Annotated in this window: 67 protein-coding genes and 1 pseudogene; 39 read left to right on the top strand and 29 right to left on the bottom strand. The window is 64.4% G+C overall.

Annotation, left to right across the window (positions count from 1 at the left end):
• From F6B43_RS19165 to F6B43_RS19185, 5 genes and pseudogenes are all read left to right on the top strand, one after another.
• Positions 1–659: pseudogene (locus F6B43_RS19165) on the top strand (hypothetical protein); the annotation flags it as partial.
• 99 nt (positions 660–758) lie between these two features.
• A complete protein-coding gene (locus F6B43_RS19170; RefSeq protein ID WP_150450672.1) occupies positions 759–1,109 on the top strand; it encodes a PadR family transcriptional regulator in 351 nt (116 codons plus the stop codon).
• A 2-nt stretch (positions 1,110–1,111) separates the two neighbouring features.
• Positions 1,112–2,491 carry a hypothetical protein gene (locus tag F6B43_RS19175; protein WP_150450674.1) on the top strand — a complete coding sequence of 460 codons (1,380 nt, stop codon included), beginning with the start codon at positions 1,112–1,114 and terminating at the stop codon, positions 2,489–2,491.
• Positions 2,491–2,925, top strand: coding sequence for a hypothetical protein (locus tag F6B43_RS19180; protein WP_150450676.1), 435 nt, complete (start codon positions 2,491–2,493; stop codon positions 2,923–2,925). The genes F6B43_RS19175 and F6B43_RS19180 overlap by 1 nt, the downstream gene beginning before the upstream one ends.
• Before the next feature lie 419 nt (positions 2,926–3,344).
• A complete protein-coding gene (locus F6B43_RS19185; RefSeq protein ID WP_150450677.1) occupies positions 3,345–3,698 on the top strand; it encodes a hypothetical protein in 354 nt (117 codons plus the stop codon).
• Between the two features lie 55 nt (positions 3,699–3,753).
• Here the strand turns inward: F6B43_RS19185 and F6B43_RS19190 are convergent, their stop codons facing one another.
• The 8 genes from F6B43_RS19190 to F6B43_RS19225 form a co-directional block, all read right to left on the bottom strand.
• Positions 3,754–3,939, bottom strand: coding sequence for a hypothetical protein (locus tag F6B43_RS19190; RefSeq protein WP_150450679.1), 186 nt, complete (start codon positions 3,937–3,939; stop codon positions 3,754–3,756).
• A 5-nt stretch (positions 3,940–3,944) separates the two neighbouring features.
• Positions 3,945–4,358, bottom strand: a complete 414-nt coding sequence (locus F6B43_RS19790) for a hypothetical protein (RefSeq protein WP_150450681.1) — start codon at positions 4,356–4,358, stop codon at positions 3,945–3,947.
• A 122-nt stretch (positions 4,359–4,480) separates the two neighbouring features.
• Complete coding sequence (locus F6B43_RS19200) at positions 4,481–5,461, bottom strand: hypothetical protein (RefSeq protein ID WP_150450683.1); 981 nt, start codon at positions 5,459–5,461, stop codon at positions 4,481–4,483.
• Position 5,462: 1 nt separating this feature from the next.
• Positions 5,463–5,804: a PadR family transcriptional regulator gene (locus F6B43_RS19205; protein WP_150450684.1), complete on the bottom strand. Its 342-nt coding sequence runs from the start codon at positions 5,802–5,804 to the stop codon at positions 5,463–5,465.
• 286 nt (positions 5,805–6,090) lie between these two features.
• Positions 6,091–6,276 carry a hypothetical protein gene (locus F6B43_RS19210; protein ID WP_150450686.1) on the bottom strand — a complete coding sequence of 62 codons (186 nt, stop codon included), beginning with the start codon at positions 6,274–6,276 and terminating at the stop codon, positions 6,091–6,093.
• A 339-nt stretch (positions 6,277–6,615) separates the two neighbouring features.
• Positions 6,616–7,122: a hypothetical protein gene (locus F6B43_RS19215; protein ID WP_150450688.1), complete on the bottom strand. Its 507-nt coding sequence runs from the start codon at positions 7,120–7,122 to the stop codon at positions 6,616–6,618.
• Between the two features lie 194 nt (positions 7,123–7,316).
• Entirely contained in the window at positions 7,317–7,970 is a 654-nt protein-coding gene (locus F6B43_RS19220; protein ID WP_150450690.1) for a hypothetical protein, read from the bottom strand.
• A 227-nt stretch (positions 7,971–8,197) separates the two neighbouring features.
• Positions 8,198–9,388 carry an MFS transporter gene (locus tag F6B43_RS19225; RefSeq protein ID WP_150450692.1) on the bottom strand — a complete coding sequence of 397 codons (1,191 nt, stop codon included), beginning with the start codon at positions 9,386–9,388 and terminating at the stop codon, positions 8,198–8,200.
• A gap of 202 nt (positions 9,389–9,590) precedes the next feature.
• Here F6B43_RS19225 and F6B43_RS20160 point away from each other — a divergent pair, with 202 nt between their 5' ends.
• From F6B43_RS20160 to F6B43_RS19290, 13 genes are all read left to right on the top strand, one after another.
• Positions 9,591–9,953 carry a thiol-disulfide oxidoreductase DCC family protein gene (locus tag F6B43_RS20160; RefSeq protein ID WP_425486865.1) on the top strand — a complete coding sequence of 121 codons (363 nt, stop codon included), beginning with the start codon at positions 9,591–9,593 and terminating at the stop codon, positions 9,951–9,953.
• 184 nt (positions 9,954–10,137) lie between these two features.
• On the top strand, positions 10,138–10,302 hold the full coding sequence (locus F6B43_RS19235) for a cypemycin family RiPP (RefSeq protein WP_150450695.1): 165 nt from the start codon (positions 10,138–10,140) through the stop codon (positions 10,300–10,302).
• Positions 10,303–10,786: 484 nt separating this feature from the next.
• Positions 10,787–12,178: an alpha/beta fold hydrolase gene (locus F6B43_RS19240; RefSeq protein ID WP_211368214.1), complete on the top strand. Its 1,392-nt coding sequence runs from the start codon at positions 10,787–10,789 to the stop codon at positions 12,176–12,178.
• Between the two features lie 31 nt (positions 12,179–12,209).
• On the top strand, positions 12,210–12,728 hold the full coding sequence (locus F6B43_RS19245) for a hypothetical protein (RefSeq protein ID WP_211368215.1): 519 nt from the start codon (positions 12,210–12,212) through the stop codon (positions 12,726–12,728).
• The gene (locus F6B43_RS19250) at positions 12,725–13,306 is read left to right on the top strand and encodes a CypD family RiPP peptide-cysteine decarboxylase (RefSeq protein ID WP_150450699.1); all 582 of its coding nucleotides are present in this window, start codon (positions 12,725–12,727) and stop codon (positions 13,304–13,306) included. The genes F6B43_RS19245 and F6B43_RS19250 overlap by 4 nt, the downstream gene beginning before the upstream one ends.
• 11 nt (positions 13,307–13,317) lie before the next feature.
• Positions 13,318–13,947 carry an ABC transporter ATP-binding protein gene (locus F6B43_RS19255; RefSeq protein ID WP_150450701.1) on the top strand — a complete coding sequence of 210 codons (630 nt, stop codon included), beginning with the start codon at positions 13,318–13,320 and terminating at the stop codon, positions 13,945–13,947.
• A gap of 92 nt (positions 13,948–14,039) precedes the next feature.
• A complete protein-coding gene (locus F6B43_RS19260) occupies positions 14,040–15,443 on the top strand; it encodes a hypothetical protein (protein ID WP_150450703.1) in 1,404 nt (467 codons plus the stop codon).
• A 355-nt stretch (positions 15,444–15,798) separates the two neighbouring features.
• Entirely contained in the window at positions 15,799–16,017 is a 219-nt protein-coding gene (locus F6B43_RS19265) for a hypothetical protein (RefSeq protein WP_246160068.1), read from the top strand.
• Positions 16,014–16,817, top strand: coding sequence for a Fic/DOC family protein (locus tag F6B43_RS19270; RefSeq protein WP_150450704.1), 804 nt, complete (start codon positions 16,014–16,016; stop codon positions 16,815–16,817). Before F6B43_RS19265 ends, F6B43_RS19270 begins: the two co-directional genes overlap by 4 nt.
• Positions 16,814–17,011: an antitoxin VbhA family protein gene (locus F6B43_RS19275; protein WP_150450706.1), complete on the top strand. Its 198-nt coding sequence runs from the start codon at positions 16,814–16,816 to the stop codon at positions 17,009–17,011. Before F6B43_RS19270 ends, F6B43_RS19275 begins: the two co-directional genes overlap by 4 nt.
• A complete protein-coding gene (locus F6B43_RS19280) occupies positions 17,008–17,586 on the top strand; it encodes a recombinase family protein (RefSeq protein ID WP_150450707.1) in 579 nt (192 codons plus the stop codon). Before F6B43_RS19275 ends, F6B43_RS19280 begins: the two co-directional genes overlap by 4 nt.
• Before the next feature lie 374 nt (positions 17,587–17,960).
• Positions 17,961–18,542 carry a hypothetical protein gene (locus F6B43_RS19285; protein WP_150450709.1) on the top strand — a complete coding sequence of 194 codons (582 nt, stop codon included), beginning with the start codon at positions 17,961–17,963 and terminating at the stop codon, positions 18,540–18,542.
• Positions 18,543–18,599: 57 nt separating this feature from the next.
• Positions 18,600–18,941, top strand: a complete 342-nt coding sequence (locus tag F6B43_RS19290) for a hypothetical protein (RefSeq protein WP_150450711.1) — start codon at positions 18,600–18,602, stop codon at positions 18,939–18,941.
• On the opposite strand, the gene F6B43_RS20165 is transcribed toward F6B43_RS19290, so the two are convergent.
• From F6B43_RS20165 to F6B43_RS19305, 4 genes are all read right to left on the bottom strand, one after another.
• Positions 18,838–19,131 carry a helix-turn-helix domain-containing protein gene (locus F6B43_RS20165; RefSeq protein WP_425486863.1) on the bottom strand — a complete coding sequence of 98 codons (294 nt, stop codon included), beginning with the start codon at positions 19,129–19,131 and terminating at the stop codon, positions 18,838–18,840. The genes F6B43_RS19290 and F6B43_RS20165 overlap by 104 nt on opposite strands.
• On the bottom strand, positions 19,131–19,337 hold the full coding sequence (locus F6B43_RS19295; protein ID WP_150450712.1) for a hypothetical protein: 207 nt from the start codon (positions 19,335–19,337) through the stop codon (positions 19,131–19,133). Before F6B43_RS19295 ends, F6B43_RS20165 begins: the two co-directional genes overlap by 1 nt.
• A gap of 3 nt (positions 19,338–19,340) precedes the next feature.
• Entirely contained in the window at positions 19,341–19,586 is a 246-nt protein-coding gene (locus F6B43_RS19300; protein WP_150450714.1) for a glutaredoxin domain-containing protein, read from the bottom strand.
• A 246-nt stretch (positions 19,587–19,832) separates the two neighbouring features.
• Entirely contained in the window at positions 19,833–20,153 is a 321-nt protein-coding gene (locus F6B43_RS19305; RefSeq protein ID WP_150450716.1) for a hypothetical protein, read from the bottom strand.
• Positions 20,154–20,380: 227 nt separating this feature from the next.
• Between F6B43_RS19305 and F6B43_RS19310 the strand changes: the two genes are divergently transcribed.
• From F6B43_RS19310 to F6B43_RS19320, 3 genes are read left to right on the top strand one after another with little or no spacing between them, the layout of a single operon-like run.
• Positions 20,381–20,776: a plasmid mobilization protein gene (locus F6B43_RS19310; RefSeq protein ID WP_150450717.1), complete on the top strand. Its 396-nt coding sequence runs from the start codon at positions 20,381–20,383 to the stop codon at positions 20,774–20,776.
• Entirely contained in the window at positions 20,773–22,416 is a 1,644-nt protein-coding gene (locus tag F6B43_RS19315; RefSeq protein WP_150450719.1) for a relaxase/mobilization nuclease domain-containing protein, read from the top strand. The genes F6B43_RS19310 and F6B43_RS19315 overlap by 4 nt, the downstream gene beginning before the upstream one ends.
• A gap of 14 nt (positions 22,417–22,430) precedes the next feature.
• The gene (locus F6B43_RS19320) at positions 22,431–23,276 is read left to right on the top strand and encodes a hypothetical protein (RefSeq protein WP_150450721.1); all 846 of its coding nucleotides are present in this window, start codon (positions 22,431–22,433) and stop codon (positions 23,274–23,276) included.
• Positions 23,277–23,950: 674 nt separating this feature from the next.
• Here the strand turns inward: F6B43_RS19320 and F6B43_RS19325 are convergent.
• The 8 genes from F6B43_RS19325 to F6B43_RS19360 are packed head-to-tail and all read right to left on the bottom strand — an operon-like array spanning position 23,951 to position 30,561.
• Positions 23,951–24,859, bottom strand: coding sequence for a TIM barrel protein (locus tag F6B43_RS19325; protein ID WP_170285759.1), 909 nt, complete (start codon positions 24,857–24,859; stop codon positions 23,951–23,953).
• Positions 24,832–26,391, bottom strand: coding sequence for a GMC family oxidoreductase (locus tag F6B43_RS19330; RefSeq protein WP_150450724.1), 1,560 nt, complete (start codon positions 26,389–26,391; stop codon positions 24,832–24,834). Before F6B43_RS19330 ends, F6B43_RS19325 begins: the two co-directional genes overlap by 28 nt.
• On the bottom strand, positions 26,388–26,849 hold the full coding sequence (locus F6B43_RS19335) for a hypothetical protein (protein ID WP_150450726.1): 462 nt from the start codon (positions 26,847–26,849) through the stop codon (positions 26,388–26,390). Before F6B43_RS19335 ends, F6B43_RS19330 begins: the two co-directional genes overlap by 4 nt.
• A gap of 23 nt (positions 26,850–26,872) precedes the next feature.
• Positions 26,873–27,304: a GlcG/HbpS family heme-binding protein gene (locus tag F6B43_RS19340; protein WP_150450727.1), complete on the bottom strand. Its 432-nt coding sequence runs from the start codon at positions 27,302–27,304 to the stop codon at positions 26,873–26,875.
• A 27-nt stretch (positions 27,305–27,331) separates the two neighbouring features.
• On the bottom strand, positions 27,332–28,360 hold the full coding sequence (locus F6B43_RS19345; protein ID WP_150450729.1) for an alcohol dehydrogenase catalytic domain-containing protein: 1,029 nt from the start codon (positions 28,358–28,360) through the stop codon (positions 27,332–27,334).
• A complete protein-coding gene (locus F6B43_RS19350; RefSeq protein ID WP_150450730.1) occupies positions 28,357–29,295 on the bottom strand; it encodes a dihydrodipicolinate synthase family protein in 939 nt (312 codons plus the stop codon). The genes F6B43_RS19345 and F6B43_RS19350 overlap by 4 nt, the downstream gene beginning before the upstream one ends.
• Complete coding sequence (ribB, locus tag F6B43_RS19355) at positions 29,292–30,029, bottom strand: 3,4-dihydroxy-2-butanone-4-phosphate synthase (RefSeq protein ID WP_343030110.1); 738 nt, start codon at positions 30,027–30,029, stop codon at positions 29,292–29,294. Before ribB ends, F6B43_RS19350 begins: the two co-directional genes overlap by 4 nt.
• A 1-nt stretch (position 30,030) precedes the next feature.
• Positions 30,031–30,561: a flavin reductase family protein gene (locus F6B43_RS19360; RefSeq protein WP_211368216.1), complete on the bottom strand. Its 531-nt coding sequence runs from the start codon at positions 30,559–30,561 to the stop codon at positions 30,031–30,033.
• Positions 30,562–30,874: 313 nt separating this feature from the next.
• Here F6B43_RS19360 and F6B43_RS19365 point away from each other — a divergent pair, with 313 nt between their 5' ends.
• The 6 genes from F6B43_RS19365 (at position 30,875) to F6B43_RS19390 (ending at position 38,151) form a co-directional block, all read left to right on the top strand.
• On the top strand, positions 30,875–32,083 hold the full coding sequence (locus F6B43_RS19365; RefSeq protein WP_150450732.1) for an LLM class flavin-dependent oxidoreductase: 1,209 nt from the start codon (positions 30,875–30,877) through the stop codon (positions 32,081–32,083).
• Between the two features lie 32 nt (positions 32,084–32,115).
• On the top strand, positions 32,116–33,039 hold the full coding sequence (locus F6B43_RS19370) for a dihydrodipicolinate synthase family protein (protein WP_150450734.1): 924 nt from the start codon (positions 32,116–32,118) through the stop codon (positions 33,037–33,039).
• A gap of 50 nt (positions 33,040–33,089) precedes the next feature.
• Complete coding sequence (locus F6B43_RS19375) at positions 33,090–34,253, top strand: PucR family transcriptional regulator (protein ID WP_150450736.1); 1,164 nt, start codon at positions 33,090–33,092, stop codon at positions 34,251–34,253.
• A 293-nt stretch (positions 34,254–34,546) separates the two neighbouring features.
• Entirely contained in the window at positions 34,547–34,999 is a 453-nt protein-coding gene (locus tag F6B43_RS19380; protein ID WP_150450738.1) for an SRPBCC family protein, read from the top strand.
• 35 nt (positions 35,000–35,034) lie between these two features.
• Entirely contained in the window at positions 35,035–36,651 is a 1,617-nt protein-coding gene (locus tag F6B43_RS19385) for a purine-cytosine permease family protein (RefSeq protein ID WP_150450740.1), read from the top strand.
• Between the two features lie 375 nt (positions 36,652–37,026).
• A complete protein-coding gene (locus F6B43_RS19390) occupies positions 37,027–38,151 on the top strand; it encodes a glycerate kinase (protein ID WP_150450741.1) in 1,125 nt (374 codons plus the stop codon).
• A 118-nt stretch (positions 38,152–38,269) separates the two neighbouring features.
• Here F6B43_RS19390 and F6B43_RS19395 read toward each other — a convergent pair whose 3' ends face one another.
• Positions 38,270–39,196, bottom strand: a complete 927-nt coding sequence (locus F6B43_RS19395) for an FAD-dependent monooxygenase (RefSeq protein WP_170285760.1) — start codon at positions 39,194–39,196, stop codon at positions 38,270–38,272.
• Positions 39,197–39,833: 637 nt separating this feature from the next.
• On the opposite strand from F6B43_RS19395, the gene F6B43_RS19400 reads away from it, so the two are divergent.
• The 4 genes from F6B43_RS19400 to F6B43_RS19410 all read left to right on the top strand — a co-directional run bounded on the left by F6B43_RS19400 (position 39,834) and on the right by F6B43_RS19410 (position 41,378).
• Positions 39,834–40,097 carry a type II toxin-antitoxin system prevent-host-death family antitoxin gene (locus F6B43_RS19400; protein WP_150450744.1) on the top strand — a complete coding sequence of 88 codons (264 nt, stop codon included), beginning with the start codon at positions 39,834–39,836 and terminating at the stop codon, positions 40,095–40,097.
• Positions 40,094–40,351, top strand: a complete 258-nt coding sequence (locus tag F6B43_RS19405; protein WP_150450746.1) for a type II toxin-antitoxin system RelE family toxin — start codon at positions 40,094–40,096, stop codon at positions 40,349–40,351. The genes F6B43_RS19400 and F6B43_RS19405 overlap by 4 nt, the downstream gene beginning before the upstream one ends.
• A 78-nt stretch (positions 40,352–40,429) precedes the next feature.
• The gene (locus F6B43_RS19970) at positions 40,430–40,801 is read left to right on the top strand and encodes a hypothetical protein (RefSeq protein ID WP_246160072.1); all 372 of its coding nucleotides are present in this window, start codon (positions 40,430–40,432) and stop codon (positions 40,799–40,801) included.
• 13 nt (positions 40,802–40,814) lie between these two features.
• Positions 40,815–41,378 (top strand): PDDEXK nuclease domain-containing protein, encoded by a 564-nt coding sequence (locus tag F6B43_RS19410; protein WP_246160074.1) that lies wholly within the window; start codon positions 40,815–40,817, stop codon positions 41,376–41,378.
• Between the two features lie 128 nt (positions 41,379–41,506).
• Here the strand turns inward: F6B43_RS19410 and F6B43_RS19415 are convergent, their stop codons facing one another.
• Positions 41,507–41,797, bottom strand: coding sequence for a hypothetical protein (locus F6B43_RS19415; protein ID WP_150450749.1), 291 nt, complete (start codon positions 41,795–41,797; stop codon positions 41,507–41,509).
• Positions 41,798–42,277: a hypothetical protein gene (locus tag F6B43_RS19420; protein WP_150450751.1), complete on the bottom strand. Its 480-nt coding sequence runs from the start codon at positions 42,275–42,277 to the stop codon at positions 41,798–41,800.
• Positions 42,278–42,553: 276 nt separating this feature from the next.
• Between F6B43_RS19420 and F6B43_RS19425 the strand changes: the two genes are divergently transcribed.
• From F6B43_RS19425 to F6B43_RS19435, 3 genes are all read left to right on the top strand, one after another.
• Entirely contained in the window at positions 42,554–42,868 is a 315-nt protein-coding gene (locus F6B43_RS19425) for a hypothetical protein (RefSeq protein ID WP_150450753.1), read from the top strand.
• A 186-nt stretch (positions 42,869–43,054) separates the two neighbouring features.
• Positions 43,055–43,561 carry a DUF3515 family protein gene (locus tag F6B43_RS19430; protein ID WP_246160075.1) on the top strand — a complete coding sequence of 169 codons (507 nt, stop codon included), beginning with the start codon at positions 43,055–43,057 and terminating at the stop codon, positions 43,559–43,561.
• A gap of 205 nt (positions 43,562–43,766) precedes the next feature.
• Entirely contained in the window at positions 43,767–44,117 is a 351-nt protein-coding gene (locus F6B43_RS19435; RefSeq protein ID WP_150450755.1) for a hypothetical protein, read from the top strand.
• Positions 44,118–44,825: 708 nt separating this feature from the next.
• On the opposite strand, the gene F6B43_RS19445 is transcribed toward F6B43_RS19435, so the two are convergent.
• The 5 genes from F6B43_RS19445 to F6B43_RS19465 all read right to left on the bottom strand — a co-directional run bounded on the left by F6B43_RS19445 (position 44,826) and on the right by F6B43_RS19465 (position 48,660).
• Positions 44,826–45,371, bottom strand: a complete 546-nt coding sequence (locus tag F6B43_RS19445) for a hypothetical protein (protein WP_150450758.1) — start codon at positions 45,369–45,371, stop codon at positions 44,826–44,828.
• Between the two features lie 25 nt (positions 45,372–45,396).
• Positions 45,397–45,711, bottom strand: coding sequence for a hypothetical protein (locus F6B43_RS19450; RefSeq protein WP_150450760.1), 315 nt, complete (start codon positions 45,709–45,711; stop codon positions 45,397–45,399).
• A gap of 254 nt (positions 45,712–45,965) precedes the next feature.
• Positions 45,966–46,973, bottom strand: a complete 1,008-nt coding sequence (locus tag F6B43_RS19455) for an ABC transporter permease (protein ID WP_246160076.1) — start codon at positions 46,971–46,973, stop codon at positions 45,966–45,968.
• Between the two features lie 89 nt (positions 46,974–47,062).
• Positions 47,063–47,746, bottom strand: a complete 684-nt coding sequence (locus tag F6B43_RS19460) for an ABC transporter ATP-binding protein (RefSeq protein WP_246160077.1) — start codon at positions 47,744–47,746, stop codon at positions 47,063–47,065.
• On the bottom strand, positions 47,743–48,660 hold the full coding sequence (locus F6B43_RS19465; RefSeq protein WP_246160078.1) for a peptidoglycan-binding domain-containing protein: 918 nt from the start codon (positions 48,658–48,660) through the stop codon (positions 47,743–47,745). The genes F6B43_RS19460 and F6B43_RS19465 overlap by 4 nt, the downstream gene beginning before the upstream one ends.
• Positions 48,661–49,606: 946 nt before the next feature.
• Between F6B43_RS19465 and F6B43_RS19470 the strand changes: the two genes are divergently transcribed.
• The 3 genes from F6B43_RS19470 (at position 49,607) to F6B43_RS19480 (ending at position 51,914) form a co-directional block, all read left to right on the top strand.
• Complete coding sequence (locus tag F6B43_RS19470; RefSeq protein ID WP_170285761.1) at positions 49,607–50,233, top strand: TetR/AcrR family transcriptional regulator; 627 nt, start codon at positions 49,607–49,609, stop codon at positions 50,231–50,233.
• Between the two features lie 95 nt (positions 50,234–50,328).
• Positions 50,329–51,111, top strand: a complete 783-nt coding sequence (locus F6B43_RS19475; RefSeq protein WP_170285762.1) for a hotdog family protein — start codon at positions 50,329–50,331, stop codon at positions 51,109–51,111.
• Between the two features lie 8 nt (positions 51,112–51,119).
• Positions 51,120–51,914 (top strand): SDR family NAD(P)-dependent oxidoreductase, encoded by a 795-nt coding sequence (locus F6B43_RS19480; RefSeq protein WP_170285763.1) that lies wholly within the window; start codon positions 51,120–51,122, stop codon positions 51,912–51,914.
• Between the two features lie 56 nt (positions 51,915–51,970).
• On the opposite strand, the gene F6B43_RS19485 is transcribed toward F6B43_RS19480, so the two are convergent.
• Positions 51,971–53,026 (bottom strand): sigma 54-interacting transcriptional regulator, encoded by a 1,056-nt coding sequence (locus F6B43_RS19485; RefSeq protein ID WP_150450771.1) that lies wholly within the window; start codon positions 53,024–53,026, stop codon positions 51,971–51,973.
• A gap of 690 nt (positions 53,027–53,716) precedes the next feature.
• Between F6B43_RS19485 and F6B43_RS19490 the strand changes: the two genes are divergently transcribed.
• The gene (locus F6B43_RS19490; RefSeq protein ID WP_150450773.1) at positions 53,717–53,935 is read left to right on the top strand and encodes a hypothetical protein; all 219 of its coding nucleotides are present in this window, start codon (positions 53,717–53,719) and stop codon (positions 53,933–53,935) included.
• 40 nt (positions 53,936–53,975) lie between these two features.
• Complete coding sequence (locus F6B43_RS19495) at positions 53,976–54,314, top strand: hypothetical protein (protein WP_150450775.1); 339 nt, start codon at positions 53,976–53,978, stop codon at positions 54,312–54,314.
• Positions 54,315–54,447: the final 133 nt, after the last annotated feature.

The raw sequence follows: 54,447 nt of genomic DNA on the forward strand, positions 1-54,447 counted from the left end.
ACGGGTCAAGCACGGTGCCCACCGCGAAATCCGACGGTTCCGTTCAGATCACCACCGTGATCGAAAACGCCGACGCTCCCACAGCATATGAATACAGCATCGGTGGGGCAGACGGGGCAGCACTCCGACTGTTCGAAGACGGCAGCGTGGCGATCGAAGGCACGGACGGCGCCTATCTGGGCGGTGTGGTGGCCCCGTGGGCGTATGACGCCGCGGGGACACCAGTGAAGACCTGGTACGAGGTGAAAGGCTCCTCGCTGGTGCAAGTGGTCGCTCACGACGCGGGAAGCTACGCCTACCCGATCGTCGCCGACCCGTGGTTGGGGATCAACCTGTTCTCCTGGATCACCGTCGACTCCTACAACAGCCAGCCTCGCGTCAACCTGCAGCCCAGTCCCTGGGGTGCCGCACAGTGGGCCTCCATCGGTGGTCAGGTGGTGATGAACACGGCCGGGTGGGACGAAGCCTGGAACTGGAACAGCACCGTACGCTCCGGTCTCAGCAAAGACAGCCAGCGTCAGCAGTTCGAGTGCCACTCGCTCGGATCGCCGTTCGCAGGAACGTGGAACCTCGAAAAGTTCCGCCCGAACCGGACGGTGCACTGGAGCCACGGCGTCGCCGTCCACCACTGCAACTGGACAACCCCTAACCAGTACTAGGAACACCAGTACTAGGAACGCTGCCCGGTCGGGAGCATTCAGCCCGACCGGGCAGGCCCTCTATTGCTATATGCCATGCGTGGGAATATAACTGAATGCATGGCATCACTGACTTCACCCGCATTCTGGATCCTCACGAGCCTGGCGGGTGGGCGACGGCACGGGTACGAAATCATGCGCGAAACTGCTACCGAGTCGGGCGGGCAGGTGGACCTCAAAGCGACCACCCTCTACGCAGCTCTAGATCGTTTGGAGCGCGAAGGGCTGGTGACCCCCGATGGGGACGAGGTCGTGAATGGTCGGGCTCGCCGCTACTTCCGGATCACCGACGAGGGGTCTGTCCGGTTGCGGGGGGAGGTCGAGCTAATCGAACGATCCGCGCGGGCGGCACGTGCCCGCCTCGCGACAGGGCAGGCGGCGTCCGTGACGCCGCGGATTGCGATGGTGTGAGCATGGTGAACCAGGACCCTTTTCGGCGACTGCTGCGCTGGTACCCGCGAGCATGGCGGGAGCGCAACGGTGACGTCCTCCTCGGTGTCATGCTCGACGCCGCCGAGCAGACTGGCCGCAACACCCCCACGCTGTCTGAGCGATGGTCGGTGATCACGCATGGGCTCGGCACCCGACTGGACCGACGCGTCGCGTTCGCCGCAACGATCCTCGCCCTCGTAACCGCGGCCGCCACCGGGCTTCTCACCGCCTGGGGCACAGGTTTCCCCGCTACCGCGACGGGCGCCTGGTTGTTCCCGGCACTGGCAGTCTTCGTCGGCCCCGTCTTCGTCGTGGCCGCCGTGTCAGCACTCGCCCGTGATCGCGGGTTCCTGACCGAGCCCCGTGCCGTCATCACGATCATCCTCGCCACTCTGGCTCTGGCCGTCGCGACGCTCGCGCAGATCTCCTGGGCTCTCGGCTTTGACGCCGCGGACCAGGGTGTGAGGGCCACCGGGCTTGCGGCAGCATGGTCGTGGCTGTTCGTTGGGGCATGGGCGGTCGGCGCTGCCGCGATCGCGTTCGTCGTCGACGCGCTGCTGCGACGCACCCGCGTGCGCGCTGTCGTGATCGTCATTCTCGCGGTGGTCGCGGGGATTCTGCTGGCGCCAGCGGTGGGCCTGAGCCTGATTTCTCCCTACACCGTCGCGATCGCCGCCAGCGTGCTCGCCGTTGCGGTCGTCAGGGGGAGACGTCCCGTCGTCCCCGCGCCTCAGCCAGCGGTCGTCACGGCCGTGGAGGCGAAGGTGGTCCCTGCCCGAACTCGCGTTGCCGCGCGTCTCCTCGCCGTCATGGCCACGGCCGCGAGCGGGTTCGGGGCGGTCTATGCCGTCACGGGCTCCGCCTGGGGTCCGGCGCGCGATGCGACTGAGGCAATGGTTCAAGGCATCATCGTCTCCCTGACCGCTGCGATCCCGCTGATCGCCGCGATCGGCATCATTGCTGCCGCGCGCAGCCGGGCAACTCCGGCGCAGACGTGGGGGCCGTTGATGCTGGCCGTGCTCGCGGTCGCGGCCGTCGCGGTCGCCTACCGGGGTGCGCCGGCCTGGGAGAACATGGCCGGCGGATTCGCTGTCGGCTCGGTACTCGGGGGAGCGGCGATCGCCTGGTGGACCGCACTCCGGTTGCCGGGCATCGCGAAGACTCGCGTGACGGTCGCGGTGCTGATCGGTGTCGTCTACGCAGCGTTCCTCGGGATACTTATCGCGCCGATGCTGGCCTTCATCCTTCCCCTGCTCGCTGCCGCATTCGCGATCTGGACACCGGGCCGGCCACCACGCCTACGCCCCTCACACACCGTCGCCTCGCCCGCGTCGAGCGGCCCGTTGCCCCGGCTGAGCTGATGACGCAGCTGCCTCATTTCGCTCGAGCACACCGGCTCCTCGCCGCGGCTACAGCTCTCGTTCTCGCCGGCACCCTCCTGGCCGGATGTGCGCTGCTGGACCGTCATTCGCAGCTCACGATCGCAATGCTGATGAACGACGAGGGATACACCACTGACGTGACCACCAATCCCGTCGACATCACCGAGACCGTCTGCACGGAGGAACTCGATTGCGTGGAGGCGTACAGCACCGACGAAGCGAACTATTACCGGTTCGGCAGCCGCGAGGCCGCTGCGGATTACGTCGCCTCCATCGATGACGGATTCGCCGTGCACTACATCGCCATGGACTTCACCGGAAAGGACAGCGCCTCACCCGCCGCGCAACGTTCAGCGATGGAACGACTCGCGGGGACGTGGCAGGACTACGACGGCACCTTCCCGGACCGATGATGGCTCTCTCCGCAACCCCTGTCGACCCTCGCTACGCCACCGGCATCGACGAGCACCCCCTCTACCGCGTCGACTTCTGGACGGCGACTCGTCGAGCGATGAGTGGCGCATCGAAGGTGCCGTAGACCTCCATGAAGTTCTTGACTGGGCCACTGCGCGTGCGGAAGGCCGCTCGATCGTGATCTACGTCGAGATAGTGAGCGAACGCGGCAGGCTAGCCCGCATTCTCGGGAAAGAGCCGATCTGATGCGAGGAACGGACACTGGGGCATCGTTCTTCGAGCCCAATCGTGCACCCTGCCAACAACGGAATCGACGAGTGATGTTCCTCGGAGAATACGAGGCGCACAGGAGAGAGGGCGGACAATGCGACTGCACGAGCTAGAGAGCGCGCTGAGCGCTATCGGTCCCTTCTACCGAATGGTCCTCGACGCCGATTCCACCTACAGCTGGGGGCCGGTACTCGATGAGGGTCCGGTCGCGGTGTGCTCCTTCCAAGAGGGCATCCAAGACGGTCAGGACCTCGAAGTGCGGGTGTCCACCTACCCGAGCGGCCACACGATACCGGCTGTGGGGCGACGCACCAATCGATGGGCGAAGGTCTACATCGACGGAAGGTTTGTCCGCGACGCGGAATTCGTTCAGACCGGTGGGGAGTGGATTGCCGTCGTAGTCGACGCGCAGAACCGAGCGGTGCGCATCCAGGGACACGGAGCGTCCCCAACCGAGTTGCGACTCGCCCTAACGATCGGCGATCACTTCCCAACCACTTAGCTGCAATGGCCTGCGCTTCGACCCGCCAGAAGGACGGGCCGAAGCGCAGATGCGGTCACCAGCCGCAGTCGATGTTGCCCTGATCGAACGTGTCGTACACCGTGGGTGTGGTGTATTCCTGGCCGTTCTTGGCCATCACACCCAGACTGATGGCGCGGAATGACGTTTGATTGTGGTTGGGGCACGTCCACGAGAGCTGCTGAGATTGTGAACTTCCACCGCCGTAGTTGTAGGTCCTCACCCCCGTTACCTCGTTGGGTGTACCAAAGGCGCCGTGATAGGCGGTGACCGCATCTGGTGAGTGAGGAATTGGTACGGACCACTGACACACGAGGTCAGCGTGTCGTTCGTGATCTTCTGGCCGTTGCGGAGGATGAGAACGTACAGGCCGCAGCCACTCGGATACGCGCGCTGCGCCGCGCCCTCGCTCCCCGAGCTCTGGTAATCGCCCGCTTGTGCAGTGATAATCTCCGACCCGTCCGCCGTGGACTGTTCCATCCAAGCCCGAACGCTTGCCTGCTGCGCCGGGTCGTCGATGGTAGCTAGGGTCGCATCGATCGCCGCCTCGTTGCTGTCGGCGACAGACACATCATCGGCGGGCGGCGAGGCCACCGCCGCGTTAGCGGCCGTGCCCCCGCCGAGCGTGAGTATTGCGGCCATTTGTGGCCGCCGACAGGGTTGCGCTCCATCGTTTGGGGCTCAATTCGTTCTCCTCACTCGTTGTACCAAGAGTCCAGGGCGGGCTCACCATGTAGATGTCCGCTCGGTTGCAAACGGTTCATTCAAGGCATCGCCGGAAACGATCGGTTTCGGGATGTCGCTTTGCTGCGGCGGAAGGCGAGGACAGCGTCGGTTGCGGTGAGTGCGGCGAGTGCGGCTAGGAGGATTCTTGCTGTGGTGTCCGTTGCTGGTGAGTCGAACACGGGCCCGGCGAGGCACCACCACAACAGGAGACCGGCCCCTGCCAGGGATAGCAGACTGCGGGCTCGCAGCGTGGGCACGGTCCATCGTCCGGTGATGAGCACGATCACGTACAGGACGAGGTCCGCCGCCCATAGGGGAAGGATCCAAGGCGCCCGCCACTGCAGGAAGTCGGGGTCGAGTGTGAGGGCTGTGATTGCGGGTTCGGGAAGCCAGGGTGCCCACGAGGCGAGCCAGGGCAGGCCGATGACGACGGTGGCGCCAAGCACCCCGGCCGCGATTGCGACGACTGTGCCTGGGCGACTGACCAGGTCGCGGTCGATCGTCCGGGGCGGGGTCGGCGTCCAGGCCTTCGGCCTGGATTCGCGGCGGTGTTCGACCAGTGCTCCGATGAGCGCGTAGGTGGTCACTACGCCTGGCCACCACAGGGCACCGATGCCGGGGCCGAGCCACCACACGGTGAGGCGACCCCACCAGGTGTCGGCGCCGTAGTCCCAGCCAGTGACCGGGATGACGCCCAGCATGATGGCCGGCAGGGTGATCGCCCAGATCAGCGCGACGCCGCCGAGCGCGATCCAGGTGAAGCGCGGGGCGTCTGAGGGGCGGATGATGGTGAACCCGGCGGGCCGGTAGCGGTCGGCCACGTCCCGCGGTGCACCGAAAGTTGTCAGTAGTTGCATGGCGAGCGAGGAGTCGGCGGGGCGACCGGCCTCCGCTGCCCGACCGGCGAGTTCGTCGTCGAGCAGCGAGCGCAGCTCGAGAGCGACGTCGGTGCGCTGGCGTCTGGGCAGGTGCCGCACGACGTCGGCGACATAGCTGTCGATGATGGCGGTGGGGTCCACGTCAGTCCTCCTCGGTTAGGAGCCGGTTCATCACCGACGCCAGCGACCCCCATGCGGAAGTCAGATCTGTGTACACACCCGTGCCGAGCGCGCTGAGTTCGTAGTACCGGCGTGGAGGCCCGTCGTCCGCCTGCCACTGCGAAGCGAGCAGTCCCTGGCCCTCCAGCCGGCGCAGCAGCGGGTAGAGCGTGCCTTCCTCGATGGGCATCCCTCGTTGGGCGAGGGCTTGCCGTAGCGAGTATCCGTATTGCGGTGTGCGCAGCTGGGAAAGCACGGCCAGTACGAGGACACCCTTGCGGAGGTCCTGCTCCAGCCGACCGAGCTGTGTCGGACTATCTACCATGAGCAACACAGTACATAGTCGTGCACAGTAGTTCAAATGACCGCTTCGAGATTGCTGCGCAAGCATGGTCGCGCGGGGGCGGTCGGGGCATGATCTACGCCGAGTTCGCGGACGACGCGAGTTCGGGCCTGCGCGATTGTTCGGACTAGGAGCCGGATTCCCGAGCGAGGTTTAGCCCGCTCGAGAAATGAAGAGTGCGGCGTCAGCCGGCGACACTGCTAAGGCAATGCGGTCGGATCGCACAGGTGGCGACGAAGCGATCCCGCGCCGTCGCCACCTGTTCCTTCTAGCGAGGATGCGTACTCGGCCGCTGCGGTGAACCGCTTCCGCTGGCCGCTTTTCGGTAGCGGCTGTCGGTGATCAGCATCACGGTCACCCACACCAGGATCGAAAAGACCGAAGCGGGACAAGCCCACGACGGATTGCCAGAGTTGCTGATGAAGATCACGTTCAGCACGATGAGCCACGCCACGGACCCGAGGAAAGGGCGAGATGGATAGGAGAAAACAGAATCGACATTCGTCGTTTCAGAGAGTGACGACACTCGGTGGCGGTCATCTGCATGTCCCTCCCGCGTATGTGCCGAACCAGGGGACCCACCCGCCGGGTCTCACAATGAATGTAGAGGTGGCGAACACTTCAAGACACCGCTTCGGGCTGGAGTTTTGAGCGACCCCCGCGGTGCAACGGCAGAGCCCGCGGCGATGCACACCCCTTGTAGTTCCGGTCGCCCCCCACGTTGTGTGGTCGCCGACGGGCTGATCGCGACCAGCTTGCGCTCTGCCGGCGTGTTCCCCGACACACAGTCCGGCTACACACCGTCCAGAGCCGCGGTGAGCGCCGCATCTGAACCGAACGTGTCGGGCGAGACCACGAGAAGGGTTTCTCTTGATGCTGCCCAGCGCCCTTCAACGGGAACCACGTATATGGATGCGAGCCCTCGTGCGGCAGCGGCCTCGGCGCGGAGGATGAGCGCGGTCTGACGATCGCTGAGGTTGCCTCTCTGCGAGATCTCTGCCTGCCAGCTTCGATACTCCTCACCCCACGCGCCCTCCGGCCCTGCGGCGGTGAACCATTCAGCCGGTTGCTGATCGGGAATGTCGACGCCCTGAACGGATGGGCGCGTGTAAAGCAGTTCGTTGCACTCCCACGCCTGCTGCCAGGCCTCCAGCCACATCTGCTCGCGGGAGTCTTGTCGAGGAAGTACGCTCCCCGGACTCTCGATGGTGCGTGCCAGATCCTCTGGCGCGAGGCTGAGGTCCCAGATCTTCCGCAGGTACAGAAGCCGATGCGGAACGTCGTCACCCCAGACCAGCATCGGTCCCGTTCCTGCAATCTCTGGTGTCGTCGCCACCCTGTTGGATTGCCCTAGAAATTCCATTGCGCGATCTCCTTCGTCGGTAGTCCACGGGACCTAGTTCACCAGCGTCAAGCCCGTCCCAATGGTCACTTGCCTGCCGTGCGGTGCGAGGGGAGCCGGCCTCGTGCGGCCGACTCCCCACACCTCGTGGGTCAGAAGCCGTCTGACGGCAGGCCAGCGCCGCAGACTGTGCCGGTGGTCAGGATGACCGCACCGCCGGCGATCGCCGTCCCGCCTGTCGAGCTCGCGTAGAGCACACTTCCTGCACCCGTCCACGTTGCCGGCGACGGCCCCGACGGCCAGCTGAGAGTCGTCGCACCGTAGCCCGTCCAGAAGGTCACGTCCCAGTAGATCCGGTTCGACACTGGTCCCGTCACGGTGTAACCCGTCACCGCGCTCACGAGACGGCCACTCGCGCTTGCGTCCACGAAGGACGAGCCACAGGGGCCGTACACGGTGCCTCGAGCAGCCGTCGAGCCATCGCCAGGCTGTGGCGTCATGATCCCTGTCTCAGCGTTCTCTGCTTTGGCTTCCTCGGTGACCGCGACAGATTCCCACGACCCGTCGTCGTAGGTGACGATCTCATAGCCGTTCGCTTGAGCAACATCCTCGTCGTACCCCGTCACGTACATCGTCGTTTCGACGCGCGTGTGAGTCTGCCCACTATCGATCTCCGCCACGGAAACAGACACATCATCGGCGGGCGGCGAGACGACCGCCGCGTTAGCAGCCGTCCCCTCGCCGAGCGTGAGTATTGCGGCCATTGTGGCCGCCGACAGGGTTGCGCTCCATCGTTTGGGGCTCATTTCGTTCTCCTCACTCGTCGTACCAAGAGTCCAGGGCGGGCTCATCATGTAGATGTCCGCTCGTTCGCAAACGGTTCATTCAGTGCATCGCCGGAAACGATCGTTATCGGGAAGGGTGATCAGGGGTGCTTTGCGGGGCGCCAGAAACGGGTGCCGTCTCGATATCCGTTTCGGGACGATCGGTTTTGGTGCAGGGTTTGACCGCTTGCAGTTCCGGGTGGGCGCCGTCAGTCGCGGCGGAGGGCGGTGACGTAGCGACAGGCGATGGCGACAAGCGCGACGAGGGCGGGGATGAGCCAGAGCGCGGTGGGGAGCGAGGTGGCGTGTGATAGCAGGCCGATCAGCGGTGGGCCGCAGAAGATGCCGACCCATCCGATGCCAGAGACGACGGTGACGGCGAAGCCGGGGTGGGTGCCTTGGAGCCTGCCTGCTGCACTGAACACGGTAGGGACGACGGTGCCGCAGCCGAGCCCAAGAATGAAGAACCCGGCGATCGCGGCAGGGACGGTCCCGATGAGGAGGGCGCTGGCGAATACGACGGCGGCGACGCCCGTGAGGAGTGGGAGGAGTACGTGCACGGGGAATCGGGTGATGAGTCGGTTGCCGAAGAGGCGGACGATGACCATCGCGAGAGCGAAGCTTGTGTAGCCGAGGCCGGCGGCGACGGGACCGCCGTCAAGGGATTCGCGGAGGTACACCGATGACCAGTCGGCCACGGCTCCTTCCATGAGGAGAGTGGCAAAGGCGATTCCACCGAGGACGAGCATTACCGGAGAGACGCGGCGTCGGACCTTCTGAGCGGGGTCGATGGTGGAGTCTGCTGCGGGCTCGACGTCGGTTAGCATGCGCGTGCTTAGCCACAGGCCGATGAGCAGTGCGGGTGCTCCAATGATGATGAGTTGGAACGTGAGTGACGTGCCGAGCGCGACCCCGGCTGTGCCGGTTGCTGCGCCAACGAACGCACCAATGCTCCAACTGGCCTGCATGCCATTCATGAGCGGCCGGTCGCGGGCCTTCTCGACGGTAACGGCTTGGGTCGTCATCGCGATATCGAGCAGTCCTTGAAATAGGCCCCAGATCAGGAGTGCACCGAATAGTGCCCAGACGGTGCCGGTCAAACCGACGAAGGGACCGGCGAGGCAGGAGCCCGTGAGAGCGAGTTGCACAAGTCGACGACTGCCGAGCCGAGGGATGATTGCCGAGCTGACGGCGACGGCGAGAAGTGAACCGGCGGGGACGCCGAGCAGGGCGAGCCCGAGCATGCCGTCGTCCATCCCGATCTGTTCCTTAACGTGCGGGATGTGCGCTGTCCACGATGCGAAAAGCAGACCGTGCATGAAGAACACCGCGGCGACGCCTGCTTGCGCGCGTCGGCCGGCGAGCTCGTTCAACGTCGACGGGGAGCTGGTTCCGGCCATGGCCGAACGATACTCACCACCACCGACGCCAGATGGTGTGACCTTGTAGGTTTCCTCAATCGCTCGAAACTGACCGGATTCGAGCGGCTCGACACCCTCTGTTCTTGGCCGGCAACATGGACAAGCTGACGCGCGTTCAGCGGCTCGTCGACAGAATCGAGGTGCCGAGCGGGGCGTCGATCCGGTGCTCTACGCTGACGACATGAGCTTAACGTTGGTCTTTGACGGAGACTGTGCATTCTGCAGCCGCGCAGTGACATGGCTGGGCGGCCACGTCTCCTTCACCGCCCAGCCGTGGCAATTCGCAGACATCGAAGAACTCGGGTTGAGCCTCCAGCAGGTGGAGTCATCGGTGTGGCTGCTGGAGAACGGTAGGAGTCCGGTCGGAGGAGCCGACGCTTTCGCCCTCCTGTTTAGCCGCGCGCGCATGCGACGCTGGCGGATCGTCGGTGCCCTGATGCGATGGCGTGGCATCCGTCACGCTGCCCGGCTCAGCTACCGGTGGATCGCTCGCCACAGAAACCAGATGCCCGGTGGGACACCCGCCTGCGCAGTTGTATCATGACCCCGCTTCAGGCTACCTGCCACACACGCTTCCCCGCCATCTAGAACCCGCGCACCTGGTCCACAGCACGTAGGTGGTCGAAAGGGCTGGACTGAACGATAAATATATCAAGACGACCGACTTACAAGTAAGCTCCTGCATAGCACAGTCTCGTGCGACCCCGCCCCTAGTAGTGGAGAGTGCTATGCAGAGTGAAGTTCTCGAAGTCCAAGAGTTCGCAAACCAGATGCTGCGGCACGCCGAGCCTGGCATGCGTGGCGACGCATCCAACCCAGCGATGACAACACCCGCTTTCGTCACCGCCGCTCAGTTCGTCATCCAGGGAAGCACGATCTGCCTGATCTGCTGAGGAAAGATCGACCTTCCGCCGGAGACGCCGATAGCGAGTCTCCGGCGGAAGTCATGAGAGGGGTGTCTACACGATGAGGTTCGGTCGCGGGATGCGGAGGGCGAAGCGGCATCATGAGGTGCGTCGTACCCCAGCAGAGTCTCGACAAGGGGCACTGGATGCGACTTTTTTGCCCATTGCTGTGGGCCAGGTGCTGGCGTCAGTAGAGTCCCTCATGATTGGGGCGCTCTATAGGAAAGATGGGCTGCTCCGCGGAGTGTCTGCGATCGGCGTGCCACCTGGCAGTCCTCGATACAGATTACTCAACACACTGGACTCGGCGCGGACGCCCCGGGTGCTCGCGACGATCACGCTTGTAGCGTCGGGAGTCCTTCTAGCCAGCCGCGGAAACCGGCGTCTTCAGATCGCTGCGTCCGCTGTGATTGGTGGCGTCAACCGTTTGAGTGAGCTTCGGACGCCTTATGGGCGCGACGGCGCTGATCAAATGACCGGAATCGTAACGCAATATCGCACGGTATCTGCGCTTGTGCCCGACCGTGCACGCTCCGACGAGCTGTTCCTGCGTGCCCTCAACGTTCAGGCTGGTTTGAGCTACTTCGTGTCGGGTGTCTCGAAGCTATTTGGTTCTAGCTGGGTTCAGGGCGACGCGATCGGTGAAATTCTGCAGACGGAGGCGTATGGCAATGGACCCGCCGCTAGCTTACTGCGACGATTCCCCCGCTTGGTCCGGCTGCTGACATGGGCCACGCCGCTGTGGGAAGTGTCCTTTCCTCTTATTTACCTACTGCCGAGCCGATGGGCTCATACCATGCTGCTCGGCGTAAAGGCATTTCATCTCGGCATCGCCGGTGTGATGGAGTTGCCGCGCTTCGTGTGGGGATTCTTTGGTTCTCACGGTGCGGTGCAATACGTCGTTGATCAGCGCAGCCAGGCCCGACGCTCGGCCGGGTCGCTGGAACGAGTCACCCTCGCCTCCGCCGCGGTCATAGCGAGCGTGAGCGCTGGCTATGCCGCCTCACAAAGGCAGTTCGACATCGAGAGACGGGGAGGTTTGAAAGGCACCAAGCTCCTAGACGTGGACGACGGAGTGGTCGAATACGATCTGCGCGCCCCTTCGGACCCTTCGGTGAGTGCGGAGTCGGCTCCCGTCGTCATCCTGGAGGCCGGGCTCGGAAGCCCCCTGGAGGCCTTCTCGTGGGTGGCGGAGCTGCTGGCGGTTGATCACCATGTGCTGTCCTACCACCGTGGCGGCTACGGCCGGACGACGTCGAACCGGTCGCCCGGAGACCTCGTCGCGGCGCTCCTAGCCCACGTGGTGTCGTCCGGCACGCTGATATCGGTCTCGCATTCGATAGGCACTCTCGCCGCCGCGTCATACCTCAGGCGCGGCTTCGGCGGTCGATTCATCTCTAGTGCGGTCGTCATCGACGGAACGAATCCCCATCTTCTCGCCGACGATCGTGTGGATCGTCGGCGGCGTGGAATGTTCCTCCAATCACAGGCTGGGTCGATGTATATCGCGCTGACGGGCATCTACAATTTCGTCCCGCACGCGATCGCGCGCCAATCCGCGTTCGCGCCTGACGATCAACTGGGCGTGGTCCAGTTCAGCTTCTCTCCGCGGAACATACTCCGCGCCACACGGGAATACTTCAACATGCCTCTTGTTGATGCGATGCCGTCACTTCTGGCGGTTCCCCGTCGTCGGGTCATCGCCTCGAAAGAGTACGAGCAGCAGGAGTCGGAGTTTGCTCAGGCGCTTGACGCTCCGATCGTCGTCGTCGAAGGCGCTTCACATCGTTCGATTCTGGGTTATCGCCAGTACGCGCAGCAGGTAGCACAAATTGTCCGGGAGACGAGTAGCGATGACTCCTAGCGTCGCGCGTTTTGCCACCACAGTCGCGTCAGTGGCCCTCACCGCCCACGTGGTCGCTACGGTCTTGCAGAACACGCCAGACTCGTACAACCTCGATCTGCGCCGCTACGTGGCTGGATGGACCATCCCTGGCTGGCGGTTCTTTGCCCCGAACCCGGGTGTTCACAACGTCCATTTGCTCGCACGCACACGAGGCACCGAGTCGAGTGATGGGCCAGGCGACTGGCGTGACATTACTCCTCCGACGCACCACAGCATGCTCAACGTGCTGTTCAATCCGCGCAGCCGCGGCCCGAAAGCACTCTTCGATGCCATGCAGCAGCTGTCGGTGATGCAGTCGAACTACAGTGCGATGGAGTGGATGGTGACTAGCCTGCCCTACCGTCTCGTGACCGACGCGACGAGGGGTTTCCTTCAGACGGAGATCGCGCCGCAGTTCCAGTTCCTCCTGATGAACTATTACCCAGCTGCACAACCAGGCAGGCGCATGCTGCCCGTCCTCGTCTCGACGTGGATGCCTCTGCACCTCGCCCCGGAGTCAAGGACGTGACGGCAGATCAGCAGCCACCTACCTTCGCGGGCTCGGAGCTTCATATCCACGTCTCGGGCTCTATCAGTGCTTCGCTCGTGCCCTGGTGGATTCACTGGTTGCGATACACGAATCCGGATGTCGTGGTGAACCTGTCGGTGTCCGAGAACGCCCATCGGTTCGTTTCCGTCGATGCGCTCGATCATCTCGCCAATGGCGAGGTGTGGTCGGACAGCTGGAGCAGTCCGAGCTTGACGTCCGGGTGGCGGCTGGGACGCACCGGGCGTTCTCAATGCATCATCGTGTTCCCGGCCACGCTCGACACCGTGATGAGATTGTCTCAGGGGCGGGCGGACTCGCCAGCGCTGATGATGATGCAGATCACTAAACTCCCGATCGTCATCGCCGAGGTATCTCCGGCGGAAAACGAGGTGACTAAGTACTGGCGGGAGATTCTGCTGAGTCGTTCGAACGTCTCTTTTGCCCCGGAGGTTGAGGGCACGCGCGCCGACGACCGCTCGATGGCGCCAAACGGCTTCAATTTTCCCGGGGCACTTGCTGTTGCGAATGCTGCCCTGTCCACGGCTGAACGACGATGACGCGGGCAAGCATGATTGACGTAACGGATGTCAGTGTCCGCTCGAGCGGCATCGAGCTTCTACCTGCCACTTCTCTACAAGCCGGCGCGGGGCAAGCGGTCGCAATCCGAGGCAGGAACGGCTCAGGAAAGTCGACTTTGTTGCGGGTTCTCAACGGGTCGTACGTGCCCACCACCGGGACGGTTGCGGTCGCCGGACGTGACCCGCGCGTGCGCGACGCCCGATCGAGGCGGCGCACCGCGTCGATGATTGGCTTGCCGCCGATGGCGCTCGACCTCACTGTGCGCGACCACGTCGAACTGGTCGCCACCACATGGTACGACTCTGCTGACGAGATCCACGACAAGGTCGAGGTAGTGCTCGGTTTGCTTGACTTGACGTCGCTAGAGGCGAGGTTTCCGCATGAACTGTCGTCTGGACAGACGCAACTCTTCGGCTTATCTCTCGTGCTGGCACGCCCCTTCGATGTATTGCTGTTGGATGAGCCGGAGCAGCGCCTCGACCCGGAGCGCCTGGACTTGGTAGTAGCGGCGCTTCGCGACGCGCGCGATGCTGGTGCGACGGTCGTCGTCGCGACGCACAGTGAGGCGCTTTCGAATCAGCTGGCCGATTCGGTCGTGTGGTTGGGCGCTCCGGGATGACATCACGACTACGTCGAGCCCTACGTGTCTGGGATTCGCGGCATCGCCGGGGCGCTGCCACCACGGCATACGCGGCTTACGCAGCCGTTCTCGTGGTTGTCGTTGTGGTTGTCCCGGTCGCGCGGGCGGTCTGGCTGGCACTCGTCGATCCTGCAACGGTCGCGTTTCTTGTTTCGTCTTCCGGTCCGGAAGCGGTGACAGCCGTCGTCAGCTTGTTATGGGCTGCCCTCATCGTGGCTGGGCGGTTCTTAGGCCCCGCCGTGCTCTCCCCGGTCCTCGCTTTCATCGCGGTCGGGAGCGATCTGCCTCGGGCCCGCGTCTTCGCCCGTCCGCTCCGTCGAGCTCTGTCGATTCCTGTACTGGTTCTGTTAGCGGCGTCCGCCGCGTGCGGCACGGCACTTGTCGTCGCAGGCGTCTGGTCGCTCGGACACTGCGCGCTCTTTGTGGCGGCAGGCTTCTTGGCGGGACTGATTTCCGCCGTTCTCTGGGTGGTCGGACAGGTGTTCCCGCGCGGGGCGGTCATTATCGGCGTTGGTCTGGCCGGGGGAGGTGCAGCTGCTCTGCTCTGGCCGGCTTTCGGCGTCGTCGTACCCGCTGCATGGGTCGGGTTGGTCTTCAGTGATTCAGGTGGGTGGGTGGCGGTTGTCGGGCTCGCAGCGCTTGCTGTCGTGCTGATGTCCGTCGTGCCGGTCCTGCTGGAGCGTCTAACTGTCGATGACGTGGTGCAACAGTCCGTGCGTCGTGAAGCGACGGTGGACCATGCCGCCGTTCTCCAGCTCGGGGAATTGTCCGCGTTGTACCAGGCGAAGCCGACCGCAGGGCGGTTCCGCCGGGCGGTGCGTGTGGGCCGCCCAACCCTTTGCACGTTCTTCCTCGCCGATCTCATCGGTGCGACCCGGACACCGGGTCGCCTCTTGGCAGCGTTTGCAGGCACGATCGGTGCGGGTGTGCTTCTTGCGGCCGCGGTCGTGCTGCCCGGCGGGGCCGGGGTCGTGTGGGGCACCGCCGGGGGGCTGATGCTGTTCGCCGCCATCGGACCGTTGACCGACGGCATCCGGCATGCGGCTGCGGCCACGTCAGAGCGCAGCATCTATGGCGTCAGTGACGGGTTGCTGTTGTTCGCGCACTTGACGATGCCATTCGCCGTCATGACGGCGCTCCTTCTCCTCGCCGTCGCGGTGACGAGCGCGGTCTTCGCCGCTCCTTTCGTGGACTGCGCCTTAATCGTGGTCTCGGTCGGCGCCATCGCCATCGGAACGCGCATCGGCAACGCGTTGAAGGGCTCTATGCCGTTGTCGCTGCTGGCCGCGGTTCCCACACCGTTCGGAGATCCGATGGCGCTCGTACGGGTCGCGTGGGCGGTGGACGGCTTGCTACTGGTAGGCGTGGCGGGAGCTAGTGCTGGTGCCGGCGCTAGCGCCGCGGTGTTTCTCTTTGGTGTAGCGGCAATGGCTGCTGTTGTCGGTTTCGCGCGGTGGCGCCGACGCTCACATTGAGTTGTGGCCAGAACGGGTCGCAGCCGACCATCCTCACGCCTCCTGCGGCTACAGTGTGGGCGTTCACTTGAGTTAGTCCCGAAAGTCCCGATCCGAGTCGTAAACGTCTTGCACGGTTCCGCCCGCCATCAGATCGAGGTCCTTGGTGGCTGGCCTCCCCGTCCGAGAATGAACTTCATAATGTCGCCGGAAACGATCGGTTCTGAGCAGCACCGATCCCGCGCAGCGCGTCTCCCGAGAATCCGCGGAAGAGCAGATGGTCAAAACCCTTGTCGAAACCCCATTCTGTGCAAAACCTCGCCTGGAGGTTTTTGAGCAATTCCGGTAGACTGGGAGGACGAGCAGGGAGGTCCCGATGAGCATTCCGCACACCGCGCGCATGGCGGTCGTCGCGCCTGGCCTCGAGCGGCCGATCGACGTGGAGAACGTCATGGCCGAAATCGAGAAGGGCCAGCAGCTCGCCGGTCACTTCCCGGACGCAGATGCGCTCGTGCGGGCCCGCCGCGTGCTCGTGGGGGAGATCTCCGAAGAGGACGCGATGCGCGAGGTCCGCCAGGCGTTCCGCCCGGCGTGAGCGTCGACGACAAGTACACCTACCCCGGGTCCGGGGGAGTGCTGGTCAACCACTACAACATTCGCGACGCCGAGCAGCTGGACAAGGCCGTCAACGCGATCGCGTCCGTGCGGTGGGCGGCCATGTCGCGCGAGCCGGTACCGGAGCGGTTCGACGTCGCGCAGTTGCAAGCGATACACCGTCGCCTGTTCGATGAGATTTACCCCTTCGCCGGACAGCTGCGCGACGTCGACGCGCAGGCCGTGAGTACTGGCATCCCGTACAGCCGACCCGAGTTCATTCCCGATCAGGCCCGCTCTATCGACGACGGGCTGCGCCGCGACAACTATCTCCGCGCCCTGCCGCACGACCAGTTCGTCGACCGGCTCGCTTACCACTGGGGGGAGCTGACGGCGCTGCATCCGATGCGAGACGGTAACACGCGCAGTCAGAGCGCATTCGTCACCCAGCTCGCCGCGGCCGCCGGCTATCGGATTGACTGGGGACGCGTCGACGTCGACGCGTTCCGCACTGTCCGCCTGCACGCGGTCGCCAGCTCGGCACGGCCGTTGGCCGACTACCTCCGCGATCGCGTGGGGAGTTTCGCCGAGCGCGATCGCGCCGGACAGCACAGCGCGATTTCCGGGTTGTCGTTCGAGCAGACCCCGGAGGGGCAGCAGATGCGTGCGTTGATCGAGACGCAGCGACGTGCGCTCGGCCAGGACCCGGCGAGCATTCTCCGCCCGCCGTCAGAAAACCGCTCCACACGGCGGCCGCGTCCGCCGGAGAGCAGAAAAAGCGAACGGGGAGTGGGACGGTGATCGACGCCGACGAGAAAGCGATGCGGGCCACGGTCGTGGCGGACGCCGCACACAGCTCCGCCATGTCGAATCTCCAGACGGGCACGGAGTATCGAGCCGATGCAGCCGCCTACGTGGACGGCCTGATCGACGTCGACGAGCTTGGCCGACGTACACGCCGACGCTATGGCGTGCCCGAGGAGGATGGACAGTGAACGTCGTTGGATACGCCCGGGTGTCTAAGCGGGAGCAGAACCCGAAGGCGCAGGAGGCCGAGCTGCGCGCCGCGGGAGCTGCGCGCGTGTTCGTCGATCACGGCGACTCCAGCCGGGTCAAGGATCGCCCGAAGTGGGTCGCGTGCATGGACTACCTACGGGCCGGGGATGTGCTGTTGGTGCGGCGACTCGATCGGCTCGGCGGGACCGAGCGCATCCTGATCGAGACGCTGCACGAGCTGGAGGACAAAGGCGTCGATATCAAGAGCCTCACCGAACCGGTGATCGACACCACGACCCCGATGGGTCGTGCCCTGTTCGGCATCGTCGCCGTGTTCGCGCAGCTGCGCGTGGACACGATCCGGGAGAACACCCGGCTCGGTCTGGAGTACGCACGCGCCCAGGGCCGCGTCGGTGGCCGCCCCACGGTGATGAGCGCCGAACGGGTCGAGGTCGCACGACAGATGCGCGCTCAGACCCCACCGGCGACGTGGGACACGATCGCGAAGACGTTGCAGGTCAGCTCGGCCTCCGTCCGCCGCGCCCTTGCTCAGCCGGAGAACGTCGGGCAGTAGAGCGAGAGTTGCCCGAGATGAACCTCGTTCGGCGGTTCTTACATTGTGAGCCCCGCCCCACCGCTGCCCTGAACATCGGGTGTCCCCCGCTCGCTTTGATGTGAACCCGATTCGGCCGGTCGGACATGTCTATGTGGGCCCGCCGCACGGCAGGTCATCTGAACGATGCGATGAGGAGACTTGCGATGAACAATCACGTGGCTGAGCGCCCGGAGTCGGTCCACAAGGCGGGACCGACTCCAAGAAAACGCGATCGACCTCGGCGCCTGACGGCGGCTTTCTGCGTCCTGTTGGCCGCGCTGACGGGCGGTGTTGTGTCCTCTGCCCCTGCCTGGGCGGGGCAGCCTCCCGCTGGCTATCCGACAAGTCAGGTGATGTCGACCGCGTCCAACCCGACGCTCGGCAGTATCCAGATCCGGCGCGGCTTCTACGATGCTGACATCAATCAGGGCTGGGGGATGGACAAAGCTTGGAACAAGCACAACATCTGGAGTGTGGAAGCGATGCGCCGCGTGATGCTCTCGCCGAACATCACGACGCAGGGCCTGCAGTACCTCCTGAAGGCCTATGCGGGTAAGTATCGGTGCAGCGGGTCGACGTGCACTCTCACTGATCAGCGGGAGGTGCGGGGCGTGTACGACACGCAGACGTACACCAACTACTACGGATGGCCTGTTGGGGGGAAGATGGGGCAGCTCACGATGTACTGCTATCAGGGCGGCGAGCTACGTTGCCCGAACTGGGTCGCCTACTCGATCACGAATCCGGGGGTCAACAATCCGTACCGGTCGTCGACCCCGAGCGCTGACGCGAGTCTCTCAGCGGAGGAATCGGCCGAGCAAGCGGAAATCTTGTCTTCGGAAGAGATCGTCGAACTCGAGGGATCGATTGAGGCGGGTGACGAGCAGGTCACGTTCTCGTACGAGCCCCTGCCCGAAGTGATCGAAGCGCCGTAGTGCAACGCTGGAGACGTGGGTCAAAACCACCCACGTCTCCAGCTCTTAGGGAGTCTGATGGACCTGAACGAACACATCATTGCTGCCGTCGACCGTTACTGGGCCGACGACGTCCATATTCTTGGCGCGTGGTCGGATGGGGAAGCGTCGGCCTGTGTGGTGTACTCCCGCACCATCGACCCAGCGTTGATTCTTGGCCAGCGGTTCGAGTTCAACGCTGCTGCCGCGGACGGCACGGTCGAGGGTTATGCCCGCGACATCGCGATCAATCTCGCTGAGCCGATCGGCGCAGCTGCTAAAGCCAGCCGTCAGGACCAGTACGGCATTCTTTGGGTGGCTCTTCGAGGGAGCGACCCGCCGCCTCGGCTGCCGGCAGACGTGGCGGATCGAGTCTCCTGAGCGGGGCTGATACGTCGGGATCTATCAGTGATTCGCGCGCGTAGCGGATCAGTCCGCGGCCGAGGTCGTGGAACGTCGGGCCGACGTTCTGACGCCGCCACCGTCGCAGTTCCGCCACGTCGCGGCCCAGGATCGCTGCCGCCTCGTCAGGGGTCAGCAGGACAGGCGCGGGGGAGTGCTCGTGCACCATCAGATGTCCTCCCTCGTGAGTGTGTCGATGACGGTCACGAACTCGGTTCCGGGGACCGTCACCGTGTTCGCCAGCCGGTACCCGTGCCGGCCGTAGTCGTGCAGCTGTTGGTCGCGTTCCCCGACCTTCTGCGACAACCGATAGTGGTCCCCGTCGCCGCAGGGAAACGTCGTCTGAATCGTCGCGAAGCTCACCGTCGTGCTCATCGCTCACGCCACCCTCGACTTGACCAGCTCGTCGATCCGATCGGGTCGGAAACCCGACCACGGGTCCCCGGCTCCCTCGACGACGGGCGCCTGGAGGAACCCCGATCTCCTGACGTGCTCCAGCGCCACCGGGTCCCCGGCGAGGTCGACCACCCGATACGCGATCCCGGCACTGTCGAGCGCCCGCAGCGTCGCCGTGCACTGCACACATCCGGCCTTGGAGTACACGGTCAGCGGTTCATCGTTCATGGCACTTCTCCTCTCACACCTCATTGCCTTTCGGCAAGAGCCGAATCACAGCGTTGGGGGCGCGGAGGCAGGGGACCGTGGAATACCGGACTGAGCGCAGCGAGGGAGGATATGCCGCGAAAGCCCTTGCCGCAGCGAAACCGGCGCGTATCATCCACAAGCCGAAAGGCAACGAAGTTGCCCCACGCAACGGCCCCCGTCAGCGCGCAGCGTGACGGGGGCCGTTGAGAAGATCAGAGCCGAAGGCTACTCCTCCAAAGAAGCAGAACTCGCACCGGATGAGGAACGACTATTCGCAGTGCGAGCACGGCGGGGACGACTCGTCTGGCCGGGCGCACGCGCGCCTGTCGCGCGCAGATCCTTCTCAGACCAACCGGCATCCAGGGCGGCGCGCCAGGCGCGATCGTGTGCAGCTGTGGCGTCCTTCCATCGCCGCTCCGCGTCGTCGGCGTCGTTCGTCGCCGACACGACTTGACGCACGGCTTCGACCCGCGCGTTCACATCCGCCTCGATTAGTTCGCGCGCTCGCTGCGCTGCCTCGTCAGGATTCAGAATCGCGTCGCTCATGCGACTCAGCTTAATCGTCGTCGAGTCCATCGACTAGGGAGAGAATGACCCCTAGCGGGGTAGCCCTTCCGTCACTAGCATTCTGGGCGGGGCGGAGCCGCTGGCAGAGCAAGCTATAGACTTAGGTACCCTAAGTCTGGACCCGGCGTGACCGCTGGTGCATACTGGTCGTATGGTCCCCGCCAGGAGGCGGGTTCGCTGCACTGGGCCGAAGGGACGGTGAGAACATGGCGGAGCAGAACGAGCGACGGCTGTTCGGCCGTCAGCGGCGCGCCAACTCTGACACTCCGCGGAACGCCGGCCGGTACGTCGTCAAGACAAACGCCGAGGAAGACGCGCAGTTGCGTGCGCGGGCCGTGGTCGCGGGTGTGACCGTGCCGCGATTCCTGGTTGAGGCCGGCATGAACGCGAACGTCGAAACCAGCACGGAGCGCAAGCAGACGATCGCGGAGCTGTTCGCGTTGTCGCGCACACTCGGCACCGTGGCGAACAACGTCAACCAGCTCGCGCGGTACGCGAATACGGAGGGTCGTTTCCCCGCCGAAGCGGAGGGCGTGGTCGCGGAGTACCGCGACCTGAGCGCGCGCATCGACGAGACGATCCGACGGCTGGCGGGCGCATGATCCCGAACATCACACGCGGTACGCGCGTCGTCGGACTGATGACCTACCTGGCCGGTGACGGCCGCGCCAACGAGCACACTGAGCAGCATCTCGTTGCGGGGGACCACGCGATCATGGCGCGGCACGGGTACGCGGTTCTCGATGCCGTTGCGGCGCGCGAAATCGGGATCGCGCTGGACACTCCGCGCCTCGCCTACGGGGTGGAGGTCACCCGTCAAGTGCGGGTCGAAGATCCGCAGACCGGCGAGCTGCACACCGACCGGGTACCCGCGGACGTGTGGCATTGCTCGCTGTCCCTGCACGCCGACGAAGGCCAGCTCAGCGATGAGCAGTGGGGCACGATCGCGCAGCAGTTCGTCGACCGGATGGGCTTCACCGAAGAGTCCGGCAAAGCTGCCTGCCGCTGGGTCGCGGTGCGACACGGGCTGTCGAAGAACGGCAACGACCACGTGCACATCGCCGTGTCGCTCGTGCGGGAGGACGGCACGAAGGCCACCACGCACAACGACTTCAAGCGCGCGCAGGACGTGTGCCGCGACCTGGAGCGGGAGCACTCGTTGGCGCCGTTGGAGTCCCGCCAGCTCGGCATGGGCGAGCGCGGTGTGAAGCCCGGGGAACGCGAGAGCGCCGACCGTCGCGGGAGTGTCGAGGTCGACGCGCACCGACTGGAGCGCACCGTCCGCGCCGCGGCGATCGCCTCTCTGGACGAAGGCGAGTTCGTGCGCCGGCTCCGCCGCGGTGGGGTTCTCATCCGACCCCGTTACGCGGCCGGCCGTGATGACGTTGTGGCCGGCTACTCGGTCGCTGTCCGACCCACCGGGGAGGACCGCCCGGTCTGGTACGGCGGCGGACGCCTCGCCCGCGACCTGACCCTGCCGCGACTGCGCGAGGGGTGGCCGGACAGCCCGCAGACCGCGCAGGCCGCTGTTGACGAGTGGCGCGCCACGAGCAAGAACCCGTGGCAGTACCGCCCCGTCGCGCCCGGGCGTGAGGAGAGCATCCCGGACCCGCAGTTGTGGGAGCAGTACAGTCGCGAGCTGGGCGAGCTGCGGGCACGGCTGCGTGATGTGCCGGCAACCGACCGGGCGACCTGGGCGCACGTCGCGCGGGAGACGGCCGGAGCGTTCGCGGCGTGGTCACAGCGGGTCGAGACGACACCGGGCCCGCTGGCCGAGACAGCCCGAGAGCTGTCCCGCAGCGCGCACATCCGCGCGCACCAGTCCGCACCTAAGCCGGTGCGCATGGGCTCCGCATCGGGAGCTGCGATGATCCTGTTGCAGGCGGCCACCGCTGGCCGAGGGACCGCCGCAGAGGCGATCCTGTTCCGCCAGCTCGGCCGACTGTCCGTGGCGCTCCTGGACGCACACACCGCCGCCGGCGATGCCCGGCGGGCGGAGCAGATGAGCGGGTCGCTGCGTGACAAGCTCGCCGCGATCCAGGAGCGGTTACCAGCCGTCCCGGGGAAGGATGCAACGCCGGCTGCCGGCCTCGCGCTTACTCCCGAGGAGGAGGCGGTGCGCCGCGCACAGCGAGGCCTCGCCGCACCCGGCACACGCTCCCCGCTGCCGGGCCCGATCACCCCGCGGAAGCGGTCAACGTCCGACACGTCACAGGGTCGTGACGGCAACGGTAGGGAGTAGAAGGGACCAGGGTCATGGTCGATGAGACAGACGGCGTGGGCGAGACGTTCGACGACTCGCTGCGGATCGCGCTGACAGTCGCCTCGCAGTTCGGGGAACGCATCTCCCGGCTGCGCGAGCAGTTGGCCCGTCAGCGGGAGGCGGACGCCCGGCAGGAAGCAAGCGAGCTGCAAGCACGCTTCGACGCTGAACGCGGCGCCGCCCGCGCCCAGCTCGCGGTGGTGAACCAGCCGGAGTGGTGGACTCGCGCGGGCGCCGAGGACATTGCCGCCGTGTACGAGACGGCCACCGCGTGGCGTGACCACGATGACGCCGCGGCCGCCGCCCACGACACCATCCGCCGGGAGGTTCGCGACCGGTACGGCGTTGACGTCGACCGGCCCGGCGCCGACCCTGCCGCCGTCGCCGAGGCGCTGCGCAACGCCGAACGCGACCGCGCCGAGGCGCGGGAGGAACGCCGCCGCTCCGGCGGGGACCTGACCGCCAGCCAGATCCTCCTTGCTACCGCCGAGGGCCGGGGTAGAGACGCCGACGACGCGCAGACGCGGGCCTGGGAGGCTGAGGATCCTGACACGGCGGCGCAGGCTGACAGGGAGGCCGCTGTCGCCGCCGAGGACGCCCGTGCAGCTCGTGAGAGTAGCACGGTGGCGTATGACAGCGTCGAACGCCGAGACGCGTTCGCACGGTCGCTGGAGGGCACCGCGTCGGAGCAAGAGGTCCGTGGCCGCGTCCTCGCAGACAGCGGCAACGCGAAGCACCCCCGCGAGGCCGTCACCACACCGACCGGCCGCGCCCCGCGGCTCCGGAAGGGCCGGGCTGGGAACACGCAGCAGCGCGACCGCGGCGGCCTCTCACGATAACGAGACGGGAGGCTGGAAGTTTGGCGGTTTCCCGGATGGGCTGCTGCGCGTTGCCGCCTCTAGCGGTGGTGCGAGCTGAGTCGCACGGGTTAAAAGATGAACCCCGACCGTCACACTCGCGTGCGCTGCGTCGGGGGCTATGCCTTTAGCGTAGACGGGTACCTATTCATCCGCAACAAAGGAGGTCCAGTGCACCGACTACGTGCGACGATCCCCGCTGCGCGGATCGCCCGCTACGACGCGGCCTGTAGCGGCACGGGCGTTGATGGTATCGAGCTCTACCGGTGGGCGAGCTCTGTCGCTCTCGCCGTGTTCGACGATTTGGCCACGCTCGAGGTTGCGATGCGGTCCCCACTGGCTCGCGAGCGCTGGATGCGACCTTTTATGGAAGCCATCGACTGGTCGTCACGGACCGGCCGCATATTCACGTTTGGGTGAGCTGCGTTTCACGGCCCATCCGTTTGCAAACGACGGTTGGAGAATGACCAGCACCGGAAGCTACCCTCCCTGCTGTTACAGCGCCGACCCTTGGACGGGTTCCCGATCAGACTTGGTGAAGTCTTCCGATAGACGGATCCCCGAGAAGACGCCGCACCGGAACGTGGATGAGCGGACGGACAGCTTACGTGGAGCGGACCATGGCGCGTCAGACGGCGCACCAGACAGTTCTGCATCTACTGGGTGGAGTATTGACGACCCATTTCACTAATAGAACGAGAGGACGAGATAGCCCTCAGTATGGCTGACATGCTCTTCATTGCCTCGTCAGCGATGTGTTGGCCGGGTTGGAGCCAAAGCTGGTCGTTGAAGATTTCGATTTCGATGGGACCGCGAAACCCGGCGTGGTCAACGGCGGCTAGTATCGCCGGGAGGTCGATGATGCCGTCGCCGGGAAGTGCGCGGGTGAGGAATGGCCCGTGTTCGTGATCACGCGACCAGTCTGCGATTTGAAGCGCTGCGATCCTATTCTCGCGCCCGGCACGACCGAGCTGTTCCGTGAGTTCCGGGTCCCACCAGACATTGAACGTATCGATGACGACGCCTACCTGTTCCGCCGGGAACGGCGCGACGATGTCCAGCGCCTGGCGAAGAGTATTCACAACCGATCGGCTAGCGGTGAACATGGGATGCAGCGGCTCTAGCGCAATGCGGACACCCGCCTCTTCCGCGATGGGAACTAGTTCGCCGAGTGTGTCGATCATCCTCCTGCGCGTTCCGTCAAGGTCGTGGGATCCCGGTGGTAGGCCTCCGGCGAGCACAACTAAAGCTTGTGCGCCCAGCTCGTAAGCATCATCCGCCGCCCGCCGGGCGTCGGACATCATCGCAGCGTCCGGCGTGAGGACACATCGGCATAGGGTCGACACTTGAAGCCCGTGATCTGTAACGGCGCGTGCGGCCTGAGTTGGGCTCATCCCTTCATAGGTCTCACGCCACAGTCCAACGTTTCGCGCGCCGGCGGTCGCGATAGCGTCCAATGCGGTCTGCAAGGGCGGATTCCCCAGGGTCGCAGTGTTTATGGACAGCCGCGTCTCGGCGGTGGTGCTCCGAAGAATTTTCACAACGCCGCGTCCCTCAGCAGCCACGCCGCTTGACGCAGCGCTAGAGCGACGATTGTGAGGGTCGGATTGGCGGCGGCGCTCGTGGTGAAGACCGATCCGTCTGAGACCAACAAGTTTGGCACTCCGTGCACACGTCCCCACTTATCCACGACGCCGTCGTCTGGGTGCTCGCTCATTCGGGCTGTTCCGAGATTGTGACCGGATGGTGTTGGCGGGGCGGTCGAGATGCTCACGGCACCCACTGCGGCGTAGAGGGCGCGGGACTTCTCGAAGGCATCTTTGCGCATTGTCACGTCAGCGGGGTGATCGTCGTAGTTCACGTTCGGGACTGGAAGGCCGCGCTGATCCACCCGGCCGCTGAGTGTGACGCGGTTGGGCGGCTGCGACATGTCTTCACCAGTGATCCAGAGTCCCGCCGTATGGGAGTACTGCTCCATCATCTGGGCGAAGTCGCGCCCCCAGGCGTGCGGTTGGACGAACCGAGCCAAGGCGATCGGCGCCAGCGCAATGAGCTCGAGGTAATACCCGCCAGGAAAGGGCCGTTCTGGGTCATGTCGGGACTCATCCGCGATAATTCCGGCCATCGACTCGCCCCGGTGGAAGTTGACAGGTTGATCGAATTGAGCAAAGACGTTTCCGGAGACATGGCGGGTGTAGTGACGTCCCACGTGGCCGGCGTGATTGCCGAGCCCGCGGGGAGACTGTCGGCTCGTTGACAGGAGCAGAAGCCGGGGCGTCTCGATTGCGTTACCGGCGACCGCAACAGCCCGTGCCTGCTGGAAGCGAGCCACGCCGCCCGCATCAAAATAGGCGACGCCTGTGACGCGTCCGTGGTCGCCCTGTTCGATGTAGAAGGCGTGCGAGTTTGGCCGGAGATCGAGGTTTCCGGTGGCGAGCGCTCGGGGGATTTCGCTGACCAGGGGTGACCACTTGGAGCGCTGACGGTCGCCCTGGAAGTTGAACCCGTCCTGGATCGTGCCGGGTCGGCCGTCGCGGGGATCCACGTTGGTGGCATACGGTCCGGTGGCGAAGTGTCGGTAGCCGACGCGTTGCGCGCCAGCGGCGAGGACTTTGTAGTTGTTGTTCGCGGGGAGTGGCCGGCGACCGTGCCGGTGGGATACTCCCAGTCGGCGCTCTGCTTCACTGTAGTAGGGGGACAGGTCATCCAGGCCGATCGGCCAGTCGGCGATGCTCGTGCCGGGGATGTTCCCGTAAGTCGATCGCGCGGCGAATTCGTGTGCTTTGAATCGAGGGGTGAGGCCGGTCCAGATGAGTGTCGTGCCACCGACCGCCTTGACCATGTTTGCGGGGCTGCCTGGGAAGTCGTGTCCGAGTTGCCAGGTGCCTGAGGTCGTGCGTCGATCGTTCCACCCCAGGAGCCGTTGCGCCTCGCGCTCATCATTGACGAAGTCGTCGTTGGGTACCCATGGGCCCGCCTCCAGCATGACCACTTTCTTGCCGGCGCTGGCAAGCACGGACCCCAGGGTGGCCCCGCCGGGTCCGCTTCCGACGATGACGAAGACGTCCTCATCGGTGAGCGCGAATCGTGTGCTCATCGGCTGACCCCGTCGGCCGATCTGCTGTCCGGGCCGATCTCGGCCATTGGTTCGGGGAACTCCTCGACGCGGGGGTCGGGTAGCCAAGTCAGGTCGTTGAAGCCTCGGTGAAGGTAGCCGCCCAGGTGATGTGAGGGTCCTTGGTATCCGAGCCGGGCCCAGACGGCTGGATGGCCGTAGATCCCCGGAATGATGAGCTGCCGGTAGGTGCGGAACCACGCCTCGTCGGATAGATCCTTCAGACTTGCAAGTAGTTGAGCATCGTCATCGAGGAACTCGGTGAGTCTCTGAAGCGATCGCCGAATCTTCAGGTCCTCGCGCGGATCGTCATGGTCCTGGGTGAGGGCGTCGGTTGCCGCCATCTCGTACACCTCATCGGGTACGTCATGGGGGAAGGCCAGCCGTGCGACTCGGGCGGCAACGTGGACCAGGGCTTCGTCGACGTGGTCGTGTTCCATGGTGGGTCCAGGTTCGCGCGCGGTCACCCGAGCGCGGTCGCGCCCTCTTGGGCGATGGCGCGATCTTGGGCGTTGCTGCCGCCGCTGACACCGATCGCTCCTACGACGACACCATAGGAGAGGAGCGGGATGCCCCCGGCGAGCGGGGTGAGACGGTCAATGCTCTTCAGCCCGTAGCCGAATTCAGGGTCGTCTTGGGCCATGGTGTACCAGGCGTCGGTAGGGGTTTTGGTGCTGGCGGCACTGAAGGCCTTGTCTTGGGCTACCTGGATACTTGCGAACGGGGCATCGTCGAGGCGTTCGAGCATGAGGAGTCGTCCGGCCGCATCGGTGACTGCGATGGTGACCGGCAGGGAAAGGGACTGGGCGTGTCGGGCGGCGGCCTGCACGATGGTGCGCGCGCCGTCGATGGTGAGCTGACGGGTTTCGCGGGTGAGGGCAGCGGTGTCGATCATTTTGGTTCTCCAAGATTTGGTGTTGGGTTAGGGGAGGAGGACGGGGCGCCCGACAACTCGCCCGGCGCGCATGTCTTCGATTGCGCGTTCGAAATCCGCGAGCGGGTAGGTGGTGTAGGGGGAGCGGATCGCAGGCGCACGGTGACGAACGAGGGTTTCGAGTTCGGTGTGGGTGCCGACGAGGTTGAACAGGATCGTCAATTCGGCGACGACGGCGCTCAGCGTGTCGATGGTGAGCGTGCCTCCCGCGCCGACGATTGACACAACTCCACCGCGAGCGGCGAGGGAGACGGCTGTATCGGCGCTTTCCGGCGCACCGACGAAATCGAAAACCAGAGAGAAGCCTTCCGGCGCAATGGCGCGGGCTTGCGTCTGTGCCTGGGAGCCGACCGCCGTCACGACTTCATCGGCGCCGAGCTCGTATGCCAGGTCCGTCTTCGCCAGGTTGGGTTCGAGGACGACGATTTTGCCCGGAATCGCTGCGCGCAGCAACTGCAGTCCGAACAGTCCGACGCCCCCAAGGCCGATCACTGCAGCGTCGGTGCTGCTCGGTAGTGTCCGTAGTGCTCGCTCGACGGCATGGTACGCGGTGAGACCGGCGTCGGTGAGCGGGCATAATGCCAGCAGGTCGGTGTCCGCCCCGACACGGACGAGTGCTCGTTCGTCGACGCGGATGAACTCCGCCCAGCCGCCTGGCGTGGAACCGTCGACGCCTGGGAAGGTGCGGCTGGGGCAGTACATGTCCGCGCCGCGCCGGCATGCGCTGCATACCCCGCAGGTGGAGACCGGGTGGAGCACGACAGGGTCCCCGACAGCAACAGCCGTCACCGCTTCCCCGGTTTCGCGTACCCAACCGGTTGTCTCGTGGCCGGGGACATAAGGGAACTGGGGGACACCGTAGGCTGCAACGAGCCCGCCCTCGATAGTTTCTATGTCGGTCTGGCAGATGCCTGCCGCTGCCACCTGGACGATGACGTCGGTCGGTCGGTGCAGTACCGGTCGCTCGATGTCTGTGAGCTTGGCGTGGCCGAATTCCTCGATGACGACAGCCTTCACGCCGGCACTCCAAGGGGCGCGAAGGTGCGGTCAACCACCGCGAGCATGCGCTGGCGCTCCTGCGCGGAGACCGGCCGCAAAGGGGCGCGAAGGTGGGCGGAGTCGATGACCCCGAGGTGCACCAGGGCCTCTTTCAGGCGCGAGCGGTTGTCGCGGATAGGCTCGCCGTACATGACGGCGGCGAGGGGTGCGATCCTCTCGGCATCCCACTGAATAGCCTCGGAGATGCGACCAGCGTGTACGAGGTCGTGCAATCGAAGAGTGGCCGCGCCCGCCAGACCGGCGAAGCCTAGGAGGCTGCCGTGGGCACCCAGCAGGTAGGACTCGAGGATGAAGTTGTCGCATCCGGTAAGCAGTTCCACGTCGGGGAAGTCCTGTTTGAGCAGGTTGCGGGTGCGCACGTACGCGCGCGCGTCGAATGAGGCATCCTTTACCGCGGCGATCAGGCCGGGGACGGCGCAGAGCGACGCGAGGGTGTCCGGTCCAAGAGTAACCCCGCCAACATCGGCCATCAGGCTGAACGCGATGAGGGGGAGTCCCGCTTCTCGCGTGGCAGAGAAGTATCCCACGAGGGCTTCTTTGCTCAAGGTCGTGCCGGCAAAGGCAGGAGGCGTGAACATAAGAAGGGCATCGCTTCCCGCTGCGGAGAGGTCGTGGGCCAGTTGCTTCGCCGCCCGGTCGTGGGTGGCGATCAGCCCTGAGACCAGATAGACGGTGTCTCCGAACTCCTCGCGCACAACCTCGGCCGTTCGGAGCCGCTCCGGGTTGTCCAGGTGCGCACCTTCGCCGGTGTCGGCGTTGATCGCAAAGGCAGTGATGCCCTGCTCGTCGGCGAGCCAGCGCAAGTACCGGCGGAACGCGGTGAAGTCCGGGTCGCCGTCGGCGGACATCGGAAGGGCGACGGAAGCGATCACCTTGCGGGACGCGATCTTCATGTAGAGTCCATTCTCTCGGTCGGTCGGTCTAGAAGTTGCACGGTTCGGGTGGCGAGTTGCGGGGTTCGGTGAAGGGCGACGGCCGGACGCTCCGGACGAGACCTGGTCCGGTTGTCACGCTCATCCAGCCAGGCGATGAGGTGCTCGATTGTCGTGACCGGCACGCCTTCTCGGACACCAGTGGCGAGCAGGTCGTTCATGCGCATCGTTGATCCGTCGGGGGAGATCATTTCGCCGATTACTCCGACAGGCGGGAGGCCGGCGGCGCGCATCAACTCGACGGCCGCCTCGGTATGTCCCGGACGCTGACGGACGCCGCCGTCGACCGCGCGAACGGGCAGGATGTGTCCGGGCCGTATGAACGAAGCAGCTGTTGCGTTCGGGTCGCCGAGCAGGTTGAGCGTGCGGGCCCGGTCGTGGGCGCTGATGCCCGTGGTGATCCCCGTCGCGGCATCGACGGACACGGCATATGCCGTACGGCGGGGGTCTTCGTTCTCAGCGACCATAAGCGGCAACGCGAACTTGTCCGCGAGCGGAGCGGGCATGGGTGCGCAGAGGTAGCCCGAGGTGTGGCGTACCATCCAGGCAATCCACTGCTGTGTGGCCAGCGTTGCTGACATGATCGCGTCGCCCTCGTTCTCGCGGTGGGCAGCATCCGAGACGATCACCGGTCTGCCGGCGCGGAGTGTCTCCAGGACGCGGTCTACAGAGGAGAACAGAGACGGTGTTTCCACGCTATTGCAGCTTTCGGAACTCGCGGTCGAAGAAGATGAGTGGTCGCCGAGTGGTGCCTTCGATCAGATCGCGCACACTTCCGACCGCGATCAGGTGGTCGCCGCCTTCGTAAGTGGCGACCAAGTTGCACTCGATCCAGGCCATACAGCCGGGGAGATGCGGAAGACCTGAGGAACCGCGTGTCCACTCCACCTCCCCGAACCTGTCCGTGCCTCTCGTCCCGAATGTGAGAGCAAGGTCATCCTGCCCCTCAGCCAGCACGTTCACAACGAACCGGCCGCTCTCGACAATCCTCGGCCAGGAGGAGGATGACCGGGCCACGTTTAAGGAGATCAGCGGAGGCTCCAATGACAGGGAGGAAAACGCCTGCAAGGTGAAACCCACCGGCCCGTCTCCGGACATGCCGGTGACAACGGTCAGTCCTGTGCCGAACAGAGCCATCGTCTCGCGCATCGCCGCACCGCCGACCATTACGCTTGTTGCTTCGTGAACCACGATGTACCTCAACTCCTCGGTGGCTAGGAAATTCACCGTCCCATGTGTGAAGAACGCAACTCAAGGTCTGAATGACGGAAAAATGTGCCGAGCAAGTTGTGAAACCCTCCTACCCCCTCGCGCGGGAATGTGGTCCGTTCGGCCATTGCTCGAACGATCGTGCTCCGCGAGGCTGAGACTTGCCGAGAGGTCGACGACGATACCGAGAAGACGGCTTCAAGAAGCGGAGTCGAGCCCGACCCGCGCCTAACCGGCGCGTACTCGGATTATGGGCAATCGATGCTCGAGCGATTACTGGACCCGATCGGTCACGGATGACTCGGTTGGGCGGAGCGAAAGAGGATGATGAATGGTCAACAACGGCTTTAGGACGGTCGAGACGACGCGCGGTCCCTTCGATCCTGGTGGACAGCCTGATCTGGAGACCGGGCAGCCCCTGCAGCTGGGCTTCTTCGGCTGGAACGTGCGCGCGGGCATGATGGCATCAAAGGCGGTGCTGACTGACGAGGCACGTCTAGCCGACTACTGGGTCTGGGAGAGGTCGAGCAAGCTCATCAAACTCGCCGAAGAGATCGGCTTCGATTACCAGGTCCCGTTTGGCCGCTGGATTGGCGGCGGCGGCGCAACGAACTTCAACGGCGCCGCGCTGGACTTTCTTGCCAGTGCGGCAGCGACCGCACCGATTACCGAGAAGATGGGCGTGATTTCGACGGCGCACATCACCTACGGATTCCACCCGCTTCACATCGCGAAGTTCGGCGCCACCATCGACCACATCTCGAACGGTCGCTGGGGTCTGAACATCGTGTCGGGCTATCAGGCTCAGGAACGCGCTGCGTTCGGACGACTCGATCCGCTCGACCACGACGAGGCCTACGACATGGCCGAGGAATTTGTTGTGCTCATGAAACACCTCTGGCATGAGAAGGAGCGCTTCAACTTCGAGGGTGATTACTACCAGTCATACGGCGCGATTGTCGCTCCGGGACCCTCCCGTTCCCCACGGCCTGTGCTGATGAACGCCGGCGGATCGCCTAAGGGCATCGACTTCGCAGTGCGCAATGTCGACGTCGTTTTCACCCTCGCGCCATCGCTGGAAGGGTATCGCGACAAGGTCGCCCAGATCCGCGATCTTTCCACCAAGTACAACCGGAAAGTCAAGATCGCCACGATGTCCTGGGCCTTGATCGAGGCGACGGATGAACTCGCCGCGGAGCGTCTCGCCTGGTATCAAGACGAGGTCGACCTCGAAGCTGTCTACGGCTACTACCAAGCCTTGGCGGGAATCGACACCTTCGGCGCAGGGGACTCCTCAGCCAAGGGCGATGACTACGAGGGGTACCCGGGGCTGCCTAGAGAGTTCGTCGAGACGTTCGCCCTCGGCATGACATCGCCCCGGCTGTGCGGCTCACCTGAGACGGTCGCGGAGAAGATCCGCGCACTCCATGAGGTCGGCATCGAAAGCCTGTTCATCAACTTCTCCGATCCACAGAAGGGCCTGCATCAGATGCAAGACGACGTCCTGCCGATCCTCCGCAAGATGGGCATTCGCAACTAACTGCGCGGGCTGCGGACTGGAGATATGTATCGATGAAGCTACAGGGCTTGTTCCCCGCTCCCACCGTTCCGTTCGACAGTGGCGGCACCATCGATCACGGTGAGCTCAGACCCTATCTGGCATCGATGAGCGCCATCGAGGGAGTCAGCGGCGTGGCCGTGAACGGCCATGCTGGTGAACTGATCTCGCTATCCCCCCACGAGCGGCTCGAGGTGGTGCGGGCGGCCCGATCCGAGTTCTCGCCAGGGCAACACGTCATCGCGGGAGTGGACCCGGTCTCAGGCGAAGCCGGCATCGATATTCTGCTTGAAACGGCTGCGGCGGGTGCAGACGCCGTGCTCGTTTTGCCCCCCTTTGACAGCATGGCGCGTCGCTCGTTGAGCAGGAGCGCGGTGGCACCGGTGATGTTCTTCGAGAAACTCGCCGAGGCCAATGTTCCGATCGTCGTGTTCCAATACCCCCATGCCACGGGCTGCGACTACACAACCGAAACGTTGGCTGAGATCGCCCGGATCGATCAGGTCGTCGCCGTCAAGAACGCGGTCTGGCATGCGGAATACTACGTGGAGCAGCTCAAGGCTGTCGGGCAGCACGCTTCGATGCTGGCCGCCTGCGATGCGCCCGAACTACTGACGATGATGATGCTTGGGGCCGACGGCCTGCTGCTCGGAGCAAGCGCGGTCGGCACCGAGCACTGGGCCAAATACGTCGCGCATATTCGCGACGGCGACTACAACGCTGCTCGCGCCATATTCGCGACCACGCTCCTTCCTATTCTCGATTCGACGTTCGGCTCCACGCGCGTGAGGTCGGCCACGTTTGCTGCACTGACAAAGTACGCGCTTGAGGTCCTGGGGATCTTCTCGAGCGCGAGAGTGCGCCCTCCGGAGATCGAACCCGATGAGGCTGACAAGACGGAACTTCGCGCGGCGATGTCCTCGGCAGGTCTCATCTGACTGCCGCGCCTAACCGGCGCTATGATGCCCGGGTGGTTTCTGATTCCGGGGTGAGCTACACCCCCGACCTCGACGCGATGACAAAGCTCATCACGCAGAAGGTGTGGAACGAGTACCCCGGATACTCTTCGGACTTCTTCGACCAGGCCGAATTGACTCCTTCAACACGGTCCAACCTGGCATTGGCGCTGCGTGTGTTGCAGGAGGAGACGCCACCCACCTACGAGGACCTCTCTCACGCCCGGAGTGTCGGGGCGATGAGGGCGCGGCAGTTGGTGCCCCTGGAATCGGTGATCCAGGCCTTCCGACTCACCGAACGTGTTCTGATGCTCGACCTTTTCGCCAACACGAGCGGGGTGATCGATTTTCGCCCGGGTACGGTGGCTGATCTGCTGACTTCGACGTTCGATGCGCTGACCCAGCAGGTCATCAACTCGTACCGCGAGACATTTACCGCCGCCGAAGGCGCCGCCCGAGCTGCGGAAAACCAGCTCGTCTCCACCGTGGCGAGCGGCCTGACGCTCAACGACGCAGAGTTGGAGGATTGGCGCAGGCTGCTCTCCGTGGACGTCGATTCCCCCGTTGTCTCCCTTGCGATCATGTGGCCTGCCGGCGTCGACCAGCTCGAGACGCAGCGTGCACTGCGACGACTCAAGTCGCGCCTTGAGGTGAGCAAGAGAGCGCGTGTATTGACGGGCAGTTTGGCGGATGCGACGTTGGTCCTCGTTGTCACGCCCGAGGGCAGAGACCATGCGGACGTTTCCCTGAGAGCAGCCATTGAGGACGCCCAACTTCCTGACGGATGCGCGGTGGGTGTCGGGCAGAAGTCGGAGAGCCTACGCAGCGCCAGCATGGGTTGCCAGCAATCCATGGATGCGGCGAAGATCGCCGGGATTCGCCTGTCAGGACGTGTGGTGTTCTACCACGAGGTGCTCATCGAAATGCTTCTGCAGGCGCGGCCGCAATTGAGCGCCATCCTTGCGGCGTCCCGGCTCCACGGGTTGGACAGCAATCCGCAGCTTCGGGAGACGCTTGAGTCCCTGATCGAGAACAATCTCTCTCAAGCGCGGGTCGCGCGAGACCTGTACGTACACATCAATACCGTCGCGAATCGCGTGCGCAGAATCAACGAGCTCACGGGGTTTGACCCGCTCAACCTGACTGACCTGATCGAGATGGCGGTCGCTCTCCGGTGGGAGAAACTCCAAGGCTGACAGCACGGATCTCCCTGCTGCCGCCGCTCCCCGCTGACGAGCGCAGTGACTGCCGGGTGTCCTTCCGGTCGCCGGCACCACAGCCGCGGACTGTGGGAAGTTCACAAGGCTGCCGCGCACGTTGATATGCCATTGATCGATTGTCGACCACACGTCGGAAGTCTCATGCTGGGCGCAGTCCCGCGGCGCACAAGCCCACGTCGTGCCGAATGCCGGGCGTCAAGGAAGACCGCTCGCGGCTGGGGTGCGGTACTACGGCTCCTCAGCCGTAAGCCAGACGGAAGGAAACTCAATTGCCTCGATCATTTGCAAGCACCGTCGTCGACGTACCACCCAGCGTCGTATGGGACTTCGTGAAGGACTTCAACGCAACGCCCACCTATCTCGATCTCGTAGCGGACAGCATCATCACGGATGATCAGCCCGTCGATCTTCTCGGCTGTGAACGCGTCATAACTCTCACCGATGGTCGTGTTGTGAAAGAGACTCTCGTCGCGCGTGACGATGTCGCTCGCACGTTGACCTACCACCTGACGGAGGGGCCGTTCCCCTTCTACAACTACTACTCCACGATGCGCGTCACTCTGATCTCCGACACGGGCGGCAGTTTTGTCGACTGGAGTAGCCACTACGACAGCGACGCCGCGGATGCTGAGGCGAACGACCACCTCCTCGCTGACCAGATCTACGGCGCCGGCCTGCAGCAGATCAAAGCCCGTTTCGCGTCAAGTCGCATCACCAACTGAACTCCATCCCACTCAAGCTGGTCAAAGGAGACCCAATGTCCACTACTCGTGAAAGCAAGATCTCATTGCCACCTTTGGTCGTCCGTCAGACGGATGACCCGCACGTCGTATCCGACGCTGCTCGTGACGACTACGCCGAGCACGTCGTCCCCAAGACGTGGAGAATCGGCCGGGCCGGTATGGCCTTCGCCTGGTCCTCACTGCTGACCGCGATGTTCACAGTCGTGCTGTCCGCGACCGTGGCCTCCGTCGTCGGTACAGCTGATGCAATCATCGGAATTGCGCTCGCCAGTGCCACGTACGGCCTGATCAACTACTTCATGCAGAAAACCGCCACCACATCCGGTCTCACCGTTGGCCTTTTCTCCCGAAGCCTCTTCGGCTATTCCGGCGCCGCCCTGGTGACGATTGTCTACTCGCTGACCGCGATCTGGTTCGCGGTGTTCGAGGGCTCAGTCGTTGCCGTGGCACTTCAGGCTTATTTCGGCGGCCCGATCCAGTTGTGGTACGTGGTGGTCGTGGCGCTTTCGGTCCCTCTCGTTCTCGGAGGTGTACGCGTCTGGATCGAGAAGGTGAATAAGTGGCTGCTGCCCATCTTCGTGGCAGGCATGGTCGGGGCGGTGATCTGGGCGACGGTGGTCTACGGATACGCGCCGGACTGGGCAAATAAGCCCGCAACCATCACCACCGCTCTGGCCGCACCCGGATGGTTGTACGTCTACGCCGTCTACATGGGCATCTTCGCGACCATGATGTACTGCTTCGACTTCGCGCGGCTCGGTCAGCCGAAGGACATCAAATTCAACGGCTGGATCACGTTCGGACCCGTCTTCTACTTCTTCTCATACTTCGTCAACGGACTCATTGGAATCTACCTGGTCGCGGTGATCCCACAGGATGAGGGAGTGTCCGAAATCGGAGTGGTCGTCAGCATCGTGAAGATGATGGGCATATTGGGGTTGATTTTCATCGTCGCCACCCAGACGAAGATCAATACCGCGAACTTGTATCTCGCGTCGTCCTACCTGGAGAGCTTCTTCGCGCAGGTCTTCAAGCTCAAGCTTCCACGCTGGCTCTGGGCCGTCGTCGTCGGAATCGTCATGCTCGGCGTCATGTTCCTGGACGTCTTCTCTTTCCTCCTTCAATGGCTCGCCTATCAAGGGGCGATCATCGTCGCCTGGGTTGCCATCGCGCTCGTTCAGATGGCGTATCGGTCACGCAAGAACGTGAACAGGAAAGGCGGGCTCATCGAATTCAGACCTGGTCGAGTTCCCGGGGCGAACCCTGGCGGACTCGGAGCGTGGATCATCTCCTCCGGTGTAGGGATCGCGCTGCTAGCGACCAACTCGCCATTCGGTGGCACCTGGGCACTACCGATCACATTCATCTTGGCCGGAGGAATCTACGCCCTCGCCCTGCTGTTCGCGCGACCGGCGTGGTTCACTCTGAGGCGACCAAATGATCCCCGCGACGAGGTAGAAGACATCTGGGAGACCCGAGTCCAATGCCACAACTGCAAGAAGTCATATATCGCCGTCGAGATGGACCGCGACCCCTCCCACGAAAACCAAGCGATCTGCTCCCTGTGTGCAAACGCTCATGGCTTCCGGGTCGCCGCAAAACACGAAGCCGAAACGACAAGCCGCGGATGAGTCATCGTCGGAGTCTTCACTCGAGGCCGCGGCACCACACCCATCCTCACGGTGACAATATCTGCCCGGACGGGTCAGCAGCCGACACGAACATGAAGTGATCGCGATTGAACCCGCGACCTCCCTCCTCGCCACGGACAACGCCGTGACGAGGAGGGAGGTGAGCGCGACGCGCGCTTCATCGCCTCTCTGTCGGTCGCGACCGCACGCGTCGCCTCGCGACCGCCGTGGACACAGCGCGGCGACGCCCGCGAACCCCAACTGTGCACTGTCGACGACTGGCAGGTCATCACGGTCGGACCACAGCGACTGGTGCTCTGACCGCACAGGAGCGCAACGATCGTCTCTGCCCCTTCTATCCGCGGGCTCCAGCACATGAGGGTCGTGCTCGCGCCTGACAGCTTCAAAGGATCCATCACGGCCGCAGACGCGGCCAACGCCCTGGCCGATGGGTGGCGCGCCACTGACCCGTCGGCCGAGATCCTCACGCGTCCCATGGCAGACGGGGGAGAGGGAACGCTCGCCGCGTTCGCCACCGCCATCCCTAACAGCACACGAATGCCCATAACCGTGACCGGTCCGCACGGGCGCCCCGTCGAGGCCTCCTGGCTTCTCCTCCCGCCTGCTGACGACGCGCCCACCGGGACGGCGATTGTAGAACTCGCGTCGACCTCGGGCATCGAACTCCTCGGGTCGGACCTGCTGCCGCTGGACGCCCACTCACTCGGATTCGGCCAAGCGATCGCCGCCGCGCTGGCCCACGGGGCCCCGGAGAACCGCGTTTCACGGCTCGTGCTCGGCATTGGCAGTAGCGCATCGACCGATGGTGGCACGGGAATGCTCACCGCGCTGGGCGCGCGATTCGCGGACACGAAAGGAAGGACAATCCCGCTCGGCAACCGCGGTCTCGAAACAGTCGCGGCGGCCGATCTGACCGGACTTCAACCCCCACCCCCCGGTGGGGTTCGGGTCCTCAGCGACGTCACCAACCCCTTGCTTGGCACGCTCGGCTCGGCAGCAATCTTCGGACCGCAAAAGGGCCTCAGCACGGCGGCCGTCCCGAGCTCCAATACTCGCCTTGCGCGGCTCGCGAAAATGCTTCCTGCAGACCCTGGGACTTCGGGAGCCGGCGCCGCCGGCGGAGTGGGCTTCGGGCTCCTCGCGTGGGGTGCCCGACTCGTTCCCGGCGCAGCCGAGGTCGCGGAACTCATCAATCTGCGCGAGGCCCTGACACAAGCCTCAGTCGTCGTCACAGGAGAGGGTTCCTTTGACGGCCAATCCGCCGCCGGCAAAGCCCCAACGCACGTCGCAGCACTCGCTGCAGAACTGGGTGTGCCCGTTGTGCTGGTGGCTGGGCGCATCGCGCCCGACGCCGATACTTCCGCGTTTGCGGCCCATGTGTCATTGACAGCTGTCGCGGGGGACGGCCGGGCTGCGCGGGCGAACCCCCGAAGGTGGCTGCGCCAGGTCGGCGCCACCCTGGCCGAGAAATTTAACTAGAACGAGCCAACCATCGCCTCTGGATGCGTCCACGTCGAAGTGCAGCGCACCGCTCGGTCGCCGTCCGCGGGCCGCCCAGAGGTTCCCGCTCGCGCGTCGAGCGCGCCAATCACAGCGATCATATCGAGCGATCCCAGACCTGCGGCAGCAGCTTCTTCATACAGTTCGCGGCTCGCTCGGATGAGTGGATGAGCGGACCCGACGGCCAAAGCCGCCTCCTCAACCAGGCGCGCGTTTTCGGCACGTCCGCGATCGCCGCCTGCGGCTCCAGATCCCCTGCCGTGAGTTTCAGTGCCTTCCCCCGGGAAACCAAGGACGCCATTTGCCCGGCCGCCAGAACTTCCCGCAGCACGCCAGAGTCGACGCCGACGTGTTTCGCGAAGTGGAAGCTTTCCGCTAGCCCGGTGACCATGGTGATCAGGAATGTGTTCACGGCAAGCTTCATAGACAACGCTGCCGGCACTGGTCCGCAATAGAACCGCTGACTGTACATCGCTTCAATTAGTGGCTCCACGAACCGGATGGAATCATCGGGGCCGGCGAGCATTGCCACCAGCGACCCGTCTATGGCCGGCCCACCAGATCCGGAGACCGGAGCCTCGACATAGTGCCCGCCCGCGCGGGTGATTTCGTCCGTCAGCGTTTGCGAGAACCCGGTGGTGAACGTTTCCGTCTGCACGACGGTGTGGCCGCGAACTTGAACCCAGGGCGGCCCCTGCCTCATGAGCATGTAGAGGCCGTGGCGTCGCGCCCCTACGATGTCCGCCAGCGGCGCGTGGAACACGACCGCGATGTACGCGCCGAGCTCGCCAGGACCCTGCATCGTGATGCCGGCGAGTCGACGAACAGCGCTGTGAGCGCCGTCCGCTCTGATGACGTACGCGGCACGCAGGGTCGAGGACTCGCCGGCCTCGCGGAGAGGATCCCGACACGGCGGCGCAGGCCGACAGAGAGGCCGCTGTCGCCGCCCAGGACGCCCGTGCAGCTCGTGAGAGCAGCACGGTGGCGTATGACAACAGCGCCGAACGCCGAGACGCGTTCGCACGGTCGCTGGAGGGCACCGCGTCAGAGCAAGAGGTCCGCGGCCGCGTCCTCGCAGACAGCGGCAACGCGAAGCACCCCCGCGAGGCCGTCACCACACCAACCGACCGCGCCCCACGGCCCCGAAAGGGCCGGGCCGGAAACACGCAGCAACGCGACCGCGGCGGCCTCTCCCGATAACGAGACGGGAGACGGGCGGCTGTTGGAGAATTTGGAGGAAACGACCGGCGAACCTCAGGAGTGAAGGTCGGTGGTGGCGCGGTCGATGGGGCGACCTAGTTGTCGTTATTCAGGTTCGCCCGTAATCAAATACTCCGGGACCACTCTGCGTGTGGAGCAAGTGATAGAGCACGCCACCGTGGTCGATCGTGGGCTTGGGTGTTCCGTCCGGTTGTAGAGGGCAAAGGACCGGTTGACCAGCGGGTGTGGGCGTATTTTGCTCATGTAAGAGGGCGATGTACGTCTCGATGGTCATGCGCCCCACGTTACCGAGCGATCATTTGCCTAGACATCTACGACGCACGCGCAGACGCCCACCAACGGAGACGGCGCTGTTGATCTGACATAACGGTCATTATCGGCAATTAAGTACAAACAGATCTACTATGTACATTTTAGTCGCTCTGCGGTAACCTGTAGGCATGACTCAGATTGCTATCACTGACGCCCGTGGCCGGTTGGCGTCGATCATCGACGAGGCCCGTGTCGAACCGGTGTATCTCACGCGTCGGAACAGGGCCGTCGCGGCCGTTGTCGACGCGGCGCAGCTTGAGCAGCTGCTGGATGATGCTGAGGAGCTCGCGGACATCCGTGCGGTAGATGCGGCGTGGGAAGAGACTGAGGAGTTGGGTGAGACGCCCGTTCCCTGGGACGACGTCAAGCGTGACCTCGGTCTGGTTCCGTGACCCATCAGATCCAGGTTCTCCCCGTCGCGGCCAGAGCGATCAGGAAATTGCCTCCCGAGGCGAAGCGACGGGTCCAAGCGGCGGTCGAATTGCTCGCCGATGATCCTCGGCCGCCAGCGGCGAAGAAGCTCACCGGGCGCCCGGAATGGCGGGTGCGGACCGGTGACTACCGGGTGCTGTACCGCATCCAGGACGACATCCTGACCGTAGTAATTGTTCACGCCGGTCATCGACGAGACATCTACGAGAAGTAGACCACTGACGAGATTTGGGCCCGTTACAACAAGATGCGTTCATGAAGATCACCGTTGACACCGATTCGACGTGCACACGTGGATGACCAGGCCGGAGGTTGCGACGTCGCGTACTCGTGGAAGCTGCCCGACGGATTGCCGGATGTCGTGGGCGTGGAGAACCGCGGGCGCCGCCTGGTGGTGTCCCCGCGGGTGCTGCGCGTGGAGCACTGGCCGAGACATGACTCCCCTGGAGCACTACACGTGTTCATAGATGGTGTGCGGGTCCGTGTCGATGGAACAGTTGGCGGCGATAAGGGACTCGGGTTCAGTGATGAGCCCGAGCAGTGGGGAGAAGTCGTTCGCCACACCGATGAGCTCCCCGACTGGTCCCGTCCGTACATCGAGGCCGCACGGGTGTGGGAGGCGGCACGCGGCAACCCTCGACCGCCCCGACTGCGACTGGTCTGACGACGAGTTGAGTGTGCGGCGGCTTGTTCCGGAAGAAAGCTTCTGCAGCCCGGTTGCACAACAGATCACAAAGGACCCTTTCACCCTCGACTTCCTTGCGATCGACTCGGACGCATCCGAGCGCCAGCTCGAGGAACGTCTCACGAACCGGATCGTTCAGACCCTGCGGGAACTCGGGCGAGGCTTCGCATTCGTCGGCCGGCAGATCCATTTCGACATCGATGGCGACGACTTCTACGTCGACCTACTATTCTTCCACGCCGAACAGCTGCGCTACGTGGTCATCGAGCTCAAGACCACCAAGTTCGACCCCCGCGATGCTGGCCAGCTGGGCTTCTACGTGTCGCTCGTCGACGATCGACTCCGGATCAACGACCTACACAGACCCACGGTGGGGATGCTCCGGGTAGCTGACAAGAACGAGACCGTCGTGCGCTACGTTCTCGCCGGCACGCGCCAGCCTGTCGCCGTGTCGCGGTACGAACTAAGCGCTGCCGACGCTGCGGCGCTGCCCTCCGAGGAGACTCTGACGCAGATCGCCACCGAGGCGGTTCAGCGCTCCGAGCCGAACGATTGACATGCGCGGCTGGGGGGCGGGGTGCAGCGAACAGCCACAAACCTCTCCAGCAGTTACGGTGGGTGAACATCCCCGCAGGCTTGGGCTCGACCGATCGCCTGAGTCACCTTTCATGTGGGGCAAGGTGGTCATGGCTCGATCGTTGCAGTCTCGTCAGACCTATCTCCGATCAAGTGCTCCATCCTGGCTTGAAGTGCATCTTTTTCAAAGCAAGACCAGTACGGCAATGGCGGTCCGTATTTCCACTCCACGCTCGCATCGTTGACGGCACCGCCTAGGCGATCCACGATCTGACGGCACTCTCTCAGCGCTGCCTTTTCCATCAGCATCGGCGGTATCAGGAGGGCGCACGCGACGATGGATGCGATCACAAACGCTGCCTGCGCGCTGCGGTCGAGCGGAACCTTGGTGTCGACCATTTAGCTACTTCCGAAAAGATCGGGAGGCAAGATGGGGCATGTCGCATACGCCGACGAGGGATCCTCAGTTGAACCTAGAACGGCGGAGTACGGTGACCACAAGTCTGGCGCTGTGTAGTATCCCTCGACGAACGTCGTCTCACTCGGAGGCGCGTCGACGGTGTAGCCGAGGTCCTCAAGGCAGTCGGTCAGCTCTCCGGCGTAATAGCGGTAGATTGCCGCGAGTTGCTCAGTCGACAACCGTTGATTGAATCGAGGCTCGTAAGGGAACTCGGCCATGCACTTCCACATGCTCACCGCGTACGTCTGACGTTGCGCCTCTGGCAGCGATCCTGATTCCAATGACCCGTCGGACCGGACCGTGACATCTGAGAATCCTTCACCGTGCATGCAGGCTTCCAGCGCTCCCGGCGCTGACTCGATTGTCACGTACCGCTCGAGATGAACATCTGGCCTGACCGCATCCGGATACGTGCTCACGACACTCTCCCACTGCTGATCGATCAAGCCCTGGGTTAGCGCATCGTAAGCAGGAATCGGCTCTGCCGACCTGGTTTCGGGTATTGCCGGAGAGCCACTGCAGGCGCTCAGCGATAGCAAGCCCACGCCCACCGCGAGGAGGGTCCCCGTCCCAACCCCTGTCTCTCGTGCATGTCTGATCCCGCTCCCCGAAGTCGATCGTTGACGTCCAGCCAGCATGGGTCTACTTTCACTGTAAATAGGTTGAATTTCTTACTTAGAGAGGATAGGTGCAACATGAGGAAGCGCACCATCTCAATAGCGGCAGCGGCCGTCACGGGCGCACTCATCATGGGAACCGGAGTGGTTGCCGCGAACGCTGTTCAGAACAACGTCTATCGCAGCTGCACTCAGGGCCGTCACCACTACGGCATCGTGGATCAAACTGGGTGGGGCAGCATGACGTTCCAAACCTCCGGTGAGGTTTTGACGATCGTGCAGCCCGCGCTCGTGAGAAGCACCCGCTACAAGCACGGCGCTCAGCACAGCGGGTACGTGCTATTTGACGCTTCAACTGCCATCCACAGTTCGATCATCGAGTGCAGCCTCTAGGGAGGCAGGCTTCGACATCAGAACAGGGCGCAAAGTAGCCAACTCCTTGCTTGAACGACTGGGTCGAGTCCGGAAACTCAGATCCCCCTGGTCCCCAAGTGGAATAGAGGGATCAGCCTTTCGTTAGTATGACCGCGGGCAGTCGCCAAGGAGTTGGCCGACTCACGCCGAGTTAGGGTCGAACCCATGATGCGTGCTCACTACGGCGCGGCTCGCCGCGCTTTGATCGCCGCGGTAGCTGTTCTTTCACTGTCGGGCAGCCTGGCCGGGTGTTCGAACACTGTCGCTCTGACTCCAGCGAAGAACGCGAACAGCCCTGACTGCGCTCGGGTCACTGTTTCGCTGCCGGACAGCATCGAGAACGAGGATCGTCGGTGGACCGACGCACAGGGAACCGGAGCGTGGGGCAACCCTCTTTCGATCATTCTGTCCTGCGGTGTTGAGGCGCCTGGGCCAGCCGCGCTTCCCTGTTTCTATCTCGGGGGCACAGACTGGCTCGCTTTGCCCCACGAGGACGACCTTCAGCGCATGATCACTTTCGGTCGCGACCCGGCCGTAGAAGTCGCGATCGCTCGTACCGGAGATCTGGACTTCGCGTCCGTGCTTGAACGACTGGGTGGCGTGATCGACACGGCGCTACCCGGTGCATCTGCGGCGTGCACCGACCGGGCTGAGGTCCTCGAGTCGCCGTAGATACGCTCGCCACCACCGGACCTCGGGGATGTAGCAAGCCGCTCTCGGCGAGCCCGTTCGCGTTGAAGCGGTCGAGGAGCGGGGGCTTGTGTGGGAAAGCTGAGGTCAGAGGGGTGAAGACCTAGCGAGCATACTCGGCCGGCGAGCATACTGACGTCTCGGATACTAATAGAGGCATCCGACTTATCGACTGGAAGGTAGCAAGATGAAGATCAAGAAGAGTCGTAAGATCGCCGTCGGTCTCGCTGCGGTGGCGATTGTCGGGTCGATCGGGGCCGCGGTTCCCGCATCGGCATACAACTACCAGCACACGTTCCCGGGGTTCAGCTGCGGCGGCGCCCTCAGGCCGGCGATCTACATGGCCGCACCGGGCTGGATGAGGCTTTACCAGGAGTGGAGCGGCGGTAGCAACGCGCAGAGCTGGAACAACGGCCTGATCGCAGCCACGCATGCAAAGATCACTCCGATCGGAGTTCAGTACCAGAATTACGGGTTGGGAGAATACGACATCACTCCGCGTTCAGACACGGGGTACGACTGCCGCGCCTGGGCCTAGGTCGCGGCAGATCCTCTCTGTCCCTCAATGGGCAGAGAGGATCTGCCTTTTGTTAGTACGACCGGGGGCATTCGCTAAAGAGTTGGCCGAGGTCATCTTGCGGCAGGGTAGCGGTGTACTGCGAGAACGGGGACCAGAGAGTGATGGTCGCATGGTATCCGTCAACAAACGTCTGTTCTGACGGCGGAGGATCGGGAGAGTAGCCGTTCTCATCCAGGCATTTCCAATCCCAAAGCCCGTGCTGATAGGCCTCGCGAACCTGGTCGTCTGACAAGGCTGGCGGGGGCTGGTCGTATCCGAGCTGCTTGCGGCAGTCATCTTCATCCGCAAAGTACACATCCCGCTGGCCATTAGGGATGTTGTCGGTAATGAAGCTTCCGTCGGTCCCAAGAGAGACAGCCCATCCTCTTTCGGTAAGGCATGCCTGCATGTCTGTTGCGAAGTCCGGCGTGAGCCCCACATCAAATGTGAGGTCTGCCGGCTTGGTCGCAGGGAGGTCTGGCATTGCAGAGCAGCCGGCCAGAGCTAGTACCGCAGAAGACACGGCGATCGCTGTGCCGCGTCGAACCCAGTTCCGCAGGTTGTTCGTCCTCTCAGACATGTTTGATTGACCTCGTAGGTGACGAGGGGAGATCGTGCGGGTGCGGATCAGGCATGGTGCCTCATTCTGTATTCGTGACGGAGCTCGGGGTCGGCAGGAGTAGGTGGTTACCAATACGTGATGAATGTTTCCGGATCTGGGCACACTTCCATCAGCTCGTTCATATGCCCAGAACTTGCGAGCGATGGCGCGGCTTCGCGATGGGGGGACCAGCGCGATTCAGCTGACGCCTCGAGATACGACTGAAGTGTGGGTGGATCGCTGGTGGGGAAGCCTTCTTCTGACAGGCACCGTGCTGCCTCCAGCTGGAGGTGGTAAAGGCGAGTCAGTGTCTCGGCGGAGGGCGGTTCGCCGCAAGCGGGACAAGCTTCCAGGAGGCATTGACTCGCCGCCTGGTTGTATCCAGCGGTTTGCTCGGCTGTGAGTTCGATTGAAGTGGAGCCATCCTCTTGGATCACCGCCCCGGGAAACCCAGCCTCATCGAGACAAGCAACGATCTGCCGCGTGCGGTCTGCTCGTTGATCCTGAAAATCACCAAGGCTCTGGTATTCGGCGGAAGGCTCTTGCTGGTCAGCAGGGGACGACGAGCACCCCGCGATCGCTAGCACGGCAAAGACCATCACACCCAGGACCAGGCGGGCGCCGCCCTTCATTTAGCGGCGCCCCTCCGAACTGAGGTTAGTTTTCGCACCAAGCGCTCTTATTCGAGCCGGCGAGGGTGTAGCTGTCCCACTTCCATGGGCCCACTGTCGTGTAATTTCCGCCCTCCCACTTGGTGTTGGTGACATTTCCTGCAGCGTCAATGCGCTGGTGGTTATGGGAGTTCGGTTGGCCGACACCCTGCGGCGTGTAGGAGAACGTGTACGGCCAGCGGTAGCCGTTGCACTGGATCGTGCCGTCTGCCGCGTTCGCAGCTGCGCCGCCCGCGAGAACCAGCCCTGCCGCGAGGGCGGTCCCGCTGAGCCCGGCGATGAGCTTCTTCCTGAGAGACATGACTGTGTCCTTCTTCGTGGGGTCACGGTCGCGGGAGGCTCTCGCGACCCGCGAACGAAATAAATCTTGGAAATTACTTACTTTATTTTCGAGTATCCGGCCCGTGACTTAGCGATGTCAAGACCCCGTTGCTGCACTCGGTCGACGCCGCAGCACAGGGTCGGCGAGGATGAATTTTGCTGGGGGCAAGCGCTGGATTGCCGCCGGAACTGCGGGTGATCGGCCAGTGAAGTCCATGCGGCGTCGTCGGGGCATCAGGGGACGCGTAGTTCGCGAATGGGTTCCCGCCGGCTGGCGACTAACGCGGGCAGGAGTGCCGCGATAAGCGCGGTGGTGAGGGCGAGGATGGCCAGAGCAGCGGTGAATGCAACGCCCGGGAGGGGAGCGCGACCGGCGGCCAGTATGAGCAACGACGTCCCGGTCCCCAGGGCAATCCCCGTGAGGGCGAGAATCCCGGTTTGGGTGACCAGCAGGGTGATGATGAGCCCGCGGGTTGCGCCAAGAGCTCGCCGGCGCCCGTAGTCCTTGCGCCGCATCATTACAAGGCCGTAGAGGAGGATTGCGACCAGTGCACCGGTGAGCGCCATCAGTGCGAGCACGAGACCGCGCGAGTAACTGCCGAGTTGTCCTTGGATCAGCGCGCGAAGCTCGGCAAGGGCTCTGCTGGTCTGCACCGTCACTTTCGTCGGGTCAGTGGGAGCGAGCACAGAGAGAACGGCGTCGCTGACCGGAGCGACGAGTTCGGGGCTCTCGGCGATGACAATGATGACGTTGACAGGCTCGGTCCCCGCAACATCGGGTTGGGGGATCAACATCAGTGGCTGCAGTTCTGTGAGGAAATCAGGAACCGTGAGCTCACCCGCGATACCGTAGCTCACGCCGGTGGTCAGTGTGATTGACCCTGATGGATCGAGCATGCCGAGTTGTTCCAACGCAACCGGTGACGCGAACGCCAGCGCGCCGGGGACGGGAGATTCGCGAGGGACGCCAAGCCGGTCGAAGTGCGTTCCGTAGACGTACCGTGCCGGGACGCGAGTCCCATCGGGAATGAGAGTGTTCGTGGCATCGATCGCGCTAGAGAATGCTCCGGACCATTCGATGCCGTCGATGTGAGAGATGCGGTCCAGGACATCGCTGGTGATGCCTGCGTCTTGTTCGGCCCGGACGGTGATGGAACGGGTACCGGCCGAGTCGATCGTCCCGAGAACCTGCTGTTCTGCGGCGACGGTGCGGCCGGTGGTGAGCATGACGGCAATGATCATTCCGGCGACCATGAGAACTGTCAGGACGGACGCGACAGGCTGAGATCTGGCGGTCGCCGTCGCTTCGCGACTTAACGCTGAGACGGGGATCATAGGCGAATCTCTATGTCACAGGCTGCGGCGACCTCGGGCGAATGGGTGACGACGATAACAGCCGCCCCCGTGGCCGCGTGCTCCTGGAGCGCAGCGACGACGAGCTCGCTCGTCGTCGGATCCAGGTTCCCGGTCGGCTCATCTGCAAGAAGCACCACAGGATCGGTGAGGAGAGCACGACACAGGGCGATGCGTTGCGCTTGACCCCCGGAGACCTGACCAGGCTTGCGGTGCGGAGGCACATCCACCTCGAACCTGTCCAGCAGGTCGAGAGCGCGAGGTCTCGCGGCGGCCCGCTTCTGACCACGGTAGAGAGCAGCCTCGGTCACGTTATCGAGGACCGTTCTGGTCTGATCTAGCGCGGCATCTTGAAAGACGAACCCGAACTGTTCTGCCCTCAGCCGGGCACGGGACGCATCGCTCAAGCCGGTGACGGATTCGCCACTGACCAGAATGTCGCCGGAAGAAGGTTGAAGCATCAGTCCGAGAAGGTAGAGAAGAGTCGACTTACCTCTCCCGGACGGCCCGGTGAGGGCAGTGAGCGATCCGGCAGGAAACACCGCCGACCAATCGGTGAGGACTGGCTGGCCCAAGAGGTACTCGAACACGACCCCTCGCGCTTCCAGACGAGGGGGATCGCCCTGCGCTGACGGTTTTCCATAGCGGGGAGGTCCGGTCACGGCGCAGGGTTCTGTGTGGCGGGAATTCTGACCTTCACGCCCGCGTCTACCCCGTCGATTACGGACATGCCGCGGGCGGATGCGACGACGGTCACCGGATGCACTGTTCCGTCTTGGTCGATGACGCCGATCTGGCCGCTTGCCTCTGTGATGAGCGCGGAAGAAGGAACCACCAGGCCTTGCACTGTCGCCACAGTGATGATCTTTGACGGGAGCAACGCCTGGCCGGACACCGGCACCTGAGCGCATTGGTCACCGCACAGCACTTGGCCCTCGGGACCACTCAAGCTCACAACGATCGTCTGCGACTGCTCGTCCGTCACACGGTCGCCGGCTACCGCGTCCCATACCGTCCCTTCGGGTGACGTGACCTGCACCGCTGTGCCGGTGGGCATCATGGCTGCCTGGGCATCGGTCACGGGCATGGTGAAGGCGGGCGCCGCCGGTAGGCCACGCAGCACGGGTTCACCGCCGGAGAGCGACAGCCCGCGGGAGACGAGTTCGGCATCCAGAGACACGCGAATCGGCAGTGTTGGGACGAAGACGACATCCCCGAGCTCCACCAGCCCGGTCTGCGCTACGCCGAGCGCTTTTTGCCAGGCTTTGATCGCTGTGACAGTGCGAGGCCCGGCGGTGCCGTCGATCGTCCCGGAATAGGATCCCTGCGCGTGAAGCATGGCTTGCAACTGAGCGACGTCCGCGCCCTCAACACCCTCACCAATGGGCCGAAACGCGGGCACGGCACCCTGCGCAACGACCACGGGGCGCTGATTCAGCAGGTACAACGTGCTCCCCTGCACCACCTCGTCTCCAGGAGCCACGACAACACCTGTCACGATCCCGGACGCCTGGTTCGTGCCTACAGGGGTCGGCGACCACTCCGCGACAGCATTCAGGTTGACGCTGGAACTCACCTCACCCTGCTCCACGGACACGAACGTGTACGGTGTCGCGTCCAGCGGATCCTCCGCCGGACGCAACACGGTCGCGGTCGCCCAGCCTGCCGAGCCAGCGAGTACGCCAACCGTCACGATGACAGCAAGCCATACCCATCCTCGTCGGGGCGGGCGGCTCGACGCCGGAGTGTCTGACCTCATCCTCGGCACCTAAACCAACCGCCCGAAGAATCCGAGAGCGGCCCGCTGGCCGAGCGAACGAATGCCTGGCGCGAGTCGTCCGGTAGGCACGGCCGCGCCCTGCGATGCACCGAACAGCAAAGTGAGTACCATGACTTACTAAGCATCGCATAGACAGAGGGAGTCCACTTTGGGGAGCAACGCTCGTCGGGGCGCTCACGCTGACCTCGGCGCGGCGATCGAAGCTCACCGGCTCCATGTGCGAGTGGACGACTCCGCTCGGTCAACATCGAGAAAGTCTTAGCTGGGGTCAGCCACCACTTCTTGGATGGCCTCAGCGACGAGCCATGACAGATCGATGGGTTGCGTCGGAGGAAGCTGGATGTCTGCGGGTTTCGGGTCACCCATGGCACTCCCTTAGGAATCGAGGCGGGTTCTGCTGTGTAGTAGACGATCTTACTTTGTTGAGATCAAGTGCCGTGGATCACGTTCCTGCCTTGACGATCTGCCGACTACTTTCGGATCGTCGTCGCAGGTTGGACGCATACAGCATCTGCGGCAGCGTCAAGAGCACGGCCATGCCCTATCGGGGCACCCGAATGGCCTTAGCGGGCGGTGTGCACTATGTCCAGGGCTGGTCCAGAGGCATCAGTTCAACGGCCAGGAGACGCGCGCGTGCGCACCTGCGACCTTGAGTGCCTAGTGGGTAGACTTACTTTCTAAGAGACTCCCCACCCGGCAGGACCCGGCGGTCAGGCCCCAATCGATGAAAGCGAGTGACGACATGGCGGCTGAAGGCCGTAGAACTGCGCGGGTCGTGCAGGAACGCTCCATCTCGACGCGGGCGGAGCTCCTTGACGGAGCTGCACGGGTCTTCTCCCGACTGACCTATGCAGAGGCGCGCCTCAAAGATGTGGCGGACGAGTCCGGCATCAGCGCGGGGTCAATGTATTTCCACTTCGGCAACAAGGTCGACTTGGCGCAGGCCATCCTTCAGGTGCAGCAGGAACGCATGACTGCCGCGCTCACCGAGGTCCTGGAGCAGGAACTGACAGGGCTGGACGCTCTGCTGGCCATTGCGGACCGGCTGAGTCAGCTGATCGCCTCGGATATCACCGTTCAGGCGGGTATCAAACTTGGCCTGCAGCCGGGCACCGGTTTGGATGCAGACGCGAACGGTCCGTACTTCGAATGGATCCGGATCACCGAATCGTTGATCCGGCAAGGTGGTGAAGACGGTTCGATCAAACCAGAACTGGATGCCGCTGCCGCTGCGGAATACGTGAACGTAGTGTTCGTGGGAGCCCAGCTTCTTTCGGAGATCGAGGATACGTGGGCCTCGTTTCCTGAGCGGTTCCAGCGAGTGAGGCCGCACATCGTCGGCTTCCTCAGTAGTCAGCCCCGCGATTAGCACAGGCGATGGCTGCGCGAACCGAAGTCTCCTCCCACCCGAGCGCAGAGCCCGGACCAGAGGAGCAGCGCAGCGGTCACCCGGACCGCGGTAGCGTGTCCACCCGCGAGTGGCTCGTCCGAGCAGAGGAAGCCCATAAACGCGATCGGCGGAACCTGTGGTTGGGCGCCGCGCGGCTCGATGGGCGCGGCCGATTCACCGTGGCCTTCGCCATTCCGCGGCGGCAGATGTCCGTGCGGTTCGTCGACCTGATCGAGATCGAACGGCAGGCCGGAATCGTCTTCGCCCACAACCACCTCGAGGTCGCCGCCGACGCGGTCTTTGTTCTGTCCGAGATCTCTCTGAGCGTTGACCCTGCCTGGCGCAACCACCCCGGGTTCTCCGGCGAGGTCGAGGTTTCTCGCGTCGACCCGACAGCTGCGTCGCACCAGTCGTCGCGGAAGGTCGCGATGCGGTTTCGTCTCACCATCGACGGGAACTCGTTCGCGGAGGGGTTTGCGCGAGTGAGTTTCTTGCCTCCCGCGCTCTACGCTCGGGTCAGGGCACGGGTCAGTGCACCCTCCGCCGACGAGTCTTCGGGCGGTGAAACCGACCCAGGCGCGGCGATCGTCGATCCGCTTGACCCCCTCACGACAGATCACCCCACGGACCATGTTCCGGGCATGGCGGTCGCGGCAGCGATCGAGAAGGCCGTGGCAGACGGGTGGAGTGGTCGGGCGCTGCGAATGCTGTCGCTCAGCTTCCAGAACTACATCGAGCACGACCCGCCACCTCTTGTCCGCTTCGATCCCCTCGACGGTGATGACATCCGCGGCCATATTCAGCAAGGCGGCGTCACCAAGGGCATGTTTACCGGAGCGCTGACTGACGCGACATGAGGACACTTATGCGAGAGCTTGTTGTGGTTACCGGCGCGAGCGGCGGCATCGGTGCGGCGATCTGTTGGCGCCTTCACGCCGATGGGTACGGGGTCATCGCCCAGTACGGCGTCAGCCACGAGCGCGCCCGAGCCCTGGGCGAACGCATCCGGCGCGACGGCGGGTTCTTCGAAGCGATCGCCTGTGACCTCAGCTCTCCAGATGGGCCATCCACCGTCACGCAGGCCGTGCAGGCGATGCTCGGGGCCAACCGCGACCACACTCTGCGCGGGCTCGTGAACAACGCGGCGAAGCTGCTCGGACCGGCCTTCGGCGAGGCAACCGTCGACCAGTTCGATGACTACATGGCCGTCAATGTTCGCGCCCCCTTCTTCCTCTCCCAGGGACTCGCTCCGCTCATGCCGCCAGGGGGAAGTATCGTGAACATCTCCTCGGCCAGCGCCCACTTCTCCAGCCCTGGCGACATCGTGTACGCGATGACCAAGAGCGCCCTCGAATCCCTGACCCGCAACATGGCCGAAGCGATCGCCCCGGCAGGCCTCCGAGTCAACGCCGTTGTGCCTGGCTTCACCGACAACGGCCACCCAGCCTTCCAAAACCCTGCCGCACAGGAGTACATGTCCAGCTTCTCCGTGCTGGGCGGCGTCGCCGACCCGGACGTTGTAGCGGAAGCGGTGAGCTTCCTCATCTCAGACCGAGCACGCCGCACAACCGGAACCGTCCTCGACGTCACCGGAGGAAGCACCCTCGGCGCGCGACACCGCCGGGCGTCGTCGGTCCGCGCGCTCCTCCCCGACACATAAGAATTGCTACGAAGCGTGGCCCCCGCCCCTTGTGGACTCCCTCGAAGAAGCGCACACTACTCGTCCAGTGATGTCCCTCGATACCTTTCTCCTGTTCGTGCTCGCCTGCGTTCCTGCAACCCGGCAGTGGCCGCGACCGCGAGCGGTGCCCACGCCGACAGCCAGCCGGTCTTGGTGCCGTCCGCGGTCGCGTAGGCGGTGACAGCGGTGAGTGTTGCCCACGCGCGGGACGGTTCGAGGTTCTCCCAGGGCACGGATGCCGGGTCGGCCAGCACGTCGGCGGGATCGGGCAGATCGTTCAGCGCGCGCCAGGCGATGTACTCGGTGGCCGCGCCCTCCCCGACTAGGCCGGTCGTGGCCAGGAGCGTCGAGGGAGTGTCGCCGGGATCGAGGAACGCGAGCACGTCGGCGGTCATCGTCCAGGTGCGGTGCGAGGGCCACGCGCGACCGCTGGCGGCATCCTCGCGCGGGAGCATGTGGAGTAGGTCGGGCCGGGTGCGAATGAAAGACGCGACCTGCGCGCGGCTGGCGGCTCGCAGGACGGGTGAGTAGTCGAGCACACGCCCGGAGGCGGGCAGTTGGAAGCCGGTCGTCATGCCGTCGATCCAGTCGTCCGTGGACGGTTCGTGGTCGATGTGGAGGAAACGGTTTGCCATGGGCGCGGCCAGGTCCCAGCCGTCTGCGGCTTGCTCGGGCGGGTTCGCCGCCGCCACGATCCGGACCCCTCGGGAGAGGGTGAGATCGCCCACGACGCGATCCAGCACCACACGGAGCGCCGCGGCCTGCACCGCGGGCGGTGCGGTCGTCAGCTCGTCGAGGAACAGATAGCCCTCGTTGGCCTTGGAAAGACGTGTCGCCCAAGCGGGCGCGGCGAGTTCGACGCCGGTGTCCTGCACAACGGGCAGGCCCGCGAAATCGGCCGGCTCACGAAGCGAGGCGATCACCGTTTCCATCGGCAGCCCTTCGGCCTCGGCCAGCCCCGCGAGCAGGGAGGACTTGCCGATACCCGGCTTGCCCCACAGCAGGACGGCAACGCCCGCGCGTCCCGCGGCTCGCATCACGGTCAGCAGCGGGTTGCTCTCGCGGTGGAGCGTGGGGAGTGAAGCGGTCATGGGGTGTCCTTCCGTGGTGTTTGTATCTCTGACAGTTACAGACTACGTGGGGGGTCAGACATTGGGGACGTTGGGTGGGGGTTTGGGGGTTTGCGGGTGGTGTTGTGGGGGTGTGAATTGTGCTGGCTTTTTGCAAGCGGGTTTCGGGTGAATGTTGTTTGCATTTTGCAAGCATGTGTCGCGGGTGTGATGTCGGTGGTCTGCGGTAGTTTGTAACTGTCAGAGATACAGAGCGTGGGAGGTGGCGGTGATGGTTTCCAGTCGGTATGGGGTTCGGGGTCGGGGGATCAGTTCGGGTGCGTTGTTGGGGTTGATCGCGGCGGGGGAGCGTCGGGAGCGTGCGGAGGTGTCGCCGGAGCGGGTGGCGTTTCGTGCGCGGGTGCGGAGGGTGCAGTTGGAGGGTCGGGTTGCGCGGGGCACGGCGGGTGGTTTCTACAGCGAGGCCGATGTCGAGCACGCGCGGGCGGCGCTGGCGCTGATGGACGCGGAGGGGCGGTGAGCGTCGTGGCGGTGCGGGGTCGGGCGGCGGGGCTGCTGGCGGTGGGTCGGGGTGTGGTGACTGCGGATGGGCGTGGGGTGGTGTGCGGGGTGGAGCGGCCGGGTTGGGGGTCTACGGGACCGGCTGTGGTGGTTGTGGGGTTCGGGTTCCCGGTCGTTGAGGAGCGGCAGCGTGGCCGCAAGGTGGAGCGGGTGACGTTCCTGTTCGAGGTGGAGCGCCGCTACCCGGTGGGCGATGTCGAGCTCGTGCCGGCGGTCGCGCAGCGGGAGTCGGTGGAGGAGTTCATGGCCCGCAAGCGCGATCCGTCCTGGCGGCCCGCTGCGCTGCCGAGATCTCGGCGGCTGCCTCGGCTGCCGGAGGCCAAGTTCGAGGCGCTGATGCGCGAGCACGGCGCGGATCGGGTGTCGTGAGGTGGGCAGGGCGCTCGCCGCTGGCGGAGAGGATGGGGCTATGACGACTCCGCGGAATTTCCGTGCTCACGTTGAGCTGACGGCGCAGACGGCCTCGCCGGTGATGCGTTCGGGTGTGTACGAGAGCGTGGGGGAGTTCTTCGAGCTCGTCGCGGCGGTGGCTGCGGATCCGCTCGAGCGGTTCGAGCCGGTGCCGGGCAACGAGTGGGTGCGGCCGGGGTTGGCGGGTGCGGTGGCCTATCAGGAGCCGGCCGACGTCGATTCCGGGTTCGGGTTCGCGCTCGCCGTGTACGTCGAGGGCGACGTGACGGTCTACCGGTTTCGCCGCTTCGAGGATGCCGCCCGGGCGGGCCGGCTGTGGTCGGCCGGGATGATCTGAGACCCGCGGCTCGCGCGCCTCGAGGTGAGGCGCTGAGGAGCGAGCTCGACGGGGTGCGGGTGGCCGAGCCGGGGGAGCGATCGGGCCCGGCAGCTCGAGGCGCAGCCGGCATCCGCAGCAGGGCACTCAGCGC

The sequence above is a fragment of the Microbacterium rhizomatis genome, assembly GCF_008710745.1.
In the GTDB taxonomy this organism is placed as follows: domain Bacteria; phylum Actinomycetota; class Actinomycetes; order Actinomycetales; family Microbacteriaceae; genus Microbacterium; species Microbacterium rhizomatis.

What these genes read in the sequence shown, in the direction of transcription:
- F6B43_RS19170 (WP_150450672.1), top strand. Translation starts at nt 759, where the DNA reads ATGGCATCACTGACTTCACCCGCATTCTGGATCCTCACGAGCCTGGCG.
- F6B43_RS19175 (WP_150450674.1), top strand. Translation starts at nt 1,112, where the DNA reads ATGGTGAACCAGGACCCTTTTCGGCGACTGCTGCGCTGGTACCCGCGA.
- F6B43_RS19180 (WP_150450676.1), top strand. Translation starts at nt 2,491, where the DNA reads ATGACGCAGCTGCCTCATTTCGCTCGAGCACACCGGCTCCTCGCCGCG.
- F6B43_RS19185 (WP_150450677.1), top strand. Translation starts at nt 3,345, where the DNA reads ATGGTCCTCGACGCCGATTCCACCTACAGCTGGGGGCCGGTACTCGAT.
- F6B43_RS19790 (WP_150450681.1), bottom strand. Translation starts at nt 4,358, where the DNA reads ATGGCCGCAATACTCACGCTCGGCGGGGGCACGGCCGCTAACGCGGCG.
- F6B43_RS19205 (WP_150450684.1), bottom strand. Translation starts at nt 5,804, where the DNA reads ATGGTAGATAGTCCGACACAGCTCGGTCGGCTGGAGCAGGACCTCCGC.
- F6B43_RS19215 (WP_150450688.1), bottom strand. Translation starts at nt 7,122, where the DNA reads ATGCTGGTCTGGGGTGACGACGTTCCGCATCGGCTTCTGTACCTGCGG.
- F6B43_RS19220 (WP_150450690.1), bottom strand. Translation starts at nt 7,970, where the DNA reads ATGAGCCCCAAACGATGGAGCGCAACCCTGTCGGCGGCCACAATGGCC.
- F6B43_RS19225 (WP_150450692.1), bottom strand. Translation starts at nt 9,388, where the DNA reads ATGGCCGGAACCAGCTCCCCGTCGACGTTGAACGAGCTCGCCGGCCGA.
- F6B43_RS20160 (WP_425486865.1), top strand. Translation starts at nt 9,591, where the DNA reads ATGAGCTTAACGTTGGTCTTTGACGGAGACTGTGCATTCTGCAGCCGC.
- F6B43_RS19235 (WP_150450695.1), top strand. Translation starts at nt 10,138, where the DNA reads ATGCAGAGTGAAGTTCTCGAAGTCCAAGAGTTCGCAAACCAGATGCTG.
- F6B43_RS19240 (WP_211368214.1), top strand. Translation starts at nt 10,787, where the DNA reads ATGACCGGAATCGTAACGCAATATCGCACGGTATCTGCGCTTGTGCCC.
- F6B43_RS19255 (WP_150450701.1), top strand. Translation starts at nt 13,318, where the DNA reads ATGATTGACGTAACGGATGTCAGTGTCCGCTCGAGCGGCATCGAGCTT.
- F6B43_RS19265 (WP_246160068.1), top strand. Translation starts at nt 15,799, where the DNA reads ATGAGCATTCCGCACACCGCGCGCATGGCGGTCGTCGCGCCTGGCCTC.
- F6B43_RS19285 (WP_150450709.1), top strand. Translation starts at nt 17,961, where the DNA reads ATGTCGACCGCGTCCAACCCGACGCTCGGCAGTATCCAGATCCGGCGC.
- F6B43_RS19290 (WP_150450711.1), top strand. Translation starts at nt 18,600, where the DNA reads ATGGACCTGAACGAACACATCATTGCTGCCGTCGACCGTTACTGGGCC.
- F6B43_RS20165 (WP_425486863.1), bottom strand. Translation starts at nt 19,131, where the DNA reads ATGGTGCACGAGCACTCCCCCGCGCCTGTCCTGCTGACCCCTGACGAG.
- F6B43_RS19295 (WP_150450712.1), bottom strand. Translation starts at nt 19,337, where the DNA reads ATGAGCACGACGGTGAGCTTCGCGACGATTCAGACGACGTTTCCCTGC.
- F6B43_RS19300 (WP_150450714.1), bottom strand. Translation starts at nt 19,586, where the DNA reads ATGAACGATGAACCGCTGACCGTGTACTCCAAGGCCGGATGTGTGCAG.
- F6B43_RS19305 (WP_150450716.1), bottom strand. Translation starts at nt 20,153, where the DNA reads ATGAGCGACGCGATTCTGAATCCTGACGAGGCAGCGCAGCGAGCGCGC.
- F6B43_RS19310 (WP_150450717.1), top strand. Translation starts at nt 20,381, where the DNA reads ATGGCGGAGCAGAACGAGCGACGGCTGTTCGGCCGTCAGCGGCGCGCC.
- F6B43_RS19315 (WP_150450719.1), top strand. Translation starts at nt 20,773, where the DNA reads ATGATCCCGAACATCACACGCGGTACGCGCGTCGTCGGACTGATGACC.
- F6B43_RS19320 (WP_150450721.1), top strand. Translation starts at nt 22,431, where the DNA reads ATGGTCGATGAGACAGACGGCGTGGGCGAGACGTTCGACGACTCGCTG.
- F6B43_RS19330 (WP_150450724.1), bottom strand. Translation starts at nt 26,391, where the DNA reads ATGAGCACACGATTCGCGCTCACCGATGAGGACGTCTTCGTCATCGTC.
- F6B43_RS19335 (WP_150450726.1), bottom strand. Translation starts at nt 26,849, where the DNA reads ATGGAACACGACCACGTCGACGAAGCCCTGGTCCACGTTGCCGCCCGA.
- F6B43_RS19340 (WP_150450727.1), bottom strand. Translation starts at nt 27,304, where the DNA reads ATGATCGACACCGCTGCCCTCACCCGCGAAACCCGTCAGCTCACCATC.
- F6B43_RS19350 (WP_150450730.1), bottom strand. Translation starts at nt 29,295, where the DNA reads ATGAAGATCGCGTCCCGCAAGGTGATCGCTTCCGTCGCCCTTCCGATG.
- F6B43_RS19365 (WP_150450732.1), top strand. Translation starts at nt 30,875, where the DNA reads ATGGTCAACAACGGCTTTAGGACGGTCGAGACGACGCGCGGTCCCTTC.
- F6B43_RS19370 (WP_150450734.1), top strand. Translation starts at nt 32,116, where the DNA reads ATGAAGCTACAGGGCTTGTTCCCCGCTCCCACCGTTCCGTTCGACAGT.
- F6B43_RS19385 (WP_150450740.1), top strand. Translation starts at nt 35,035, where the DNA reads ATGTCCACTACTCGTGAAAGCAAGATCTCATTGCCACCTTTGGTCGTC.
- F6B43_RS19390 (WP_150450741.1), top strand. Translation starts at nt 37,027, where the DNA reads ATGAGGGTCGTGCTCGCGCCTGACAGCTTCAAAGGATCCATCACGGCC.
- F6B43_RS19400 (WP_150450744.1), top strand. Translation starts at nt 39,834, where the DNA reads ATGACTCAGATTGCTATCACTGACGCCCGTGGCCGGTTGGCGTCGATC.
- F6B43_RS19415 (WP_150450749.1), bottom strand. Translation starts at nt 41,797, where the DNA reads ATGGTCGACACCAAGGTTCCGCTCGACCGCAGCGCGCAGGCAGCGTTT.
- F6B43_RS19425 (WP_150450753.1), top strand. Translation starts at nt 42,554, where the DNA reads ATGAGGAAGCGCACCATCTCAATAGCGGCAGCGGCCGTCACGGGCGCA.
- F6B43_RS19430 (WP_246160075.1), top strand. Translation starts at nt 43,055, where the DNA reads ATGATGCGTGCTCACTACGGCGCGGCTCGCCGCGCTTTGATCGCCGCG.
- F6B43_RS19435 (WP_150450755.1), top strand. Translation starts at nt 43,767, where the DNA reads ATGAAGATCAAGAAGAGTCGTAAGATCGCCGTCGGTCTCGCTGCGGTG.
- F6B43_RS19445 (WP_150450758.1), bottom strand. Translation starts at nt 45,371, where the DNA reads ATGAAGGGCGGCGCCCGCCTGGTCCTGGGTGTGATGGTCTTTGCCGTG.
- F6B43_RS19450 (WP_150450760.1), bottom strand. Translation starts at nt 45,711, where the DNA reads ATGTCTCTCAGGAAGAAGCTCATCGCCGGGCTCAGCGGGACCGCCCTC.
- F6B43_RS19455 (WP_246160076.1), bottom strand. Translation starts at nt 46,973, where the DNA reads ATGATCATTGCCGTCATGCTCACCACCGGCCGCACCGTCGCCGCAGAA.
- F6B43_RS19470 (WP_170285761.1), top strand. Translation starts at nt 49,607, where the DNA reads ATGGCGGCTGAAGGCCGTAGAACTGCGCGGGTCGTGCAGGAACGCTCC.
- F6B43_RS19480 (WP_170285763.1), top strand. Translation starts at nt 51,120, where the DNA reads ATGCGAGAGCTTGTTGTGGTTACCGGCGCGAGCGGCGGCATCGGTGCG.
- F6B43_RS19485 (WP_150450771.1), bottom strand. Translation starts at nt 53,026, where the DNA reads ATGACCGCTTCACTCCCCACGCTCCACCGCGAGAGCAACCCGCTGCTG.
- F6B43_RS19495 (WP_150450775.1), top strand. Translation starts at nt 53,976, where the DNA reads ATGACGACTCCGCGGAATTTCCGTGCTCACGTTGAGCTGACGGCGCAG.